Raw genomic sequence first — 45417 nt, forward strand, 5'->3', positions numbered from 1 at the left:
AAAAGTGTACCTGAGTCGGTCATTAGAGAAATGGATAAACAAAAACGCTATGAAAGCTTAGTTCGAGCTTATCATCGAGATCTATATCGCTATGCCTATTGGTTATGCAAAGACAAACATATTGCCGAAGATTTAGTGCAAGATACTTGCCTGCGTGCATGGAAATCATTAGATAGCCTATTAGATGAGAAAGCCGCTAAATCTTGGCTAATTACTATTTTAAGGCGTGAGAATGCACGTCGTTTTGAGCGTAAAAAATTCGATCTTGTTGATATTGATGAGCCAGGGAACGGTGGTTCAACCAATGATGATCCCTACCACCAACAACAGTGGTTACAAAAGCAAATTATGAATTTAGAGCTGGAATATCGTGAGCCGTTATTTTTACAAGTCATTGCAGGTTTTAGTGGCGAGGAGATTGCGCAGATCCTCGATTTAAATAAAAATACAGTAATGACCAGACTGTTTCGTGCACGAAACCAATTAAAAGAAAGCTTAGACGCATCAGAACCTACTTTGGGGGCAAATAATGGATGATTTAGAGTTTCGACGCCGTTTATTGTCGGCTCCAAAAGACCGTAGTGATGAAGTGCTACACAAAATTCTTGCTGATAAAAATAATCGTCAATATGCCGATAATCTCACATCACTCGATAATAAGCTTGAACAGGCTTTTAATGTTGATGTTCCTGATGATCTTGCCGACAAAATTATTTTTGCACATTCCCCTGCAAAAAAACAAGTGAGTATGAGCAGCCGTATGTTTGCTCTGGCGGCTTCAATTATTTTTACCATTGGGCTCAGCGTAGGACAAATTAATTGGGGTCAAGTCTTTATCTCTCCGGCTTACGCCAACCTTGAAGGTATGGCAATGGAGCATATTATTCACGGTGAGCAATTTGCGTATGACATTGATGAAAATAATTCAGAGCAAGAAGTCAATGCGAAACTCAGCACTTACGCTTATAAACTGAATGGATCCTTTCCATTTCATTTGTATTATCTCAACCATTGTAGTTTCGGTCGCGAACATAGTGCACTACACATGGTTTTTGCTGGTAAAGAAGGGAAAGTAACGGCGTTTATTTCTAAAATTAAAGTACCGAAAGCCAATGTGTTTTTTCAAAAAGGATTAAAAGGTGAAATAGTTCCGTTAGAAAAAGGCAGTTTGGTTCTTATTGGTGAAGAAAATGAAAATATCCAAGCACTTTCACAGAAAATAACCTTATTACTCTCCCTCAATACGTAGAGTTCGGTATTAATGACTAAAAAATAGTTGCTCAAGAAATCAATAACACATGTGAAATACTATACATTTTTCACATGTGTTCCTCTCTATTTTCCCTCAAGCCTAATTTTATAAAAACTTCTTTTAAAACATGTCGATAATAAAAAATCTTATCACAAATACATTATGCTCAGATACTAATGAAGACTATGACCCAATATCAAGCATCAGCTCGACCACACATACAGATACAATAATAACTGGGATTCAATACAATAAATCCTTCTAAGTAACCTGAACTCTGGATAAAAAAACAGCCTGATCAATTTTTGATCAGGCTGTTTTTATTTTTAAGAGCCATGTTTTTAAAATCATAGCTTTGAGGGCTTTAAAACATCGTTAGTAATCGTACCCTAAATACTGATCCAGTAAATCTTCATCCACCACAGGTTCGGGATCTTTTTCAATTTCCGCTTTAAAATCTTGATGCTGTAAATAAATACTGCGACTTAGCGCATATGGATCTGGAGAGTTACGGAGCATTCCCTCTTGTGGAATTAACTCATAACGGGTTTCTAGCCCTTGTATTACCCACTTACCTGCGCTTTGCCAAAAAGTCAGCCAATAGAGAGGCATATATAAACTATCGGCTTGATCGGCGAGATCTCTCGGAGTTAAAGGTCCGTATGCTGGCATCATGACATAAGGACCATTTCCGACGCCATAATAACCCAGCACATCGCCAAACTCTCGGCTCGAACGAGTAATACCCGCTTCACTGGCAACATCAATAAACCCCAGTAAACCTATCGTGGTATTAATCCAAAAACGGTTGAAGCTATCTAAGGCTTTACCACCATTTCCCATAAATAAATTATTCAGTGCACTGGCGGGCTCTTCTAGGTTATCTAAAAAATTAGAAACTCCAGCGGTCAATGGTGTGGGTAACCATTCCATATAGGCAATTGAAACAGGGCGTACGAGGTAAGGATCTAAAATGTCATAGTTTAGGTCCCACATGGTGCGATTAAAGCCCTCCAAAGGATCATTAACCGTGGTGTTTGGTAGTGTGTCAGAAGATTCAGGCGCACTGCTGCAACCAATTAGTAAAAATAAGCTAAATAGATAGAAAAGAGAAAACGAGGCATTTACCTTGCTCAAATCACCACACCCTGTGAAAGAAGTATCGAATAAAAAAGGCAAGTCATAAGGATAACTTGCCTTTCATTTGTTACACCCAATGTTTTACTAACGATTGGAATGTCACACATTGCTTAATTGTATTGTATCTCGCTGGGTAATATCAATATCTCTTATCAATAAATATCACAACATTATCGCCTAAATGGACAGGCAAGCTTTCACCATGCCAATCATGATCACGAGTCGACACATCGCCATCACTATCAATACGAGCACGAACCATAATATCCGATAGGCTTGATAACTTACGTTGTTTCATCATGCTATTACTATCATCAAGTACCACAGTCACTGGAAACTTAGATAGTGGATAACGCGCAGCAGCAATTGGCATTGGAGAACCATCGGCGCTATGGATAGACACGATCAATACACCCGACTTTGGAACGGGAACGTCCGGTGCGAGTGAAATAGTAACGCTTACTGGCGTACCTTCATGTTCTACTTTTTGTGGATGTTCTTGCCCATTTAGCTCACGTTGGGCCGTTTGGATACTACGTTCTAACATCGCGTACCGCGAATCATCCTCGCCAATTAAAACTTGTAGCTTACGCCAATATTGAATTGCTTGTGCATATTGAGCATTTTCATAAGCATTAAAAGCCATCAATGAATATACACGAGGATCAACCTCAGGTTGTTGTAATAACTGATGTAAAATCGTACCTGATTTTTCAGTGTTTGCAGGATCTGATGAAAACATTAACGCCTGAGCTAAACTAAGTTGCACATCTGGGTTATTAGGCAACAAGCGATCCGCTTTACTTAGCGCCCCAATTGACGTTTCAACATCACGATTTGCCATCGCAATACGCCCTAATAACACCCAACCTGTACCATCATTTGGATGGCTTTGCAGACGAGTTCGCATCGCTAATGTCAAATCATCCATTTGCTGTTCAGTTAATTCAGCACCTTGAGGATTCATTAACTTTTGAGTTAACTCAGGTAAACTATTTTCTACCTTTTTCCAGTGAGCAACTTGATCGCTAGCACCAAAAACAGCATACATTCCATAAGCGGTAACGGCCATAAACAACATGAAAGGAATAGCCATCCATTTCATTTTTTTATCCGAAGCCGTTAGTTCAATATGAGAATGAGGAATATCATCTAGCAACGATTGTTTCAAATCTGTCACTAAGTCGTCTTTATCTTCAATAATACCGGCAGAGTCTTCCGCTTCTAATTCATCCAAACGGTCTTTAAAAAAAGCTTTATTCAGCTCATCTCGTTGAGCCGCTTCATCAATTTTTCTTGATTTCAATAAAGGGTAAACAATAAATATCGCAGCAATCGCTAGTAAGAAAACCGTACCAATCCAAAAAACCATCATACGTTGTTACCTTTTTTATCATCCTTGCCAATTGTCTCAGTGACACTTTCAGATGTTGTATTTTGCTCAGATAAAAGCTGTTGCAATCGTTGCTCATGTTGCTCATCCCACTGCTCAGGATTTTCTTTTTCCATTTTAGCTCTGCGTCGAGTCCGAAGGAAAATAAAAGCAAAACCAAACAAAACGATACTTAGTGGAGCTAGCCACAAAATAGCGGTTGAAGGCGTAAGAGGTGGGTTATAAGTAACAAAATTACCGTAACGAGCAACCATATAATCAATAATTTCTTGTTTCGATTTTCCCTGCTTTGTCATTAAATATGTTTGTTCACGTAAGTCTTTTGCTAACTCAGCATTGGAGTCAGAAATAGAATTATTCTGACATTTAGGACAACGTAACGTATGACTCAATTCCTGAAATTGTGCTTCTTGTGCTGGCGTATCAAAATCAAACACTTCAATAGCCGCGAGCGTTGGAAAACTTAACGACACTAACAAGAAAATTATAAATGAAGTGAATTTTTTCATCAGCTCTGCCCCATCGAGGTTGGTGTCGGCGGTAATGGGCTTTTCTGTCCTGCTAATTGATTATAAAGCGGCAATAAAGTCTCATTCCAATTGTCGATATTAACATCACCAACATGGCGATATTGGATCTTACCATCGGCATCAATTAAGAATGTTTCTGGCGCGCCATAAACACCGAGATCCAAACCAAACATACCATTGCCGTCAAACAGAACGATTTGGTATGGGTCACCCAAGTTTTTCAACCATTTTTCGGCTTTAGTACGATCGTCCTTATAATTCAAACCAATAATGTTCACTCCTTGTGCTGACAACTTATTTAAAAATTGATGCTCCGCATAACAAGTCGGACACCATGTTGCCCACACATTCAAAATAAGAGGCTTACCTTTAAATAGAGATTGGTTATAAGTTTGATCCGGCTGATACAAATCTTCAAGCGTAAAATCAGGCACTGATTTACCCACTAAGACGGATTCTAATTTAGTCGGATCATCGCCTTTCGCATTACGAGTAAGCTGAGTTGCAAATACCGCCACCAACGCAATAAATAAAATCAAGGGCGCAAATAAAATCTTACGATTCATGCTTTTTTTATCGCCCATACTCACGCCTCCTGCTCAGGTGTATTCGAATCATTACCCAGCTTTAATTTTTTTCTAAAGCGATAACGTTTATCACTGATCGCTAATATGCCACCAATCGCCATGAAAATTGCACCTAGCCAAATCCAACGAATAAAAGGTTTATAGTAAATACGTACCGCCCAAGCATTAGAACCTTCAAGCTGCTCACCCATTGCAACATATAAGTCACGAGTAAAGCCACGATCAATCGCCGCTTCCGTCATCATAGATCGAGCCGTGTGATAGAAACGTTTTTCAGCATGCAAATCATTCACATATTGACCATCTTCCGTGATCCGGAAATCCGCAATAAAGCCATCGTAATTCGGGCCATTATGATCACGTAAACCCGTGAAATGGAATTGATAGCCTTGAATATCAAAGGTCTGCCCCGGCTCTAAGCGTACATCACGTTCAATGCTGTAGTTTTGTACCATAGCAATACCGATAATCGTAATGGCTAATCCAACATGGCCCATCATCATTGACCAGTGGCTACGTTGCAGTTTAGTGATACCAACAAAGAAAGAGTGGCGGTGCGTGGCTCGTTGATATAATTCAAATGCGTGCATTGTCACGATCCAAATTGCCAAGAACCAACCTAACGAAGCAAGAGGCATAAATTGCTTTGAAGATAGCAGGCCAATCAAAGCGGCTAACCCAATCGATACGACTGCAGATACTAAAATAGGAACTTTCACGCTAGAAAGATTATCGCGTTTCCAGCGAATCAACGGGCCAATACCTAAAATGATGCTAAACGGCACGATAAGCCATGTAAATAAGCTATTAAAGAAAGGTGCGCCAATCGAGACTGAACCCATACCAATTTGTTTGTGTATTAAAGGTAAAAGCGTACCAATCATCACAACAACTAATGCCGCAATCAGCAAGATGTTATTAGACAACAAGGCATTCTCACGCGAGATTAATGAATAATTACCTCGAACTCGAACTTTTGATCCTTTCAATGCAAACAACAATAATGAGCCACCAATGACGATGGCTAAGAACGCCAGAATAAACATTCCGCGTGCCGGATCAGAAGCAAATGAATGCACTGACACCAAAATGCCAGACCGAACGAGGAATGTACCCAGTAAACTTAATGAGAAGGCGGCAATTGCCAGTAAAACTGTCCACGCTTTAAATGTGCCACGCTTTTCCGTTACTGCTAATGAGTGCATTAATGCCGTGCCCGCGAGCCAAGGCATGAACGATGCGTTTTCGACTGGATCCCAGAACCACCAGCCACCCCAGCCAAGTTCATAATAAGCCCACCAAGAACCCAGTGCGATACCAACCGTTAGAAATACCCAAGCAGCAGTGGTCCAAGGCCTTGACCAACGAGCCCATGCCGTATCTAAACGACCCGTCATTAATGATGCAATAGCAAAGGAGAATGCTACCGAAAAACCCACATATCCCATGTACAACATTGGTGGATGGATAATCAAACCAGGGTCTTGTAGCAATGGGTTAAGATCTCGCCCATCAACGGGAAAGTACGGCAGAACACTTAAAAATGGATTTGAGGTTAAAATGATAAACAACAAGAATCCGACGGAAATCATGCCCATTACGGCAAGTACACGTGAGATTGACTCAAGTGGCATGCCCCGGCTGAACGTCGCCACCGCAATGGTCCAAATAGCTTGGATCAATACCCAAAGTAACAAGGAGCCTTCGTGTGCACCCCAAACTGCCGTTAAGCGGTAATACCAAGGAAGCTGGCTATTTGAATTACTTGCCACATACTTCAAGGTAAAATCATTCGAATAAAATGCCCACAGCAATGTTCCAAATGAAAATGCGAGCATGAGGAACATCCCCCACGACAACGGCCTTGCCATTCCCATTAAGGTTCTATTATTCGTGCTTGCGCCATACAGTGGAAAAATACTGAGTAATATTGAAAAGCCCAACGCTAAGATTAAGGCAAAGTGTCCAAGTTCAGCAATCATTGCCCGCTTCCTTGATTAGTTTCAGATTGATTCATTTTAGATTCAGAGATGTCAGATTTAGGATCTGGTGTTTCAGTGTTATAGCCTGGTTGATGTTTTTTCTTCATTGCCTCTTCAATTTCTGAAGGCATGTAGTTTTCATCATGTTTGGCTAATACTTCAAAGGCATTAATGGTGGTGGCATCAACTAATGTGCCTTGAGCGACAATGCCCTGCCCTTCACGAAATAAATCTGGCAAGATACCCGTATAATTAACCGTGACTTTAGGGCCTATATCTTCTAGTTCAAAGCTTACATTCAGCGTTTCAGGATCGCGTTTTACCGACCCCACAACAACCATCCCTCCAATCCGTAACTTCTCACCAACATGAGGTTTAATACCGTTAGGTTTCCCATTAACGATTTCTGTTGGTGTATAAAATAAGTTTATATTTTGATTTAACGCATACATGATTAAACCAACGGTGCCCGCGACACCAATTAAGATGGCAAGTACAATAGCAAGTCTTTTCTTACGTCTTGGAGTCATAGTGTATTTTCCATTTTTTTTGCCGCTTGAATGCGCTCTTCACGATCCATTTTTTGTTGGATCTCTTTAAATAAAGCCCGATGTTGAGACAGGCTACTCCAGCATAAAACGAATAAACTTAAGAAAGTGATCCCAAAAGCGCCCCATACATAGGCAGCATATCCACCCATCGCAAAGAAATCAGATAAAGAATCAAAATACATTAATTCACCTCTCGTTTTATCGATATAGATTGAGTAGGAAAGCGTGCATATACGAGCGTAATAACCCAAGGTCGGTTACTTTCAGATCTTAATATTTCAGTACGAAAACGCACTAAAGCGACCGCTACGGAGAAACAAGCAAAGCCAGCAATACTAAACAATAATGGCCATAACATATCAGCTGCCATAGCAGGTTTACCCATCTTGCTAATAGTGGCTCCTTGATGAAGCGTATTCCACCACTCTACCGAATAATGGATAATAGGAATATTGATCACTCCCACAATTGCTAAAATACCGGCAGCTTTCGCGGCTGTTTTTTGGTCATCAAAAGCATGATAAAGCGCAATCACACCAAGATATAAAAATAACAGGATTAATTCAGAGGTTAAGCGTGCATCCCACACCCACCATGCGCCCCACATTGGCTTACCCCAAACAGAGCCAGTAATAAGCGCAACAAAGGTAAAAACCGCACCAATGGGAGCCATCGCAGCAACGGCCATGTTAGACAATTTAAGCTGCCATACCAAGCCAACAAAAGCGGCGATTGCCATAGATACATAAATTCCCATCGACCACATCGCAGCAGGTACATGAATATAAATAATTCGGAAACTATCACCTTGTTGGTAATCGGCAGGAGCAAAAGCCAATCCCCAGATCATTCCTATTACCAGAAAAATCGTGGCGAAAATAGAAAACCAAGGTAGTAATGAACCACAAAGCTGATAGGTTCTTTCAGGCTTCGCGTAAGGGTGTAGCCATTTCCACATGTTGCTTCTCACTGTATAAAGTTAGTTCTGAACGTGCTATCCAAACTAATCTGCTAATTTAAATTTGTTTTATGCCCGTCGACTTAATATTGTGACTTTAGGCATTGATCTTGTATTTGATTCTATATTTTCTAATTCACACTGATCCGTAAAGAAGCACTAATCGCAAACGGTGTTAACGTCATAGAGCCCAATAGCATCGCACCTAAAATGGCAAGTTGCCCAGAATACGGAAAACCTCCACTGGCAGCATCAATTGCAGACGTCGCGAAAATCAAAATAGGGATATATAAAGGTAAAACTAATAAACTGAGTAATACCCCGCCTTTTTGCAATCCTACGGTAAGCCCTACTCCAATCGCTCCGATAAAACTTAACGTTGGCGTACCAATCAATAACGTAATAACAACTGCCAACCAAGTATTGAAATCAAGAGACAACAGTACGGCGAGCAGTGGGCTAATCAAAATAAGCGGCAATCCAGTTAGAATCCAATGAGAAAGTACTTTTGCCATCACAACCAAAGGAAGTGGAATGGGTAGAAGCATCATCTGCTCTAACGCACCATCGTGAAAATCATCGCGAAATAAACGCTCTAACGATAACAGAGCTGAAAGCAATGCCGCTACCCAAACAATACCAGCAGCAATACGTGCTAACAAATTAGGCTCAGAACCAACGCTTAATGGAAAAAGGGTAATGACAATAATGAAAAACCATAATGGGTTAAACACATCGGCTTGACGACGATAAGCAATCAATAGCTCACGACGAATGATATGTCCCATATTTGCTATCATTATGAACCTAACTTTATTTTTTTAAGTGAATGTAAATCCGAAAACATATCTTGGTGAGTCGTAAACAAAATCATTCCACCTTGCTGTGTATGCTCCAAAAATAGTTCTTCAATCACTTTGATGCCTTGCTTATCAATTGCCGTTAATGGCTCATCTAAAATCCATAATGGATGCTTACTTAACCAGAGTCTAGCCAAAGCAACACGACGTTGTTGACCAGCTGAAAGTTTAACCGATGGGATGTCCTCTTTACCCGCCAAACCAACTTTGGCTAATGCTAGCCAAATATCTTGTTCAGTCACACCTTTGGAACCATTTACTTTTTGATAAAACGATAAGTTTTCAAACGCAGTCAGCTCTTTTTTTACACCCGTTTGATGCCCTAAAAACAATAAGTCTTGATGAAAAGCATCCCGATCTTTTTGGGTATTATTTTGTTTCCATAAAATATGTCCGTCATCACAGTCAGCAAGCCCCGTCACTATACGCAATAAGGTGGTTTTACCTGAACCATTTCGCCCTTCAATTTGTACCAAATCATTTGGTTTTACAGAAAACGAGAGTTCCCGAAACAGTTCTTTATCATCACGAATGGCGGTTAAACCACTAACTTCTAGCATTTGACATCATCTATCTTTAAGGAGAGAACAGTATATTACCACAGGACCTCAAACTCGAAAGCTTCACAATGCAAACCTTCTGGGTAATGTTTGAATTGTCACAAAAATACAATTTAAACATCGACATTTAAGCTCAACAGCATAAAAGGGCTAATCAATATAGAAAGATACCCTTAATCTCTAACCATCATTCGGTAAATAAAAAGAAATGAATATAATCATAAATAGGTATAGTTTTGACTATTTGATACTTTACTGATTTTAGTCAAAAGAACGAGTGGTATTACTTGGGTTTAGCTTGCACCTTAAACATACTGATATTACGCACAACCTGTAAATCCTCAGGAAGCGTTAAAGCACTTTCACTACGTTTTAACGACATTTCCGCATGATGCTTCGCCGCTTTTTTCATTGGTTCGTCGCCCAATAAATGCAATGCAGAAAACGCTTTTTGTAAATGCGTTACAACTTCTAAACAACCCGCGCCATCACGCGCAATCGGCGTAAAAGCATCATCAAACATATCAGCAACTTTTACCTCAGGGACTTGCACGCGATCATAACAAGATTCTTGTTCATCTTTTTCTTGTACAGGTTCTGACCACGTCGCCAATAAACGCACCAAACTACCAATAACTTTAATTGCCGACCCCGGATCATTCACCGCAGGAGATAAAGCTTTACTGGCAATTTCAGATAATACAATTAAGCCAAATCTTGGATCGTCATCAAAAAATCGATCTACCCCAATTTGAAATGCTGCAATAATATCTTTGTAATCAAAATCTTCTTCTTTCTCATCATAAAGTACTCTCGCCAGTACGGTGCCAGGTGCAACAAAATCCCCTGGAAGCGCATCCAGTACAATATGCATATCCCTCTTTTCGGCCCAATGATGCAGACGGCTAATATCAACATGTTGCACATAACCAACCTGAGTGGCAACCACCGTTTCACCTTCATCAGTATCAACACAAGGTGACCCCGACAAGTTCGGTGAATTTCGCTGACGTATAAGTGAGTCCATCACCACGTGCTCGACTCTATCCACAGTATTACCAACTCGCCCAAGTCTGGCTAGGCGATCAACCCAACGGATAAACGTCAGTACAACTAAAGCAAACACCAATACGGTTACCACAAATAAAACCAATAGCCCCGGTGACCCGAAGAAATCATTTTTTACCGCAGTCAACGCTACAATGCTAAAAATAAATGATCCAATGAAGCGAGACAGTGCATTTTTAGAGACATCATCAGCCACCACTAAAGTAAACGCTCGGGGAGTAGCAGAATTACTAGCAGAAGAATATGCCGCTAGCATCGAACCAACAGAAAAAGTCGCGATCACTAACATACTCGATGACATGATCTCTAACAATGCGACTAATGAATCAAGACTAAGCGGTAAAACGAAAAAATCGATATCCATGTGATCGGCAAATTTCGCGACAAAAACTGCCAAAATAGAACAAATACACATCCATAACGGCTTAACCCAAAGCTTTTCTTTAAGGCGGTTCACCATAAAACGAAGATGGTCACGAGAAAAACTAGCTGCCATACATTTTTCCAACTTAAATAGGTAATGACTGGGAAGAGGAGTTAATCAATAAACTGTTTTATTTATTAAAAGGTTAAATTGAGAATTACGCAATACATGAACTGAAAATATACGACCTTGGTAGCCATCCTTTACTTGAAGCGGACAGAAAAAATCCGTATTATCCTCCGCCATAGAATGTTAGTTAACATAGAATCATTGGTTAATATAAAGTCTTAAGTAACACAGAAGCTTAACCTGCATCAAAACATTCACTGCAAAAATGTTTGCTACAAATGAAACAAAGTCCCCTTAGTTCAGCTGGATAGAACAAGGACCTCCTAAGTCTTAGACGTGAGTTCGAATCTCGCAGGGGACACCACAGTATTCCATTTAGCTCGAATAAAAAAGGCCAAGTGATCACTCACTTGGCCTTTACGATATTTAAAACACTAACGGTTCAAAAATCACACGTTATGCTTGTTTTTTCTCTTCAACAACGTCACCTTCCGCGCCGATGAAGCCGCCAGTTTGGTGAGCCCAAAGTTGCGCATAAACACCACCTTGTGCAATCAATTCTTGATGAGAGCCTTGCTCTAAGATTTGACCTTTATCTAATACGATAAGTCGATCCATCGCAGCAATAGTGGATAAACGATGCGCAATGGCAATAACCGTTTTTCCTTCCATCAGTTCATATAAACTTTCTTGGATCGCAGCTTCCACTTCAGAATCCAACGCAGAGGTTGCTTCATCCATAATTAAGATTGGAGCATCTTTTAGCAATACTCGAGAAATCGCGATACGCTGACGTTGACCACCAGACAATTTCACACCACGCTCACCCACTTGAGCATCGTAGCCGACATTACCGAAAGTATCCGTTAAGGTTTCAATAAACTCATGGGCATGTGCTTGCGCCGTTGCAGCTAACAAATCAGCTTCCGTTCCCTCTGGGCGGCCATACATAATATTTTCACGAATACTGCGGTGCAGCAGTGAAGTATCTTGCGTGATCATGCCAATATTACTTCGCAGCGAATCTTGTTTCACCTTGGAGATATCTTGTCCGTCGATGCGAATCGTGCCACTTTCTAAATCGTAAAAGCGTAATAGCAAGTTCACTAACGTCGATTTGCCTGCCCCTGAACGCCCTACCAGACCGACTTTTTCACCCGGCTTAATATTGAAGTGCAAGTCATTGATAATCGCTTTATCTTTTTCACCGTAGTGGAAGTTCACATGGTCGAATTCAATACCGCCTTTTTCAACGCTTAATTCAGGTGCTTGAGCCACATCTTGTGTGCTAACAGGTTTCGACAGCGTATTCATACCATCAACCACAGTACCAATGTTTTCGAAAATGGCGCTGATTTCCCACATAATCCACTTAGACATACCTTGAATACGCAATGCAAGGCTGATCGCAATTGCAATCGCTCCGACCGTGATCATGCTGTTCATCCATAATCCAATCGACAATGCTGCCACAGAAAATAGGAGTAAGTAGTTGAGCATATCAATACTGAATAAAAACACGGTCGCTAAACGCATTTGGGCGTAAACCGTTTGCAAGAAAGACTGCATGCCCTTCTCGGCGTATTCAGTTTCACGATTAGTGTGTGAGAACAACTTCACAGTGGCGATATTGGTGTAACTATCGACAATCCGACCCGTCATTGTAGAACGAGCATCGGCTTGAGCGGTAGCAATACGCTTCATTTTAGGCACAAAGTAAACTTGAGTTAGAACATAAGCGGCTAACCAAATAAACACCGGGATCATTAGCCACAAATCTGCTTGTCCCATTAAGACAATCATCGACACAAAGTACACCGACACGTACACCAACATATCCGCAAACTTCATTACTGTTTCACGCACAGCTAGCGAAGTTTGCATCACTTTAGTGGCAATACGCCCTGCAAAGTCATCTTGATAAAAAGTGACACTTTGATTCAATAAGTAGCGGTGCGCTAACCAACGAACCGACATTGGAAAATTACCCAATAATGTTTGGTGCATGATCATCGAATGGAAGAAGCCAATCACAGGAATGACTACAATAATAACCAGTCCCATCCCCATGATTTTGGTGCCTTCAGCCGCCCACAACGTTTCTGGGGTATGTTTTGAAAGCATGTCAACAATCGAGCCCATAAAACCCATTAAAGCCACTTCAATAACAGCAATACATGCGCTCAAAAGTGACATCAAAATGATTGGACCGAGAAAATCACGGCTGTAATGCATACAAAAGGCAAACAAAGTATTAGGCGGTGTTTCTACTTTATCTTTGGGAAAGGCTGAAGTTAGCCCTTCAAAAAACTTGAACATAAAGTGGTTTCCATTAAAGAAAGAGGTGTTTAGATAGGAAAAAGAAACGATTTTGTCACTTCTTTTAATGGTGTATATGATAAGCATAAACCCATCACATTCCTACCTTTGATTTTGATCATTGTATTTTCATTTTTATTGATATTTTTCTAATTAACGCTGTCAATTATGCGAATAAAGAAATAAAATCATAAATGCTAACGATTCTCAATTAGAATCGCACTCGTATTGGAATAATAGGCTCTAAACACAATGCATACTAAATCACACCCCTTATCAAAAGCCATCGCAGCCAGTTTTACGCCTGCCATTGGTTTAACTTTGGCTCTTTTCGCTTTACCCACTTTAGCCGAAGATGCAGCAACCGATTCAATGGATACCATTACTGTTTCAGCTTCTGCGCTTAAAATGGAAACACCTGATAGCCAGACACCTAAATCGGTCACTGTTATCCAGCAAGAAGATTTAAAAATACACGATGTCAATAAACTCGATGAAGCCTTTCGATATAGCCCAGGTGTAGTATCGCCATATGGTTCTGATGTGGATACAGATTGGTTATTAGTTCGAGGATTTGAACCAAGTGTTTATCTAGATGGAAACCGTTTATATAAAGAAGGTTTTTTTGGATAGTCAACTGAAACTTATGGGTTAGAAAGTGTTGAATTATTAAAAGGCCCAAGCGCTATTTTCTATGGTGACTCACAGCCAGGCGGTGTATTGAACTTAGTTCAAAAGAAACCTACCGATGTACCACAAGGAAATATTAATATTTCCGGTGGCAGTAAAGACTATATGCAGCTTGGTGTCGATGTATCTGGTTGGGCCAGTGACGATGGAAGTCAACGCTATCGTCTAGTTGCTATGGTTAACCATAAAGATGGCGCATTGGATGGTACGAAAAATGAACGTTTTTATATCGCACCTAGCTATACAATTGATTTCAATGAGTCAGCAAGTCTTACTTTATTAACTAGTTTCACTAAAGATACAGGGGTCCCTCAAAATGGATTTTTTCCTGTTGACGGTACTTATTCAGCATTACCAGATGGCGGTCATATTGATCCAAGTACCAATTATGGAGAACCAGACACGGATCGTTTAGACCAAACTCAAGTTTCAGCAGGTTATTTATTCAAATACGATATCGATGACGTATGGACTTATAAGCAAAACTTTAACTTTGCTTATAAAGAATTATACCTACGTAGTACAGCTGCTTATAATAATGATTGGCAAGATTCGGATCCTAATACTATAGCTCGATCAACTCTAATCAATGATGGCGATTCTCATAGTTATACTTTTGATAACAATGTTACTGCGGACTTTTCAACGAAGTTAACAGATAACAAATTTATGGTTGGAGTCGATTATCAACACCATAATAATGATTGGATGGGCAATAGATTAGGCACTCCGACAGGAATCATCGATAGCCGTCATCCAACATATGACAACGGTGTTCCTGCCGACCTTTCTGCTTCAATGTATCAAAATGATATAACGAAGGAACAAATTGGCACTTACGCACAATTTCAAACCATTTTAGCCCAGCGCTGGGTTGCTAACCTTGGTGCTCGTTACGATTGGCTCAAAGTAGAAAATACAGGTCAATACGAAGATAAAATTGATGATGGCCAATTCTCATTCAATACAGGTTTAATGTATTTAGCAGATAATGGTTTATCACCTTATGTCAGCTATTCTAGCTCTTATTATGCTTCTGCTAGCCTGGATTTTACAACCAACAAACTTTACTTACCAATTGAAAGTAAACAAACGGAAGTAGGTTTAAAATACGCACCTATATGGTTAGACGGCTATTTCAATATAGCTTGGTTTGATATTAAACAAGATAATGCAACCACTTCCGTTACCGATGCGAATGGTGTGCTAGGGACAAGCCAAACAGACCAAAAAAGCCAAGGAATTGAGCTTGAAGGATCTGTTTATGCTACAGAGAACTTAAAATTAACCGCAAGTTATACCTATACAAACTTAGAAGAAAGGGATCCGAATGGCGGATACCGTCAAGCTTCATTAGTCCCAGATAATTTAGCAACTGGTTGGGTTCAATATGATTTTACCTCAATCGGGCTACCTGATTTGAGAATGGGAACAGGCGTGCGTTACCTTGGTTCAAGTGTGAATTCAACTACAGGTGATAAAGTATCTGACACCACCTTATGGGATGCGATGGCGAGCTATCAATTTACTAAACAAGTTCAACTTCAAGTGAATGCGAACAATCTATTAGATAAAGAATATGTAGCAAGTTGTTCGAGTATTGTATGTTACTACGGTGAAGATCGCCGTATTACGGCTAACCTAAATTACAGTTGGTGATCCTGTAAGAGATAAACACTAGGTGAGTTTACCTTCACTTAGTGTTTTCTTTTGTGTTAATACCTAAACGAATTATAATTACACCTTTAATTTATATGGATTTACCCCATGTTCAAACTAAACCAAGTCCGTGTTCATCGAGACAATCGTGATATTTTATCGATTGATGATCTCACCATCCCGACAGATGGATTTACGGTAGTGCTTGGTCATAATGGCAGTGGTAAATCGACACTGGTAAACTTACTTTCAGGACAAACTCAGCCAGATTCTGGCAGTGTGCGTCTTAATCAAACTGAAATCTCTCAACTATCTCAAAAACAGCTCGCGCGTGAAATTGCTTTTCTACCACAAAAATTGCCCGATGTTGCCGGTTTAACAGTACAAGAGTTAGTTAAACTTGGTCGCTTCCCTTGGCGGGGTGTGTTTGGCCGCTGGCAAGACAATGACAAGCAAATAATCCAACAAGCAATGGAAAAAACCGGCGTTGCTCAATACGCAGACAACTTAGCCGATAAACTTTCTGGTGGAGAAAGGCAACGTGCTTGGGTGGCGATGCTACTCGCCCAACAATCCCCGGTTTTAATTTTAGATGAACCCACGTCTGCGCTCGATATCCATCACCAATATCACTTAATGGATTTACTGCAAGAACTCAATCAGGAAACTGGTTGTGGTGTATTAGTCATTTTGCATGATCTCAACTTAGCACTTCGTTACGCGACACATATAGTGGCCTTAAAACAAGGCAAGATTGAATTTAGCGGTGAAAAGTCATTACTACTAAATGAACAACGATTATCCGATCTTTACCAAACCGATATCCAGTTATTAAATCATCCTAAGCAAGCTGAACAGAAAATCGCCGTCGTGCTATAACCGAAAAGATGGTTATCACTAAAAAGATTGTTATAACTCAAAAATCGCTATCACCCAAAAGATCAAAGTCTCAAAGGATCCATTACCATGAAAGCATTCATCCAAGCCCTGATGTTAGTGGCAACAAGTCTTATCTCTCTATCTTCTTATGCATCCATCACAGTGACCGATAGCCTTGGTAAACATCAATTATCAGAAACGCCAAAACGTATTGTGGCACTCAACTGGGACTTGGCAGAACAACTGATCGAGTTAGACGTAACCCCTGTCGGCGTGCCAAACATTAAAGATTACACCACTTGGGTAGTTAAACCGGCAATACCAGAATCAGTACAAGATGTAGGTACTCGCGCTGAGCCGAATATGGAAAAATTAGCAGCCTTAAAACCGGATGTTATTTTAGTCGCAGAGCCACAAAAAGATTTAATCCCCCGATTAAAAACTATCGCTCCAGTGCTGTATTACCAGACTTACAATGCCGATCAAGACAGTGCCAAAGCCGCCATTGAAAACTTCAACAACATTGCCCATTTAGTTGGCAAAACCGATCTTGCCGAACAAAAACTCCAAGCAATGCATCATCGATTTTCTGAATTAAAACAGAAAATCAATGTCGCTTTTTCAGGACAGATGCCAAGTATTGCGGCTATGCGATTTGCCAATCAAACCTCTATCTATTTATACGCTGAAAACTCAACCACTGATTATGTAATTAAACAATTAGGTTTAACCACCGCCCTACCTCAGCCAGCAAAAGAATGGGGAATTGTGCAAAAAAGGCTAACCGACCTTCAACATGTGAAAGATGGCTATGTGATTTATTTCGGCCCAGTAACTGAGGCCCAAGAAGCGCAACTGAATAAGTCTATGCTGTGGAAAGCCATGCCATTTGTCCGTAATGGTCATGTCAATAAAGCCGATCCGGTATGGAATTATGGTGGCGCTATGTCGATGCAGTATATTGCTGAATCACTGACGAAAAGTTTGCTTGAGCTGCAATCCCCTAAATAATAAAGCTCCAGTTAAAAACACTGCATCGTAATAAAATGCCAGTAATAAAACCACTTAATACATCCGACCTTCATTTATCGTTCCAGAATACGATTCGATAAATGAAGGTCGAAACATGAGAAACTGCATTACATGATCCAACGTCGACCATCAATGATCACCGCTATTTTACTCTGCTTTATTGTGGTCGCTTTTGCTAACTTACAAATTGCCAATCCCCTTTCCTTAAGCCAACAATGGCACCTTATTTTAGGCGCCGAAGCACAAGAATTTGCTGATTTCAATTTTGCCTATGCGCAACTGCCACGTCTAGTGATGGCGATTGTCGTTGGGGCAATGCTTGGCCTCGTCGGCAGTTTAATGCAACAACTGACCCAAAACTCTCTCACTTCACCATTAACACTTGGCACCTCATCCGGCGCTTGGCTGGCATTAATTATCGTCAATGTGTTCTTTCCATCTCTTGCGGCCGATCATACTGCGCTAGCAGCAATGGTCGGAGCCTTGTTTGCGATGGGTTTAGTGATAACGATTGCTGGACCTAAAAACATCACAGGTTTGCCCCTGATTTTATCCGGTATGGTCGTCAATATCCTCTTTGGCGCAATTGCGACCGCGATCATTTTACTCAACGATCAATACGCTAAAAATGTATTTATTTGGGGAGCGGGTGATTTAGCTCAAAATGGTTGGGATATGGTGCATTGGTTATTACCGCGTATTTCTGTGGCAGTGTTGCTACTTATTTTTGCACCAAGAATTTTAACCTTAATGCGCTTAGGTCACCAAGGTGCAGCGGCTCGCGGCTTAAATGTGATCCCATTTTTTATTGTGTTGATAGGCTTAGGTTTGTGGGTAGTGTCGGCATCGATCACGGCGGTTGGTGTGATCAGTTTTATTGGCTTGTTATCACCGAACATCGCCCGAGCTTTAGGTGCTAGAACCGCCAAATCCGAACTATATACTAGTATGATTATTGGCAGTATGGCATTAATGCTGACCGATATTTTGGCGCTATTACTCAGTCAATTAACCTTAGAAATGATCCCAAGCGGCACGACCGCAGCCGCGATTGGTGCGCCAGCATTAGTGTGGTTTAGCCGCCGAGCATTAAAAGCACAAGATCAGATATCCATCAAATTACCGCCAAGTAAAGCGCAGCTATCCTGTTGGGCAATTCCATTATTAATCACGTTTACCGCAGTGATGTTGTTAGTTTCCGCTACCATTGCTATGAGTGATAACGGCTTACACTTTGCTATTCCAGACAGCTTCAGTTGGGCGCTTCGCTGGCCTCGTTTTGTAACTGCCCTCGCCGCAGGTGTTGCTCTGGCAGCAGCCGGAACAGTATTACAGCGTCTTATTTATAATCCGCTTGCTAGCCCAGATATTCTAGGTATTTCAGCTGGTGCGACGTTTGCTTTAATGGCAGGCACTGTATTTTTTGGCGCCAACATTTTTGCATCAGGATCGTTGATTGCATTTGGCGGCAGTACCGCGGTACTGATTTTGTTGCTGTTACTCGGTCGCAAAAATCAATTCGCGCCATCCAGCATGGTGTTAATTGGCATTGCCATCACCGCGCTAATTGATTCTTTAGTGCAGTTTGCTTTAGCCAAAGGCACGCAAGACAGCTACACCATTATTGGTTGGTTAGCAGGTTCAACTTATCGAGTCACTAGCACTGGCGCGGTAACTTTATCGATTAGCGTATTAGCCATTTTTATTGGGCTTGTGTGCGTTTCTCGTTGGTTAACGCTCATCTCCGCTGGACGACAATTTGCCGCCGCCCGAGGCTTAAATGTACAAGCCACCAGCGTTATTTTATTGTGCAGTGTGGCTTTGTTGTGTGCCTTAGTGACCACAACAATGGGGCCTGTTGCTTTTGTAGGATTACTGGCTCCACATATGGCAGTGATGCTAGGCGCCAAACAAGCACGCTCGCAATTGATCGTAGCAGGACTTTCCGGCGGGTTATTAATGCTAATGTCGGATTGGATTGGGCAGACTATTTTATTCCCAATGCAAATTGCCGCCGGAACCGTGGTATCAATTGTCGGCGGCAGTTACTTCTTAGTGTTATTGATTCGAGGACAAAAAAGAGGCTAATTCATCTAATTTAAAACAGCAGCCTATTTTTTGAAGATAGATCTATTGGCTAATACTCCAATGCGTCACTAAGGTTTCTTTATCTGAGCCTTCTAACCAAGTATTCACTTTTTCAAGTAAGCGGTTATTTTCTTTTTTCATCATATAGACTTTGACACTTTTAGTGCCTTCTAATATCGATGGAGAGGAAACACAAAACACACCTTTTTCATGTAACTGATAATAGTTACCTTCAATTAAATCGGTGATCATAACATCTGCCGTGTTATCACGAATTCCCTGTAGGTTAGCTACGTTATCTTTTGTTCTAATGATTTTGGCATTCGTAATATGTTGGTCAACGTAGGTTTGATTGGTGCCACCAGGGTTTACAATCACGCTTACACTAGGTTGATTAATATCTTGCAAGCTTGTTAATGATTTATCATTGGTGCAATTACTTAGAATGATTTTTCCATTTTGTGCAACCGAATCAGATAAAGAAAACTGCTCTGCCCGCTTTGCTGTTTTCGTCACGCCACCCGCGGCTATATCAAATTTATCTGCGGCAAGATCTTGCGAAAGTGTTGTCCACGTCGTTTCCACAAAGCGTACTTTCAGGTTCAATGAATGCGCAAGACGCGTCGTCATGTCCACATCAAACCCTTCCAAGTCACCTGATTTATTGTGGTATGAAAGGGGTGAATAATCGCCCGTTAAACCAACTTTAAGTTCTCCACTTTGTGTTATTTCATCCCAAGAGCGAGCTTGTGCGCCTTGTGACATCAATACAGCACAAGCCATAAGAGCTAAAGGTTGCATCACTTTTCTTTTTTTATTTAATCTCATCCGTATTTACATCCATTGTTTAATCGGTTTCATTATGATCATCACGAAGTCATTCGCTATGATTGTTTATTTTCACTCCACTAAACTATACCAATATTACTAAAAAATCACCTGTGCCCAACGCGCTAATCCTGCCGTTACTGAACCAAAATAGTTACCACTGACAATGGGAATATTGGGCAATTGTGCTTCTAATGCTTGGCGCAAGAATGGAGAACGAGCACTTCCGCCTGTCATAAAGATCGCATCCGGTTGCTTATTCGTTGGAGACAAGCTCGCTTGTGCCATGACTTCGGTTACTAACTCCATCATTTTTAAGGTTGGACTTTGCACCGCTTCAACCATGTCATGGTGATTAATATCCAACTCTAATACTTCTTTAGCGACTGGAATCAGCAATCCATGTTTATCACTATCAGATAAACCGATTTTAGCTTCTTCCGCTTTACGCACGATTTGATAGCCCAAAGTATGTTGATACACCGCCAATAGACGCGCCAGCTTATCAGGATATTGAGCTTCTTTTTTCAATAGGGTCAACGCTTTGAAATTACTGGATTGGTAGAAATCTTTTTGTGCGACAACGTTGTTAATGGCAATCGGATTCCAAAATTGGGTGATCGGCATTTCAATACCACTATTTTTTGAAGAACTTAGCGTCTGTGAGCCCTTTATTTTAGAAGCCTTTATTTTAGAACCTAAGCCAAACAGTGGCATGATTTGTTTAAAAGCTAAGTGAATATCCAGATCGTTACCGCCGACACGTTGGCCACTGTGCCCTAACAAACTTGAGGTTCGATCCGCCATTGATACAAAACTTGGCCCCATCTCAATCAATGAGCAATCGGTCGTACCGCCGCCAATATCGACCACTAATACCGTTTTATTTTCGCTAAGGGTGCTTTCATATTCCAAGCCTGCCGCCACTGGCTCAAATTGAAATTCAACATCTTTAAAGCCCGCACGACTCGCCGCATTGCGTAAAATACCTTCGGCTTGGCGATTCGCCTCTTCCCCACCACGGCCATGAAAGTTGATCGGGCGACCAATCACTGCTTGTTCAATATCTTTTTGAGTGGTGTTTTCAGCTTTAGATTTGATATTTTTCATCATGGCGCAAACCAAATCTTCAAAAAAACTCAGTTGCATTGGTTGTAAGCCATTCGCGCCTAAAAATGATTTAGGCGATTTGACGTAATACACTTCTTGGGGATCATCAAGGTAAGTATCAAGCGCTTGTTGGCCAAATTGCATATCGCCAAGTTGCAGTTGAATATCTTCTTCGCGGTTGAGGTTTATCGCTCGGCGTAATGCTTGTTCGCCTTGCGTACCTTTTGGCTGAACTTGCATGAAACGATATAAATATTCGGTGACAGACTCACGAGTTGGAGCGCACAGCGTTGAGGGGATATAACAATTATCTGCTTCTAAAGGCAATAATATTGGAGAGTTGCCATCCATCATAGCAACGGAACAATTTGCTGTTCCATAATCAAAACCAATAAACATCTAAAGCCTCGCTCACCAAATCTAAAAAAGGCTGGCGATAGTACCTTATTTTTCTTTACGAGGGCAATTATCACATAAGTCACGGCCGTCACATCGATACACCATGCAGCAGGTGGTGCGAACAAAACGCCATTGATTGGTGGTAAGTTCAAAGGTCAATGATTGCAATGCTTTTAAAGGAAGATCAAAGGCTTGCAGCCATAACTGAGCTTGTTCGGGGATATATTGTTGCGGTAAATCTTTATGCAGATCTTGCAAGCGTAATAAAGCCACTACCAGTGCATCCGCCAATAAGTGATTGGTAAAGCCTGGGCGGATTCGAATATGTTGGTCTAACTGTTCACGGTAATGCTCAAATAAAGGTTTGAGTTCTGCCGCAGCAACCTCAATCAATTGCTCTGGCGTACCATCATGCATAGCCACATCTTGAAGCGTAAACCCTGCGACAAAATTAGCCTCACCTTTCCAATGCTGAGTCATTCCCGATAATGAGGGAAGAGCATTAAGGCTGTAAATACTAATAAAACTAATATAAACCGGCTGCCAAACGAGCAAGGTCCATGTGCGATTTAACCAATACGCATGCCCAGCTTCTGGATGTGCGACTTGTAATTTGGCATAAATTTCTTGCAATAAATCCTGATTATTTTTATTCGCAAACAGCTTATCTTCAAAGCCCATATTAGCATTAAAATGCGCATCCGGATCCAGCAGCTCACCTCTTAGATAAGGTGTCACATGGTCAGCAAAATGAAATAATTGTTGGTAACGAGGATCGCTCACAAGATATCTCTACAAAAATCAAGAAAGGTAATGATACTGATTTGCATTTACATGTAAAGCATTTTGAATTCGATATTTGCTCTATATAAAGCTTCATTGACACAGAGCAAATATCTTATCCATACCCGTCTTACTTGAAGTTAGAAATTATAGTCAAACTTCAATTCAACGGTGCGCTCTTGACCGTACCAACAGTTGGTGGAGTCATAACAAGTAAAATTATCAGTATCGAAGATATTATTGGCACTTACGCTGACTTGTGCGCCTTGTAAATTATCGCTTAGGTTAGATAAATCATAACCGGCAGACAAATCAACTAAGGTGTAATCAGGTACTTTATCGGTATTGGCCGCATCCATTTCACGTTCACCAATGTAGCGAACACCGCCACTTAAACGAGTACCCGCCAGTAAACCGTTATATAAGTAATAATCGGTCCATAAACTAGCAGCATGTTTCGGTACATAAATCGGTGCGTTACCTTCTAAACCTGTCGTATCTTTGGTGACTTCCATATCGGTATACGCATAACCAACATTAACATTCCAGTTTGCGGTTAACGCAAAGCGCCCTTCTAGTTCTACACCTTGAGAGCGAACTTCGCCTATCTGCATTTTATCTTGATAGGTTGGATCGTTTGGATCTGCAACCACCACATCACTTTTCACAATATGAAACACTGAAGCGGTTAATGAAGTTGCGTAATCTGCAGAAAGATACTTAACACCACCTTCCACTTGCTGACCAATCGATGGGTCAAACACTTTCCCGCTTGCATCCGCGCCAGCAACAGGTTCAAAGCTGGTTGCGTAATTGATATATGGCGACCAACCACTATCAAATTCATACAAAGCGCCTACCCGATAAGAGAAATTATTTTGATCAATATCGGTCTTGGTCCCCGCATAATCACTGGTTGATTGATAATTATCAAACCGACCACTCGCGATCAAGACCACCTTATTAATCCGCATTTGATCTTGTAAATACAAACCTAATTGTTCTACTTTAATATCATCGATATAAACATCAGCTTCCGTCACTTTAGAGCGATCAATCTGATTATTATTCGGGGAAAAGGCATTGAAACTTGGTGCGGTATAGCCACCGTCATAACCATAACTGGTGTAATTCGAGCTACCTTTTAGATATTGATAATCCACACCTAGTAATACATTGTGATCCACTACGCCAGTAGCAAATTTACCCGACAATTGGTTATCAATAGTAAAACCTTTTGACTCTTCATCAGTGCTATAAATGTAACGGTCTAAGTTTCCAGTGGTTGGATCCCAACCAGATGCCGAGTGGTAAGTATTTTCTTGATAAAGATCGGCTTTCATAAAGCGTGCATTTTGTAAGAATGACCAATTATCACTAAAGGAATGATCAATCTTATAACCCGCCATCCAGAACTCACGCTCAAAATCACTCCAATTTTTATCCCCCATATAAGTGTCTTTATCAATGCTGCCATTCGGGTTATCAAATACCGAACCCGATGCTGGCATGGCAGAGTTCATCCCCATTGAAGGATCATTTTGATAATAAAAATTGAAGTTAATTAGCGTATTGTCTGTAACATACCAATCAATCGATGGTGCAATCACATAACGTTCTTCCTCGGTATAATTAACCTGACCATCTTTTTTGCGCGCTTTTGCCACTAAACGATAATACACATCACTCGCACCAAACTGCCCAGTGGTATCAATAGTCGCTTGTGTCAAATTACCAGTGCCGGTCGACACAGAAACATCCGTATTACTTTGCTTTTGGGGAGCTTTCGCCATTAAGTTAACCATGCCACCTGGCGGCATAGATCCATATAACACTGAGCTTGGTCCTTTAAACACCTCAACTCGTTCTAAAGCAATAGGATCGATTTGTGGCTGTAAGTTCCAACCGACCAAATACTGCAACACCAAACCATCGTAGTACATTTGGTTGTTATCAAAACCACGGATGTTGTAGTTGTCATACATGCTAACGCTGCCGCCTTTAAGCTCAGCATTCACACCTGGCGCATAACGCAACGCTTGTTGAACGGTCTCAGCGCCACGAATATCCATTTGATTAGAATCGATCACCGTAATGGCTTGCGGAGTTTCTTCTGGTTGTAGTGAGGTTTTCGTCGCAGTATTACGATACATTTGACCTAACACGGTAAGATTTTCTTGGTTTGTTTCCACAGTTGTATTGTTATTTTCTTCTGCCATTAAAGAAGAGGTAAATAAAATACTGGCTATGGCAAAAGCAATGGGACTAACGCGGTAGAATGGTTGGGAGGTAGAGCTTGGCATATTCCTTTCCTGCACAATAAATACAAATGATAATGGTTATCATTATATATTTTAATAAACAGAAAAGTTAACAATTTGGGGCATGTTTACAATTTTGGGGAACTTTTATTTATTAAGCCTATCCTGGTTAATAATCACATCGCAACATAGGTCTTTGGTGGATTCAATATTGCCTATTTCATTGGAATACCGAACGAACGTGATCATTCATTACATAAACGACCACATTCTTATCAAAAATTATAAGTGAGTGACAAATGTCCCCTCAGGAACGACAGGTAAATATTTTTTATAAAAATCACGATAAGCAGCTTTAGGGTCAAGATCACTGAAAAGATCTGGGTACAACGCTTTCGCATAAAATTGCAGCATAGCACCATCTAAAATAGTTCGACATGCACCATGATAAGCAGCGTACATACGGTTATTTTTTACCGCTGATATTGTTGACCATCCTGTACGATTTTTAAATTTAGCTAAACGTTGCTTCGCTAAGTTTTCATCAATGCCTTGTCCCATCAACATAGAATCATTACCTGAACCTGATTCATAACCGGTAATAACGATAACATCTGGATTAGATACGATGATTTGCTCTGGGTTTAATTTGCCCCACCACTCAACAAAAGGAGTTGAGATATTATCGCCTCCCGCCATCGTTGCCATTGCACCCCACATATTTTTACCAAAGGTATAACCAATTTCATTAACCCCAGACACACCATATTCTGTATAGATTTTTGGTTTAGGTAAATTGGCCTTTTTTAAACGCTCAGTGATCATTTCTACATTCTGCTTATATTCATCCGCAATTTTTTTTGCTCGCGCTTGTTGCCCGGTGATCACACCAATTAACTCAGTACTCTTTATATGGTTTTCTAACGTTTGTGCATTGTAATCCACAACTAAAACAGGAATACCCGCTTCTTCAATACGAGTAATATCAGAGCCTAAACCTTTATACTGCCACTCAGCGAGCATCAATAAATCTGGACGGAGGCTGATTACTTTCTCGACTGAAAAAGTATTGGTATCAACACGACCTATGGCCGGTATTTTGTCTAAAGATGGTCGGTGTTTTACATAGAGTTCCCAACTAGCTGAACGAGCTTGCCAAATATATTTCGACATACCCACCACATTGTCGTATGCCTTTTCAGTTCCTATCGCCATATAATCTTCAGGATAGAATCCAACAACCACTCTTTGCGCGGGAGCATTGAATGTAACTTCTCGCCCAAGGATATCGGTTACTGTGGTGACCTGTGAAAAGACAAAAGAGCTAAAAAAAAGAGCCATAATGCTCAAGAGTTTTATGTGCATGTAACCAAGCCTTTTATAAATGAGAAGGAATAAAAAAGTAGCCCACGATTCTAGCTGTATAACAAATAAACATGCAAATAGTATTTATTATCAATTGCATTTATAGGGTTTTGACATAAAATACATTGCCGTTGATTAACCCATCAATATATCCATTCACAGTATTAAAAATCAAGTAATTAGGTCATTGTAATGCAAAGTGCCATGCTGCTAGAAGCGATTGAAAAACAAAGAAAAAGTGAACGTCGACGTATTATGATTATTAGCCTTTTCTGCTTTATTCTTCTGGCTTCATTTATTCTCGATGTCATGACTGGCCCTTCAATGCTTGATGCATCTCGAGTAATCAATGCGTTATTAGGATCCATTGGATTACCTTTTCAAGTTGATCCGTCTACCCATGTCATCGTGACAAATTTACGTTTACCGATTGCATTAATGGCGATTATTGTCGGCGGTGGTCTAGGAATGGGCGGCGCTGAAATGCAAACCCTGTTAAATAACCCAATGGCGAGTCCATATACATTGGGCATGGCGGCGGCGGCTGGATTTGGCGCTGCACTGATGCTCTACATAGGATCATTGGGAATGAACAGCGATTATGCCGTCCCTATTGGTGCGTTTGTATTCTGTATGCTCTCCGCGTGCTTTTTATTCGCACTTGCTTCAATGAGGCATATTACTTCAGGGCAGTTAATCCTTGCTGGTATCGCGCTACTATTTTTATTTCAATCCTTACTATCTTTAGTCCAATTCATCTCATCCCCTGAATTAAGCCAACAAATCTTATTTTGGTTATTTGGAAGTTTATCCAAAGCAACGTGGACTAACGTAGCGATTACATCCGTTGTCATCATTGGTGGTTTCATTCTATTAATGAAAGACTCTTGGAAACTAACCGCGTTGCGACTAGGTGAAGAACGAGCGAAAAGTGTTGGCGTAAACGTGGCGGCTCTACGATTAAGAACCCTCTTTATTGTCGCGGTGATGACGGCAACAGTAACCAGTTTTGTCGGGATTATTGGTTTTATTGGGATCGTGGCGCCTAATATTTCAAAAATACTGGTTGGTGAAGATCAACGATTCTTCCTACCTCTCTCTTTTTTGATTGGCGCATTTCTTCTTTCTACTGCATCGGTGCTATCAAAAGTTATCGTCCCCGGAGCCTTATTTCCTATCGGGATCGTCACTGCCATCATCGGAGTACCTTTCTTTTTTTGGCTTATTATTATGAAGCGAGGTTAGTCGTGCTCATTGCAGATCATATACATATTCAGATAGGCGCATTAACCCTCGCTGAAGATATGAGCTTTCGTTTACCCGAAGGACAAGTCACTGCTATTTTAGGCCCAAATGGCACAGGGAAAAGCACGCTACTAAAAGCATTATTTGGCGATATAAAACTCGATAAAGGCAGCATCAGTCACTCACAAGAATATCTCTCCTATCAGTCTCTTTCTCAATGGCGAAACCGCTTTGGTTACATGCCTCAAGACATTAATCTTGATGTTAATTTAACAGTTATTGAAGTCATATTGTTGGGCCGCTTAGATGCCCTTAGCTTACGCGTTGATGAAAGCATGCTAACGGAAGCATTGAACATCTTAGATAATATGGGACTGTCACATTTAGCGAACCGAAATGTCAGTACGTTAAGTGGTGGTCAAAGCCAAATGGTGCTGTTTGCTCAAGCATTAATGAGAAATCCTAAAATCATGATGTTAGATGAACCTGTCAGCGCCCTCGATTTACATCATCAGCATGTCTTGCTTAACCATCTTTGTCACAAAACTCGCACTCAGCAATATGTCTCCATAATGGTACTACATGATTTAAACCTTGCCGCTCAATATGCGGACAATTTGCTCGTAATGAAGCAGGGAAAACTTGTCGCCTTTGGCGCACCATCCGATATCTTAACCTCAGAATTAATACAAGATGTCTATAACGTAGAAGCGCAGGTATTCATCGATGACAGTGGCATTCCATTTGTAAGAACTCTACGGACAAAAACGGCATAAAAGCATCACAGATAATGTCTTTGAATAAGGTTACAACTCTAAAATGAAATGGAATCATTTACAGCGCGATTGGAATTTATTATCTGCCGCCGGGCGAGTTTTAGTCTTCAATAGTTTCAGCTTTAATCTTGGCTTTTATATGTTATTGCCTTATTTGGCTGAACATTTACAAAACTTAGGCTTTAGTGGTTGGTATATTGGATTCATCATTGGTCTGCGCGTACTGAGCCAACAAGGGTTGTTTTTAATCGGAGGAACTCTCGGAGACAAGTTTGGTTATAAAACCATGATCCTTTGGGGTTGTGTTATTCGCATCATCGGCTTTATCTTACTGGCCGTCAGCACAAACTTTACCACGATTGTATTAGGTGCTTTTTTTACTGGATTTGCTGGTGCCTTATTTACACCAAGTAGCCAAGCTTACCTTGCTTCAGAGTACCCAGACAACCAAGAAAGAAATCGCGTTTTTGTTCTACAGCGACTCGCCAGTGAAGCGGGTATGTTAATTGGTCCATTGATCGGGTTAAGTTTATTCACAATGGATTTTTTATGGGTTGGCATAAGTTCAGCGGCTATTTTTTCCATTTTACTGGTATTACAATGGCACTACTTACCGATCAATACAAAAGTACAACACTCAGATCCAAAGCAGCTATTTTTGCTTGATTGGTGGGTAATGTTACAAAACAAACCTTTTATCTACTTTGCACTCGCGACATCCGCTTATCCAATACTTTTCCATCAACTCTACTTAAGTATTCCACATCAAATTAGAACTCAAACCGGCGATCCATCGATCATCACCATGGTATTTATGGTGTCATCATTAATGGGTGTATTACTGCAACTTCCCACTAGCCATTGGGTAGAGAAAAAGTTAGGAGTAGCAAAAGGGATGGGCTTAGGTATATCGATTATGGGTGGTGCATTTCTGATGTTAGATCTGGACACTCCATTTTGGCCTTCATTACCATTTGTTTTATGTGCCGCTTTGCTCAGTATAGGTTCGATGATGATTTATCCACTAATCGGCGCTTACATACCTCGATTTTCCACCCCATCACGTTTAGCCAGTTATTACGGTTTACATTCCTGCATTGGTGGTTTTTTCGCTTTTCTCGGTAATTGGATTGCAGGATGGTTACTCGATATACCTGACTTTAATCCCATGTGGCTGTGGGTCGGATTCTCGTCTATCAGCATCGCTTCAGGAATTTGGTTGTACCATCAAATACTCAGCAGTAATACCTTGCAAGCTTAGCTACAACAGTAATTGCAACTTGTGCTCTATCACTGGGTCATCCGGTGCAATCTGTTGCGCTACTTCCAAAAGTTGTACGGCATCTTGAGGGTTTGATTGTTGATGCTTAAGGGCAATATTCACTAAGGTCTGAACATCAATTTTTGCCTGATGTTCTTGCACGTGCTCTTTCTTTTCATCAATCAATACATTGTGTGCCTTGCTCAGTAGTTGCAAACGATGAACAGAGTTAGCATTGGCCTTATTGAGTTTATGATAATAGTCCTCTTTCAAGCGAAGTGTTTTGGTTTGATGACGAAACTGAGCAATATCTATTTGTTGATGGCGAATAAAATCCACAGCGACTTGCTTATAAAAACCAAATTTATTGAGATAGGTTGCATGAGTGCCATGCCCCATACCAAAGACTCTTAAATGCGTCAATTCGGGGTAACGCTTTGCATGCAATCGATCGATTTTATTGGTCGGATCATAAATAATATAACCTTTGGCATTCCCAAGATCCAAATCGTGATAATCACCTTCCCAATCAAACTGTTGAGCAATTTCAGTGCTGGTTCTGTTATCCCATGGGGCGAGATTTTTGTTCTTAGTACTGACAGGATGAAATAGCAGTACCTGATTTAATTTAAGTAATTTCGAAAAAGCACCAATAGCAAAACCACCTCGACTCAGTCCATAACCTAAACGAGACTCGAAGGGCGTAAGTAATGTTGATAATTGCTCGAGAAAGAAAATGACGTTGCGGTTACGAAACCAGTTACTTTTACCCAGATGCTGAAAGGCAATAATGTTAACGTTTTGTTTCTGGGCAAGTGTATAACCCCAAGGCGAAAAGTCCGAATGTAAGTCCTGTTCTTGTAGATTGGTGCCCGCAGGCGAGAAGGTGAACAGTAAGGGTTTGTTAAGATCAACAAATTGATATTTCACAAAAACACCGTCAAGTATATCCTCTCCAGACATTGGTAGCCTCGCTTGCTTCTCTTGTCGATCAAGCGCTGACCATTCATCCAACCAATACAGTAACTTCATTTACCCTCCATCTAAATTGCCCTTAAGCAATTGTCTTAAAATTTATTATTTTCACCATAAATGGTGTCATCAATTCTCTATTAAAAACTGGGTTTTGGCTTGTTCGCTAAATTGAGAAATATCTATTTTCTGGTGCTGGATAAATTGCTCGACCATCTGGTTGTAAAAATCTTTCCTATCCAAATCATTAGGATGTACGCCATGGCCCATACCGACGACTTTAAAATGAGTCAATTCAGGGTAACGTTGTGCATGACGCCGATCTATATCGTTGGTGGGATCATAAATAATATAGCCATGGGCTTCTCCCAGATCTCGATCATGATAATTATCTTCCCAATTAAACTGCTGTGCTAATTCAGTGCTAGAACGGTCATCCCATGGCACTAGAGATTTATTTTTACTGCTCACCGGATAAAACAATAAAATATGGTCAAGCTTGAGCAGATTAGCGAACGCGCCAATGGCAAACCCTCCTCGGCTTAAGCCATAACCTAAACGGCACGGAAACGGCGTCAACATCATGGATAGTTGTTCAAGAAAGTCGATTAAGTTAGAGCTGCGGAACCAATTGCTAACACCGAGGTGTTGGAAAGAAATAATATTCACTTTTTGCTGTTGAGCTAATTGATAACCCCAAGGAGAAAAATGTGGGTGTAAGTCCTGCTCTTTTATATCGGTGCCGGAAGGAGAAAAAGTAAACAGTAATGGTTTGTTTAAATCCACTAAGTCATATTTAACAAACACGTTATCTAGCAGGCTGGATCCGGAGAATGGTAATTTGGATTGCTGATCGTCTTGAGAAAGAGATAACCATTCACTCAACCAGTACAATAACTTCATTTATCCTCTCTGTTGAGCTGTATGGACGGCGCACTTTATCAAAAAAGTAAGAAAAATGATAGATGACAGGCTTTCTACGCAATCGGCAGCCAATACTCCATATACGCTTGCGGGCTATCTGCTTGATAATCCGGGCTATATATTTCCAACTCAATTCCATCGATGCCACGGTAACCACTATTTGGCAACCAATGTGAGATCAACCATTCCAATCGGTGTTTTAATCCGCTAATTGGACCAACATGAGGTAGCACAACATATTCTTGTGTTGGAACCTCGAAATAATGAAGCGAGCGTTGGTCTACGTTGGTGCTGGTGCTAATAGATAGACTACCAGTAGGTAAACTTTCAACAGGCATGCCAGCCCAATAGTCGAGAGTTTGCGGTTCAAGAGACGGATATTCAATCACATCACGGGAGGCATCAACGACGCCAATAAAGGGTTGAGATGATGGGGATGTAAAACATGATGAGTGTTGATGGAATCGCTGCCAAATTTTTGGCACTTCACTCTCAAAATTAGGGTTGAGAGAAAAGAGTCCTGTTATTGCGCCGCGGCAACCTTCAATTAAAAATTGCGGTTTATGCTCGATGCGGATCTGAATAAACCTGGGATCGATTGGGTTATCAAACAATGCATATCCAGCACTATGATTGGCTTTTGAGGCTAACATTAAAGCGGTGATCGGTTGGCGTAATCCTGTGCGCAAACCTCTTTGTTTATACGCCCGAGGGGAGCAAGAAAAGAACTGTTTAAAAGCGCGGCTAAAACTAATTTCCGAACTAAAACCAAATTGAAAAGCAATGTCTACAATGCGTTCTGAGCGTGAACACAATAATAACTCTGCCGCCTTACTTAGTTTAATCTCACGAACATATTGCGCGACACTCAAGCCAGTTTTGGCACTAAATACACGCTGTAATTGCCAGCGAGACCAACAACTTTTTTGGGACAAATCATCAAGCGTTAACGGCAAATCCAAATGATGGTGGATATAATCCAGCACCTTTTCAATACGATTAAAGTGCGCTCCAAAATTAGCGCCGATCTCATCATTTACCGTCACCTCAACAGCAATCATTACGCGGCAAACACCTCCGAATTTTGCTCTACTTTTGAGGGTTCATCTTGTTGTTCTTTATTTTCTAAAAAGACAATCCAAGTCTGCGCTGAGGCCGATGGTTGTTTTTCATTTAAACGTTTTGCTTCTGCTAATGCATCGTTGTATTTCTCTAACCGATACAATAATTGAATTTTTGCCAATCCAAATTCCTTCACTTTCGCATAAGGCTTAGCTTTATCTATCACTTTATTGGCTTCTACATAATGCTTTTGCTGAATTAATAATTGCGATAATGGCCAATAATATTGAGCATCACGATGCGCTAGTGATTGCCAAGTTTCAATCGCTTTTGGCCATTCACGCGCTACCTGCCAATATTGCGCTTGAAGTTTATGATTCGCGATAGTTTTGGTTTCTGGAAATTGGTTAAACATTTCACCTAAAATACGCGCAGCACGTTCTGGTATTTTATTTTGTGCATACAATTGTGATAAAGCTTTATAGTCGTTCGCGGTAAAATCTAACGCTTGTTTTTTGGCTAAGGCATAAGTACTTAAAGCTGCCTCGTTACGCCCTTGTTGTAATTGAGCAGAAATCTGTTGTTGCCACCAGCTCTTATTATCCGGTTCAAGTCGGATCAAGTTACTCAATGTGCTTTCGGCATTTTTCCATTGTTTTAATCGTAACTCTGCCACCACTTGGATCCGTAGCGCTTGAAGTTTTTGTTTAGCATCTTGCGCTCGGTACAAAACAATATAACGCTTAACTTGTTGCCAATTCTGTTGCTGGTAATAACTGGCTGCAATACGAAAATACAGTTGATTAACATCTTTGGCATGCGATGATTTTTCTTTACCTGTCGCGTCATATTTCACCGCTAAGGTTTTTTGATAGGCTGAAACCGCACCAGAAAAATCTTGCTGAGAATATAAAATATCGCCCAGCATTCTTTGTGTTTGCCACTGAGCTTTCGGCTCTAACGCCTTTAAGTTAACCGACGTGGTTAAAGCTTTGATCGATTGTTTAGGCTGCTCAGCCTGCCAATAATAAATACCTAAAACTCGATTAACGAACGCAGTGTCATAATCATTTTTGGGCGTAAAACTGCTGAGCACTTCAATCGCTTTCGGCAAATGCCCTTCTTGTTCTAATTGACTCGCTTGAACCAATTTTTTTCCGGTATATGGAGTGACGTTTTGACTAAATACTAAGCTAGAAAAACTGAGTAATAGGCACAGCGTCACAACCTGAAAGCAGCATTTAGCTACATGAGAAGATAGGCTATTAAGTTTGCATATTATCGATTGAGCTATCGGTTGAGTTAACGTCATCATTGGCTGATCTTAAATTCAATTTTCACTTGTTGATTAGGCTGCTTCACGGCTTTACCACCTTCGATCTGTGGTTGGTATTTCCAATTTCTTAATGCTTGCACGGCGGAGCGAACGAAAGCTTTACTTGGCTGCGCTTGAACCACTTGAATATCTTCCGGTCTACCCGATTCATTAATGGTAAAAGACATCACGACAAACCCTTCCACTCGACGTTGTAACATGCGCGATGGATAATTGGGTTCAGCTCGATACAAAGGCATCGCTTGTTGCTGCTGCCCGATATCACCCACTGAAGGCCCATTTGCCATCGAGGTATCAATGGTTGGCATATTAACGGCAACACCAAAATCGGATAACGCCAAGCTAGTATCGAGTGTCGCTTGTGGTGCATCCAGCTGAGGACTTGCCATTGCAGGACTTGATGGCGAAGATAATTCCTGTGGTTGCTCGGGCACTTTTGGCGGCTCTGGTAATTGGCGCTGCCGGCGTTGCGATTGAGAATCTTGCTCTTGCATCACCATATCAAACATCAAAGCAGGTCCATTATCAGTTGCACCTTTTTTAACGCTACCCACCATCCACGACATAAAGCAAAACAATGCTATCGCGGTTACTAAGGCTAAAGGTATCGCTATCAACATTCGCTTGAGAGAATGATGTGCATCTAATTGAGGATTAAATATCTCACTCATCCGTCAATTACCCTTACTGTTTCGCTTGAGTGGCAATGGCGATTTTATTGATGCCAGCACCTTTCGCTGCATCCATCACTTCAACCACAGTGCCGTTATAAGCATGTTTATCCGCTTGAATCACTAAACTGGCATCAGGATCATCCAGCGCCAATTTTTCGAGCGTAGCTTGAACACGTTCCACATCCACACGGCGTTTATCAATATACACATCATTGCCTGCCGTGATGGCGACAAAAATGCCGCTATTCTTTTGACTAGTTGAATGTGACGCCGCCGGACGGTTAACTTCGACACCCGACTCATGTACAAACGAGCTGGTCACGATGAAGAAAATCAACATGATGAATACGATATCAAGCATCGAGGTTAAATCGACTTGTGCTTCTTCTTTTGCTTTTGTGGGACGAACTAATCTCATTCGCCGCTCCTTAATTGTTGTTCTAAGTGCAAGGCTTTACGCGTTGCCACTTTAACTAATCGGGAATGTGCAAACATGCCAGCCAATGCTGCGACCATGCCTGCCATTGTAGGAAGGGTTGCCATTGAAATACCAGATGCCATCAGTTTTGGATCGCTACTGCCAGAAACGGACATTAAATCAAATACCGCGATCATGCCGGTGACGGTTCCTAGCAAACCCAACATAGGACACAAGCTCACGAGAACTTTTATCAAGTCCAAATGTTGATTTAGCATCAAATTCGCTTGCTGTAACATGCCTTCTTTTTGGGCTAACGCGAACCATGAATCATGCTCATTGCGCCGCTTCCAACGCTCTACCCAGCCTGCTTTAACATGCTGATAAGAGAAACTCAAAAATAGAATTCTCTCAATGATCAATAACCAACAAATAAAGACGACAACAGCCAACCACCATAAAACTTGCCCACCACGGGACATAAACTCCCACAGTGTGGATGATAAAAGGTCAGGAAAATAACTTGCTAGCCAGGCCATTACGCACGAACCTGATCTGAGCTGTTATTGTCACGGTTAGGGTTAGGGTTATTAAGATTACGTGCATCGGACTCTTTCTCTGCACGCTGAGCGACCAAGCTTACGCCTTGTTTTTCTAACGTATTACGGATGCTTTCCGCGCGGTTAGACAAAATATTGTGAGCCAGTAATAGAGGCATCGCGGCAACTAAGCCTAAAACCGTGGTGATCAATGCCATTGAAATCCCACCCGCCATCACTTTGGGATCGCTATTGCCAAATTCAGTGATCACTTGGAAGGTTTCAATCATGCCCGTTACGGTCCCCAATAAACCAAGCATTGGCGCTAATGCTGCAAACAATTTCAGCATCGACAAACCACGCTCAAGCCCTTGTTGTTCATCTAGAACACTTTCAAGTAAGCGTAACTCTAATGATTCGACCGATTGTTTTTTCTCTTTTTGGTACACATTTAAAATGCGGCCTAATGGGTTATCCGTTGGATTTTCAGGCTGTTTAAGCTGAGCTGAAATTTGTTGTTGGGTTTGCATCAACTTCACGCCACGGATCACGGCAATAACCAATCCGATAAGAAGCAATGCCAAGATAATCTTTCCAACAATACCGGCTTGATCAATACGTTGCATCAAGGTTGGTTGGTTGGAAAATTGTGCTAATAGAACGCCACGAGTCGGATCGAGTAATACCGATTCAGCGCCCTCTTTTAAACTTTCAGTTAAGCTTTCTAAGCTAGGCGCATCAGAAGGAAGAGCCAGATAATTAGAGGCTTGCTGACGAGTGAAATCCCAGTGTAAATATCCCTGTGGTGACACTAAACCGATGTCACCAAGGCGAAGCGCAGGCATTGTCGCCGTTTTACCATCGCCTTGTACGTAAGCGATTGAAACCGATTCTAATTGGCTACTGCTGGTAATTTTGTAGGTCATCGCTTGCCAAAGATCCGTTAGTAACGGCAATGATGGTAATGCATCGGTACTGATCACTTTATTAAGCTGAGTATCAAACGCTTTGCCTTTCTCTCCTAACAAAGAATCTTGATAGTTACTCTGAACTTCTTTTGCCGCCTGGCGCACCACACCAAATAATTCACCTAAGCTGCCCGTTGCAAGCTGTAGGTCCTTACTTTTTTGCGCAAGGATTTCTTCATTTTCTGCAAAAGTTTTGCTCAGTTTTGCATTTTCGGTTTCAATTTGAGCAAGCTGTTTGGCAAGTTTATTTCGCTTAGTTTGCAATGCCGCTCGTTGCTCTGCACTTAATGCAACACGCTGACGATTATGCGCATTCTCGGTAGTTTGTTCCGTTTTGGCTTTTGAGCTTAATGCTGCTAAATCATCGGCATTGACGCTAAAACTGATGCTCGATACCGTCATCAACAATGTCCCGATCAACATCGGTTTTTTAATTAATTTACTCATGAAAGCGATCATTATTTCGCCTCCTGTGTTTTATTTTTAGATAGCGATTTCACTTGGGTAATAGAAAGTGGCAAGTTTAATAATGTTGGCGCTTGTTGTTTCTTGGCTAACGCATAAGCTTTATTAATTTCAACTTGCTGACTACTGTCAACGGCCTGCCACTGATTCGATGATTGCGACCAAACCCATGTGTGCTGAGCATCTTTACTGCGCGCTAATAAACTGACACGGCCTAAATACAGAAGATCAACTTGGCGATTATCGTTATCTGCTAACGTAATTTCGCCTTCATACGATCCTAATTTAGTTCCATAATCAATCTCAACTTGATACGCCTCTAAAATTCGACGATATTTTTCTGCTTCTGAAATATCAGCACGACCCATCAGTTGCTGTAAATCATCCAAGCGTCTTTCTCGGCTTGCCATGCCTACAGGTGTACCTTCATGGATGAGTTTTTTATAACCATCTAACATGTGGTACATCAAAGGCACCACACCTTGGCGGGTTTGAGCTATTTCTTCGATTTGAGATTGGGTAGCAATTTTCTCTTGTTCTTGTGAAGCTACTAATTTTTTCAAATGCGTTTGATAGATGGATAGATTATCAATCTGAGCTTCCAGCTGTTCCACTTCTGCTTGAAGTTGAAAACTCTCATCTGAATTTTTATTGATACTCACTTGAGATGACTTAGCCACTTTATTGGTTTGAACTTCAGTGCTACGCGCGTTATCCAAGCTATCGGCTTGAGCGGAAAATGCTGTCGTTAAACCCAAAAGAATAAATGACGCTGTGGCATATAAAGGAAGACTCGATCGTCTCACTACCGATGATGATGCGGAAGAGTGTGAAGAATAAAAACAACGAGAAAACAGCATGATAAGGTCCGTATAAGTAAAAATTCAACCAATAAACATTGGCTTTTCTTAGCGAGTTTGTATTCTACATGACCGCACCGCAAAAGTTAATGATAATAATTACCATTAAGAAACAAATTTACATTCTATTGATATAAGTCATTTTTATTTTCTGTTGCCCTACCTCATCTAAAGCCCAAATGTAAAAAAGCCGCTAAATAAATATCAGCGGCTTTCATAAATCAATAATATAAATAACCCGATTACTGAGCGTTAGCTTCACGCTCGGCAATAAAAGCTAATGCCATTTTAATACGAGCAACAACACGTTCTTGACCAATTAATTGCATTGTCGCATCAACCGATGGCGATTGACCGCCGCCCGTTACTGCAACACGCAGTGGCATACCGATTTTACCCATGCCAATTTCAAGCTCAGAACAAACGGCTTCAATTACGCCATGTAGGTTCTCTGTGCTCCAATCGTTTAGCGCTTCAAGTTTGCTAAGTGCTAATTCTAATGGTTCACGAGCAACACCACGCAAGTGCTTCTTAGCCGCACCCGCTTCAAACTCAGCAAAGTCTTCATAGAAATAGCGAGATTGCTGCGCTAATTCAATCAAGGTATGGCAACGCTCACCGACTAATTGAATCACTTCAGTGATGGCTGGACCTTTTGCAAGGCTGATCTCTTGTGCATCTAAATGCCATTGTAGGTATTTGGCGACATATTCTGGCTCAGAGGTTTTGATGTAATGATTATTGAGCCAAAGTAGTTTATCGGTATTAAAGGCCGATGCTGATTTGCTCACATTATCCAAGCTAAAGAATTCAATCATTTCCGCGGTTGAAAAGATTTCTTGGTCGCCATGAGACCAACCTAAACGCACTAAGTAGTTATTCAATGCATTCGGCAAATAACCTTCATCACGATATTGCATTACGCTAACTGCACCGTGGCGTTTTGACAATTTCGCGCCATCATCACCTAAGATCATCGCACAATGAGCAAAAACAGGAACGGGCGCACCTAATGCGTGATAAATATTAATTTGACGTGGCGTATTGTTGATATGGTCTTCACCACGAACCACATGTGTGATCGCCATATCCCAGTCATCCACGACAACACAGAAATTATAAGTTGGTGCACCGTCAGTACGACGAATGATTAAATCATCCATTTGGCTATTGGAAATTTCAATGCGGCCACGGATTTGGTCATCAAAAGCCACACTGCCTTCCGTTGGATTGCGGAAACGGATCACGCATGGGTCACCCTCTTTTGCTGCTTGGTTTACCGCAACAATCTTCGGATGATTCGCATCATAACGCGCCATTTCTTTGTTTGCTTCTTGCTCTGCACGAATTTCATCAAGCAAATCTTTCGGTGCGTAGCATTTATAAGCTTTATCTTCGGCAAGCAATTGATCAACGACTTCATTGTAACGATCAAAACGTTTAGTTTGATAGTAAGGACCTTCATCCCAATCCAAGCCCATCCATTGCATGCCTTCTAAAATGGCATCAACTGCTGCTTGAGTCGAACGCTCAATATCAGTATCTTCAATCCGTAAAACAAATTCTCCACCTTGGCTTTTCGCGTACAACCAAGAATAAAGCGCAGTACGAGCACCGCCAACATGAAGATAGCCAGTTGGGCTAGGAGCAAAACGTGTTTTAACCGTCATTAGAATTACCTTTTGAAACGTATACAAAGAAGAGTAGCCAAACCAATATAATGACTCAGAAAAAGTGAGCATTAATGTGATGGCGGTAAGTTGCGCATATTCTAACACTCAAAACCAAACACTCAAATAGCAATACTTCGTTAACGTCATTCTGTCTTTATTCTTTCATAGAAAAAGGAAGATAACCTATGCAGGTGATCTTCCTTTGATTGATATACTCAAAATATAATGAGCATTTGCTATGTCCGTTCTTTAGTCTTGAAATTCGGTTTTTCATCTAAAATTGATAGTGAGCTTGACCATGACGCAATGGGAAGGTTTATAGTGAGGTTAGTTTGTTATTTAAGGACGTTATCTATGTTTCAATATCAACTTATTCTGACTGGTTTGAATTGTATGGGCTGCGCACGTAAAGCCGAAACCGCTCTAAACGCCGTACCTGATACTCAAGTAAAAAATATCACACCCACTGAAGCCACGGTTGCGAGTTCGGCCAGCTTATCAACGCTGAATCAAGCATTAGCTCCGCTAGGTTATTACGCATCGCAACAATTGCACTTCTCTTTATCAGGGCTCAGTTGTGGCCGATGTGTGGCTAAACTAAAAACGGCGTTTGAAGAATGGGAGAATATAGATGACTTTCAAGTGGACAAAACAACACTTACTTTGCGAGGAAAGATAGAAAGTGCAAATGTCATTGCGCAAGTAGAAACGATAGGTTACCAAGCGGAATTAGTTGAAAATGTCACTATCGAGTCGCCTATTATCGAGCAATCTATCCCTGAAAAAAGCACAATCATCGAATCAGATTCGAGTTCTAAGCAAAATAAATTAACAGCAGAGTCACCAATTCAGCACAGCCAAGATCACAACGATGCTGATACCAGCTTACATTTTATTATTTCAGGTATGACTTGCGCCAGTTGTGTTTCGTCGGTTGAAAAGTCTATCCAGCAAGTCAATGGGGTGACTAAAGTTCAAGTTAACCTCGCGGAACAAACCGCTTGGGTAACCGCGCCTTCAATTAACATTGATGAAACTCAAATTATCATTGACGCGGTTCAGGCAGCTGGTTATCAAGCCGAACTAATCATCGATGAAGCCAGTATGCGCGATCAGCAACAGGCCACCTTCCAGAAAACCTTAAAAACCAATAAAACCAATGCTATTGCAGGACTCGTTATTGGCATACCGTTAATGGCATGGGGTGTGTTAGGCGGAAATATGATGATCCGTAATACCATGGATCAAATGACTTGGGGCGCGATAGGTTTACTTTGCTTATGTTTACTGGCCACCGCCGGGCGACCATTTTTCGCCAATGCGTGGCAAGCCCTGCAACATAAACGCGCAACCATGGATACGCTAGTCGCATTAGGTACTGGGGCGGCGTGGTTTTATTCCATGCTCGTTGTCATTATTCCGATGTGGTTTCCAGCGCAGGCAAGACATGTATATTTTGAAGCCAGCGCCATGATCATTGGTTTAATTTCGCTTGGTCATTATATTGAAGCAAAAGCCAAAGCGCGCACCACTCAATCCCTGCAAGCCTTAATCGACTTACAACCAAAAACGGCAATCGTTATTATTGAGGGATCAGAAACTACACTAGCTGTCGAAAAAATTACCGCAGGCATGCACATTCGAGTCCGCCCCGGTCAACAAATTCCCGTCGATGGTAAAGTTGTGCAAGGTGAGTCTTATATTAATGAATCCATGCTCACTGGCGAGCCAATGGCAACTCATAAAAAAATTGATGATGTCGTTTTTACTGGCACGATTAACCAAGATGGTAGCTTAATAATAGAAGCAACGATGGTTGGCTCACACACCACGCTTGCTCGTATTATCAAGATGGTTCGCCAAGCCCAAAGCAGTAAACCTCAACTGGCCAAACTCGCTGATAAAATCTCTGCCGTGTTTGTGCCGGTGGTGGTATGCATTGCTATTTTTGCCGCTGTCGTTTGGTATTTTTTCGGCCCGACGCCACAGGCCAGTTATATGCTAGTGGTCGCCACGACCGTACTTATCATTGCTTGTCCGTGCGCATTAGGTTTAGCCACACCGCTTTCAGTGACGGTCGGCATTGGTAAAGCGGCTGAATTTGGCGTATTAATTAAAGATGCCGAAGTACTGCAAACGGCCAGCCAAATTAATACAGTAGTATTTGATAAAACAGGCACACTGACGCAAGGAAAACCAAGTGTTCAACAATTAAACATGTTTGGTGAGTACGATCAATCCAATATCTTAGCGGCGATTTATCAGATTGAATCTCAATCTGAACATCCTTTAGCACAAGCCATTTGTGAGTACATTAAACAACAACCTAGCTTCGAAACTCATCAAACAATCGACATTAACGGATTTAAAGCTGAACGCGGATTAGGGGTTCAAGCAAAGATTCAAAATAGTGGTGATAACAAAACCGTTTACATTGGTAGCCCACGCTATTTACGTGAAAACAATATTGATATCAGTGCAGGTGATGCTCAGTTAGCTATGTTTGAACAACAAGCATTTACCCCTATTTCAGTGGCATTCGATGGTCAACTGGTCGCCGTTATCGGCGTTTCCGATCCTATCCGTGATGATGCGAAACAAGCGGTTCAGGCCCTAAAGAATCAAAATATCAAAGTCGTTCTCTTATCCGGTGATAACCAGAAAGTAGCTCAAGCCATTGGTAAACAGCTTGGGATTGAACATGTAATTGCCGAAGTTCTACCGGAGCAAAAAGCAGAAAAAATCATAGCGCTACAAAATGAAACGATCAAAGGGAAAAAGTGCAAAGTCGCGATGGTCGGCGATGGTGTGAATGATGCACCGGCATTAGCACAAGCCGATGTCGGGATTGCGATGGGAAGTGGCTCCGATGTCGCGATTGAAAGTGCACAAATGACATTACTACACTCTTCGCCATTAGCCTTAGTTGATGCCATTGAATTATCTAAAGCCACAGTTGGTAATATTAAACAGAATCTATTTGGGGCGTTTGTTTATAACTCTTTAGGTATTCCGATTGCCGCTGGCGTGTTGTATCCGATATTTGGCTTTATGTTAAGCCCAGTATTTGCGGGTGCCGCCATGGCATTATCTTCAATTACTGTCGTCAGTAATGCCAATCGCTTGAGATTATTTAAACCCAATCACATTCAGACGAACAATAAAAAGAAAACCTAATACAACAAAATCACACTCTCAACTAAAGCATTAACGATCAATAATATGAAACTAAATGTATTAGTTTATAGCTGAAATGCTATGGTGAATGAAGTTGCCTTAGTTGAAAAAACCATTGAATCTTATGGCGCCATTCATGTGCTTGTAAATAATGTAGGCGGCGGTGGCGCAGGAAGAGAAGCTCCCGATCAAATAGAAGTTGAACAATTTAAGCGCGTGTTTGATATGAATGTATTTAGCATGTGGCGACTTTGCCAACTAGTCGCACCACATATGAAAGCAAGCGGTTATGGCAGTATTATTAATATGTCTTCAATGGCCTGTATCAATAAAAGCCCAGCAATTAGTGCTTATGCCTCATCAAAAGCAGCGGTAAACCACATGACTCGAAACCTTGCTTTTGACTATGGCCCTGAGATTAGAATTAATGCTATTGGACCCGGCGCAATACGAACCGATGCCCTCAAAAAAGTACTCACCCCAGAAATTGAAAAAAGAATGCTCGTTCACACGCCATTAGAGCGACTTGGTGAGACTGATGATATTGCCGGTGCCGTATTGTATTTTGCATCGCCTATTTCAAAATGGGTAAGCGGACAAATATTATTTGTAAATGGCGGAGGCGTACAAACGCTTGATTGATATTATTAATATTAATGTGGCTAACCAATACAAAGGCGTGTTTGTTAGCCATTCTATCTCGTTAACAGTGAACGTTATTTGACGATTAAATGATTACGGTTATCGCGACTCTGCTTAATGAGCTCGTCACCCATCTCAACTTGAGATGATTTCGCCAATCGGTCATACAATAAAACATTCACACTGGCGGCTAAATTCATGCATCCCACCGTTGGCACATAAACCACCGCATCCGCTTTCGACACCACACTTTGATCAATGCTGCCATCTTCTGGGCCAAACACGTAAATCGCGTTTTCAGGATGAACAAAAGCTGGCAATGGTGTCGCACCTTCTGCCAATTCCACACACACAATTTTGGTATCAGAGTCTAAACCCGATAGCATTTCATCCACACAATCTAGCGGTATATGACGGGCAGCACTTTTGGTGTCGGTATGAAATTTTACCGCTTTTTCATAACGCACTCCCGTATACCGAACCGCATCCACACGATAACACCCAGCCGCGCGCATAACTGCCCCTACATTTGAAGGACTTTTAGGGTTAGTTAAACCAATAGCGACATAAGAATGAGTAAGGTGAGAGTTTGAAGTAAGCATAAAGGTGTCATCGAAGAAAAAAGTGGGCGTATAGTAGCAAAGAAAAGCAAAAGGGTCTTGCATCAAAACACAAGACCCTCGATAAGATTGCCCTATTTGTACCCGCCTGACTTGAGGCTACAGTTTTATCGGCTATGTTTATTTACCGCCTCACTAAAACTCCAATTACTTTAGGTATGACTGCCTTTACTGAGAACGATGCTCCGAAAGTGTGGCTTTATAACGAAGCAAGTAATCAATCTTGCCATCGTGTTTGAATAATGTATTAAACGCTTTGGTATTATAAGCTTTAATCTGCCCCACCTGCTCAGTCGATAATCCGGATCTCCGGGTCCAACGCCAAAATAATTCACCGCCGACTTTACTGAAATTCGTGATAAAGATCACGATTAGTGCGTATGTCCTATCGATCTGATCGATTATCAGAAATAAACATACCTACCGATATATTAATGAGTAAACGTCTCACCACTTAAAAACAAACTAAATTACGTTGTGATACTAATCACAATTAAAAAAATTGACTCTTATTACACTCCCATCAGTTTTTTAATATAAGGACAGTAATATGTTGTTAAATAAAAAGTTTGTGTCTGCTAGCATCGCTGCTGCAATATCGATAGGGGTAATGAATCCTGTTGCCTTTGCGAGTGGTACGAATGATTTAAAAGCAACAAAAACAAATGTTGCATTCTCTGATATTGATATTACTCAATATACAACGGCCGATAAGCCTAACGTGATCATTCTAACCGTTGATGATTTAGGTTACGGTCAGATGGATTTTGATGAACGCTCTTTTGATCAAAAATACTTGAATGAACGAAAAGTGGTGGATACATATAAAGTGTCTATCGAAAAAGCGATTGAGGCGGCTAAAAAGTCAACTCCAACGCTTAAGAACTTGATTGGTGAAGGCGTTAAAATTACCAATGGTTACGTTGCACATGGTGTTTCTGGTCCTTCACGTGCCGCAATGATGACAGGTCGATCACCCGCTCGTTTTGGTGTTTATTCGTAAGCGTTCACCGAGGTA

At 41.1% G+C, this 45417-nt stretch carries 40 protein-coding genes, 1 tRNA gene and 1 pseudogene; 14 read left to right on the forward strand and 28 right to left on the reverse strand.

Annotated elements, in window-relative coordinates:
* Positions 1-30 precede the first annotated feature (30 nt).
* Both FH976_RS09355 and FH976_RS09360 read left to right on the forward strand, forming a co-directional pair.
* The gene (locus FH976_RS09355) at positions 31-537 is read left to right on the forward strand and encodes a sigma-70 family RNA polymerase sigma factor (RefSeq protein WP_194950364.1); all 507 of its coding nucleotides are present in this window, start codon (positions 31-33) and stop codon (positions 535-537) included.
* A complete protein-coding gene (locus FH976_RS09360) occupies positions 530-1249 on the forward strand; it encodes a DUF3379 family protein (RefSeq protein ID WP_194090596.1) in 720 nt (239 codons plus the stop codon). The genes FH976_RS09355 and FH976_RS09360 overlap by 8 nt, the downstream gene beginning before the upstream one ends.
* A gap of 378 nt (positions 1250-1627) precedes the next feature.
* Here the strand turns inward: FH976_RS09360 and FH976_RS09365 are convergent, their stop codons facing one another.
* From FH976_RS09365 to FH976_RS09415, 11 genes are all read right to left on the reverse strand, one after another.
* A complete protein-coding gene (locus tag FH976_RS09365) occupies positions 1628-2389 on the reverse strand; it encodes an MlaA family lipoprotein (RefSeq protein WP_194090597.1) in 762 nt (253 codons plus the stop codon).
* A gap of 142 nt (positions 2390-2531) precedes the next feature.
* Positions 2532-3767 (reverse strand): c-type cytochrome biogenesis protein CcmI, encoded by a 1236-nt coding sequence (gene ccmI / locus FH976_RS09370; RefSeq protein ID WP_194090598.1) that lies wholly within the window; start codon positions 3765-3767, stop codon positions 2532-2534.
* On the reverse strand, positions 3764-4294 hold the full coding sequence (locus FH976_RS09375; RefSeq protein ID WP_194090599.1) for a cytochrome c-type biogenesis protein: 531 nt from the start codon (positions 4292-4294) through the stop codon (positions 3764-3766). Before FH976_RS09375 ends, ccmI begins: the two co-directional genes overlap by 4 nt.
* Positions 4294-4881 carry a DsbE family thiol:disulfide interchange protein gene (locus tag FH976_RS09380; RefSeq protein WP_194090630.1) on the reverse strand — a complete coding sequence of 196 codons (588 nt, stop codon included), beginning with the start codon at positions 4879-4881 and terminating at the stop codon, positions 4294-4296. Before FH976_RS09380 ends, FH976_RS09375 begins: the two co-directional genes overlap by 1 nt.
* Positions 4882-4901: 20 nt before the next feature.
* Positions 4902-6884, reverse strand: coding sequence for a heme lyase CcmF/NrfE family subunit (locus FH976_RS09385; RefSeq protein WP_194090600.1), 1983 nt, complete (start codon positions 6882-6884; stop codon positions 4902-4904).
* Entirely contained in the window at positions 6881-7414 is a 534-nt protein-coding gene (ccmE, locus tag FH976_RS09390) for a cytochrome c maturation protein CcmE (protein ID WP_194090601.1), read from the reverse strand. Before ccmE ends, FH976_RS09385 begins: the two co-directional genes overlap by 4 nt.
* Positions 7411-7617 carry a heme exporter protein CcmD gene (ccmD, locus tag FH976_RS09395; RefSeq protein ID WP_194090602.1) on the reverse strand — a complete coding sequence of 69 codons (207 nt, stop codon included), beginning with the start codon at positions 7615-7617 and terminating at the stop codon, positions 7411-7413. Before ccmD ends, ccmE begins: the two co-directional genes overlap by 4 nt.
* Complete coding sequence (locus tag FH976_RS09400; protein ID WP_194090603.1) at positions 7617-8393, reverse strand: heme ABC transporter permease; 777 nt, start codon at positions 8391-8393, stop codon at positions 7617-7619. Before FH976_RS09400 ends, ccmD begins: the two co-directional genes overlap by 1 nt.
* Positions 8394-8524: 131 nt before the next feature.
* A complete protein-coding gene (ccmB, locus tag FH976_RS09405; RefSeq protein ID WP_194090604.1) occupies positions 8525-9193 on the reverse strand; it encodes a heme exporter protein CcmB in 669 nt (222 codons plus the stop codon).
* Positions 9193-9813, reverse strand: a complete 621-nt coding sequence (gene ccmA / locus FH976_RS09410) for a cytochrome c biogenesis heme-transporting ATPase CcmA (RefSeq protein ID WP_194090605.1) — start codon at positions 9811-9813, stop codon at positions 9193-9195. Before ccmA ends, ccmB begins: the two co-directional genes overlap by 1 nt.
* 283 nt (positions 9814-10096) lie before the next feature.
* The gene (locus FH976_RS09415) at positions 10097-11377 is read right to left on the reverse strand and encodes a DUF2254 domain-containing protein (RefSeq protein ID WP_194090606.1); all 1281 of its coding nucleotides are present in this window, start codon (positions 11375-11377) and stop codon (positions 10097-10099) included.
* A gap of 285 nt (positions 11378-11662) precedes the next feature.
* Here FH976_RS09415 and FH976_RS09420 point away from each other — a divergent pair.
* Positions 11663-11738 (forward strand) — tRNA-Arg (locus FH976_RS09420).
* A gap of 92 nt (positions 11739-11830) precedes the next feature.
* On the opposite strand, the gene FH976_RS09425 is transcribed toward FH976_RS09420, so the two are convergent.
* Positions 11831-13693 carry an ABC transporter ATP-binding protein gene (locus FH976_RS09425; RefSeq protein ID WP_194090607.1) on the reverse strand — a complete coding sequence of 621 codons (1863 nt, stop codon included), beginning with the start codon at positions 13691-13693 and terminating at the stop codon, positions 11831-11833.
* A 252-nt stretch (positions 13694-13945) separates the two neighbouring features.
* Between FH976_RS09425 and FH976_RS09430 the strand changes: the two genes are divergently transcribed.
* The 5 genes and pseudogenes from FH976_RS09430 to fhuB all read left to right on the forward strand — a co-directional run bounded on the left by FH976_RS09430 (position 13946) and on the right by fhuB (position 20041).
* Entirely contained in the window at positions 13946-14326 is a 381-nt protein-coding gene (locus tag FH976_RS09430; RefSeq protein ID WP_194090608.1) for a TonB-dependent receptor plug domain-containing protein, read from the forward strand.
* A 30-nt stretch (positions 14327-14356) separates the two neighbouring features.
* Positions 14357-16042: pseudogene (locus tag FH976_RS09435) on the forward strand (TonB-dependent siderophore receptor); the annotation flags it as partial.
* Between the two features lie 108 nt (positions 16043-16150).
* Complete coding sequence (locus FH976_RS09440) at positions 16151-16921, forward strand: ABC transporter ATP-binding protein (protein ID WP_194090609.1); 771 nt, start codon at positions 16151-16153, stop codon at positions 16919-16921.
* 87 nt (positions 16922-17008) lie between these two features.
* Positions 17009-17932 carry an iron-siderophore ABC transporter substrate-binding protein gene (locus FH976_RS09445; protein WP_194090610.1) on the forward strand — a complete coding sequence of 308 codons (924 nt, stop codon included), beginning with the start codon at positions 17009-17011 and terminating at the stop codon, positions 17930-17932.
* 132 nt (positions 17933-18064) lie between these two features.
* A complete protein-coding gene (gene fhuB, locus FH976_RS09450; RefSeq protein ID WP_194090611.1) occupies positions 18065-20041 on the forward strand; it encodes a Fe(3+)-hydroxamate ABC transporter permease FhuB in 1977 nt (658 codons plus the stop codon).
* Between the two features lie 42 nt (positions 20042-20083).
* On the opposite strand, the gene FH976_RS09455 is transcribed toward fhuB, so the two are convergent.
* The 5 genes from FH976_RS09455 to FH976_RS09475 all read right to left on the reverse strand — a co-directional run bounded on the left by FH976_RS09455 (position 20084) and on the right by FH976_RS09475 (position 26787).
* The gene (locus tag FH976_RS09455; RefSeq protein ID WP_228767390.1) at positions 20084-20869 is read right to left on the reverse strand and encodes a transporter substrate-binding domain-containing protein; all 786 of its coding nucleotides are present in this window, start codon (positions 20867-20869) and stop codon (positions 20084-20086) included.
* A 99-nt stretch (positions 20870-20968) separates the two neighbouring features.
* Positions 20969-22378: a molecular chaperone gene (gene yegD / locus FH976_RS09460; protein ID WP_194090612.1), complete on the reverse strand. Its 1410-nt coding sequence runs from the start codon at positions 22376-22378 to the stop codon at positions 20969-20971.
* 45 nt (positions 22379-22423) lie between these two features.
* A complete protein-coding gene (locus FH976_RS09465) occupies positions 22424-23161 on the reverse strand; it encodes a siderophore ferric iron reductase (protein WP_194090613.1) in 738 nt (245 codons plus the stop codon).
* A 140-nt stretch (positions 23162-23301) separates the two neighbouring features.
* Positions 23302-25464, reverse strand: coding sequence for a TonB-dependent siderophore receptor (locus FH976_RS09470; RefSeq protein WP_194090614.1), 2163 nt, complete (start codon positions 25462-25464; stop codon positions 23302-23304).
* A 240-nt stretch (positions 25465-25704) separates the two neighbouring features.
* Positions 25705-26787: an ABC transporter substrate-binding protein gene (locus tag FH976_RS09475; protein ID WP_194090615.1), complete on the reverse strand. Its 1083-nt coding sequence runs from the start codon at positions 26785-26787 to the stop codon at positions 25705-25707.
* Between the two features lie 192 nt (positions 26788-26979).
* Here FH976_RS09475 and FH976_RS09480 point away from each other — a divergent pair, with 192 nt between their 5' ends.
* The 3 genes from FH976_RS09480 to FH976_RS09490 are packed head-to-tail and all read left to right on the forward strand — an operon-like array spanning position 26980 to position 30069.
* The gene (locus FH976_RS09480; RefSeq protein ID WP_194090616.1) at positions 26980-28032 is read left to right on the forward strand and encodes a FecCD family ABC transporter permease; all 1053 of its coding nucleotides are present in this window, start codon (positions 26980-26982) and stop codon (positions 28030-28032) included.
* Between the two features lie 2 nt (positions 28033-28034).
* On the forward strand, positions 28035-28808 hold the full coding sequence (locus FH976_RS09485) for an ABC transporter ATP-binding protein (RefSeq protein ID WP_194090617.1): 774 nt from the start codon (positions 28035-28037) through the stop codon (positions 28806-28808).
* A 43-nt stretch (positions 28809-28851) separates the two neighbouring features.
* Complete coding sequence (locus FH976_RS09490; RefSeq protein ID WP_194090618.1) at positions 28852-30069, forward strand: MDR family MFS transporter; 1218 nt, start codon at positions 28852-28854, stop codon at positions 30067-30069.
* Here the strand turns inward: FH976_RS09490 and FH976_RS09495 are convergent, their stop codons facing one another.
* From FH976_RS09495 to gltX, 10 genes are all read right to left on the reverse strand, one after another.
* Entirely contained in the window at positions 30070-31101 is a 1032-nt protein-coding gene (locus FH976_RS09495) for a cytosolic protein (RefSeq protein WP_194090619.1), read from the reverse strand.
* Positions 31102-31170: 69 nt separating this feature from the next.
* On the reverse strand, positions 31171-31944 hold the full coding sequence (locus tag FH976_RS09500) for a cytosolic protein (RefSeq protein ID WP_194090620.1): 774 nt from the start codon (positions 31942-31944) through the stop codon (positions 31171-31173).
* A gap of 74 nt (positions 31945-32018) precedes the next feature.
* Positions 32019-33026: an AraC family transcriptional regulator gene (locus FH976_RS09505; RefSeq protein WP_194090621.1), complete on the reverse strand. Its 1008-nt coding sequence runs from the start codon at positions 33024-33026 to the stop codon at positions 32019-32021.
* Positions 33026-34342, reverse strand: coding sequence for a tetratricopeptide repeat protein (locus tag FH976_RS09510; protein ID WP_228767391.1), 1317 nt, complete (start codon positions 34340-34342; stop codon positions 33026-33028). Before FH976_RS09510 ends, FH976_RS09505 begins: the two co-directional genes overlap by 1 nt.
* Positions 34339-35034 (reverse strand): energy transducer TonB, encoded by a 696-nt coding sequence (locus tag FH976_RS09515; protein WP_194090622.1) that lies wholly within the window; start codon positions 35032-35034, stop codon positions 34339-34341. Before FH976_RS09515 ends, FH976_RS09510 begins: the two co-directional genes overlap by 4 nt.
* Positions 35035-35047: 13 nt before the next feature.
* A complete protein-coding gene (locus FH976_RS09520) occupies positions 35048-35455 on the reverse strand; it encodes an ExbD/TolR family protein (protein ID WP_190332356.1) in 408 nt (135 codons plus the stop codon).
* The gene (locus tag FH976_RS09525) at positions 35452-35994 is read right to left on the reverse strand and encodes a MotA/TolQ/ExbB proton channel family protein (RefSeq protein ID WP_194090623.1); all 543 of its coding nucleotides are present in this window, start codon (positions 35992-35994) and stop codon (positions 35452-35454) included. The genes FH976_RS09520 and FH976_RS09525 overlap by 4 nt, the downstream gene beginning before the upstream one ends.
* Positions 35994-37409 carry a MotA/TolQ/ExbB proton channel family protein gene (locus tag FH976_RS09530; RefSeq protein WP_228767392.1) on the reverse strand — a complete coding sequence of 472 codons (1416 nt, stop codon included), beginning with the start codon at positions 37407-37409 and terminating at the stop codon, positions 35994-35996. Before FH976_RS09530 ends, FH976_RS09525 begins: the two co-directional genes overlap by 1 nt.
* 11 nt (positions 37410-37420) lie before the next feature.
* Positions 37421-38287, reverse strand: coding sequence for a DUF3450 domain-containing protein (locus FH976_RS09535; protein ID WP_194090624.1), 867 nt, complete (start codon positions 38285-38287; stop codon positions 37421-37423).
* A gap of 242 nt (positions 38288-38529) precedes the next feature.
* Positions 38530-39957: a glutamate--tRNA ligase gene (gene gltX, locus FH976_RS09540; RefSeq protein WP_194090625.1), complete on the reverse strand. Its 1428-nt coding sequence runs from the start codon at positions 39955-39957 to the stop codon at positions 38530-38532.
* 357 nt (positions 39958-40314) lie between these two features.
* On the opposite strand from gltX, the gene FH976_RS09545 reads away from it, so the two are divergent.
* Together FH976_RS09545 and FH976_RS09550 are read left to right on the forward strand one after the other, a co-directional pair.
* Positions 40315-43137, forward strand: a complete 2823-nt coding sequence (locus FH976_RS09545; RefSeq protein WP_194090626.1) for a heavy metal translocating P-type ATPase — start codon at positions 40315-40317, stop codon at positions 43135-43137.
* An 81-nt stretch (positions 43138-43218) separates the two neighbouring features.
* Positions 43219-43779, forward strand: coding sequence for an SDR family oxidoreductase (locus FH976_RS09550; RefSeq protein ID WP_194090627.1), 561 nt, complete (start codon positions 43219-43221; stop codon positions 43777-43779).
* Between the two features lie 74 nt (positions 43780-43853).
* Here FH976_RS09550 and FH976_RS09555 read toward each other — a convergent pair whose 3' ends face one another.
* Complete coding sequence (locus tag FH976_RS09555) at positions 43854-44381, reverse strand: RNA methyltransferase (protein WP_194090635.1); 528 nt, start codon at positions 44379-44381, stop codon at positions 43854-43856.
* A gap of 568 nt (positions 44382-44949) precedes the next feature.
* Here FH976_RS09555 and FH976_RS09560 point away from each other — a divergent pair.
* On the forward strand, positions 44950-45402 hold the full coding sequence (locus FH976_RS09560) for a sulfatase-like hydrolase/transferase (RefSeq protein ID WP_194090628.1): 453 nt from the start codon (positions 44950-44952) through the stop codon (positions 45400-45402).
* The last annotated feature ends 15 nt before the right edge of the window (positions 45403-45417 follow it).

It is taken from the genome of Vibrio hibernica, assembly GCF_015223435.1.
Taxonomy (GTDB): domain Bacteria; phylum Pseudomonadota; class Gammaproteobacteria; order Enterobacterales; family Vibrionaceae; genus Vibrio; species Vibrio hibernica.

Bases quoted from the DNA above. Each gene is read 5' to 3' on its own strand.
- FH976_RS09490 (WP_194090618.1), top strand. From the start codon at position 28,852: ATGAAATGGAATCATTTACAGCGCGATTGGAATTTATTATCTGCCGCC.
- ccmI (WP_194090598.1), bottom strand. From the start codon at position 3,767: ATGATGGTTTTTTGGATTGGTACGGTTTTCTTACTAGCGATTGCTGCG.
- FH976_RS09455 (WP_228767390.1), bottom strand. From the start codon at position 20,869: ATGAGATTAAATAAAAAAAGAAAAGTGATGCAACCTTTAGCTCTTATG.
- FH976_RS09550 (WP_194090627.1), top strand. From the start codon at position 43,219: ATGGTGAATGAAGTTGCCTTAGTTGAAAAAACCATTGAATCTTATGGC.
- FH976_RS09510 (WP_228767391.1), bottom strand. From the start codon at position 34,342: ATGATGACGTTAACTCAACCGATAGCTCAATCGATAATATGCAAACTT.
- FH976_RS09515 (WP_194090622.1), bottom strand. From the start codon at position 35,034: ATGAGTGAGATATTTAATCCTCAATTAGATGCACATCATTCTCTCAAG.
- FH976_RS09470 (WP_194090614.1), bottom strand. From the start codon at position 25,464: ATGCCAAGCTCTACCTCCCAACCATTCTACCGCGTTAGTCCCATTGCT.
- FH976_RS09440 (WP_194090609.1), top strand. From the start codon at position 16,151: ATGTTCAAACTAAACCAAGTCCGTGTTCATCGAGACAATCGTGATATT.
- ccmD (WP_194090602.1), bottom strand. From the start codon at position 7,617: ATGTATTTTGATTCTTTATCTGATTTCTTTGCGATGGGTGGATATGCT.
- FH976_RS09500 (WP_194090620.1), bottom strand. From the start codon at position 31,944: ATGAAGTTATTGTACTGGTTGAGTGAATGGTTATCTCTTTCTCAAGAC.
- FH976_RS09475 (WP_194090615.1), bottom strand. From the start codon at position 26,787: ATGCACATAAAACTCTTGAGCATTATGGCTCTTTTTTTTAGCTCTTTT.
- FH976_RS09355 (WP_194950364.1), top strand. From the start codon at position 31: ATGGATAAACAAAAACGCTATGAAAGCTTAGTTCGAGCTTATCATCGA.
- FH976_RS09400 (WP_194090603.1), bottom strand. From the start codon at position 8,393: ATGTGGAAATGGCTACACCCTTACGCGAAGCCTGAAAGAACCTATCAG.
- FH976_RS09505 (WP_194090621.1), bottom strand. From the start codon at position 33,026: ATGATTGCTGTTGAGGTGACGGTAAATGATGAGATCGGCGCTAATTTT.
- fhuB (WP_194090611.1), top strand. From the start codon at position 18,065: ATGATCCAACGTCGACCATCAATGATCACCGCTATTTTACTCTGCTTT.
- FH976_RS09495 (WP_194090619.1), bottom strand. From the start codon at position 31,101: ATGAAGTTACTGTATTGGTTGGATGAATGGTCAGCGCTTGATCGACAA.
- FH976_RS09530 (WP_228767392.1), bottom strand. From the start codon at position 37,409: ATGAGTAAATTAATTAAAAAACCGATGTTGATCGGGACATTGTTGATG.
- FH976_RS09525 (WP_194090623.1), bottom strand. From the start codon at position 35,994: ATGGCCTGGCTAGCAAGTTATTTTCCTGACCTTTTATCATCCACACTG.
- FH976_RS09560 (WP_194090628.1), top strand. From the start codon at position 44,950: ATGTTGTTAAATAAAAAGTTTGTGTCTGCTAGCATCGCTGCTGCAATA.
- ccmE (WP_194090601.1), bottom strand. From the start codon at position 7,414: ATGACTCCAAGACGTAAGAAAAGACTTGCTATTGTACTTGCCATCTTA.
- gltX (WP_194090625.1), bottom strand. From the start codon at position 39,957: ATGACGGTTAAAACACGTTTTGCTCCTAGCCCAACTGGCTATCTTCAT.
- FH976_RS09520 (WP_190332356.1), bottom strand. From the start codon at position 35,455: ATGAGATTAGTTCGTCCCACAAAAGCAAAAGAAGAAGCACAAGTCGAT.
- FH976_RS09425 (WP_194090607.1), bottom strand. From the start codon at position 13,693: ATGTTCAAGTTTTTTGAAGGGCTAACTTCAGCCTTTCCCAAAGATAAA.
- ccmA (WP_194090605.1), bottom strand. From the start codon at position 9,813: ATGCTAGAAGTTAGTGGTTTAACCGCCATTCGTGATGATAAAGAACTG.
- FH976_RS09385 (WP_194090600.1), bottom strand. From the start codon at position 6,884: ATGATTGCTGAACTTGGACACTTTGCCTTAATCTTAGCGTTGGGCTTT.
- yegD (WP_194090612.1), bottom strand. From the start codon at position 22,378: ATGTTTATTGGTTTTGATTATGGAACAGCAAATTGTTCCGTTGCTATG.
- FH976_RS09545 (WP_194090626.1), top strand. From the start codon at position 40,315: ATGTTTCAATATCAACTTATTCTGACTGGTTTGAATTGTATGGGCTGC.
- ccmB (WP_194090604.1), bottom strand. From the start codon at position 9,193: ATGATAGCAAATATGGGACATATCATTCGTCGTGAGCTATTGATTGCT.
- FH976_RS09375 (WP_194090599.1), bottom strand. From the start codon at position 4,294: ATGAAAAAATTCACTTCATTTATAATTTTCTTGTTAGTGTCGTTAAGT.
- FH976_RS09430 (WP_194090608.1), top strand. From the start codon at position 13,946: ATGCATACTAAATCACACCCCTTATCAAAAGCCATCGCAGCCAGTTTT.
- FH976_RS09535 (WP_194090624.1), bottom strand. From the start codon at position 38,287: ATGCTGTTTTCTCGTTGTTTTTATTCTTCACACTCTTCCGCATCATCA.
- FH976_RS09445 (WP_194090610.1), top strand. From the start codon at position 17,009: ATGAAAGCATTCATCCAAGCCCTGATGTTAGTGGCAACAAGTCTTATC.
- FH976_RS09415 (WP_194090606.1), bottom strand. From the start codon at position 11,377: ATGGCAGCTAGTTTTTCTCGTGACCATCTTCGTTTTATGGTGAACCGC.
- FH976_RS09555 (WP_194090635.1), bottom strand. From the start codon at position 44,381: ATGCTTACTTCAAACTCTCACCTTACTCATTCTTATGTCGCTATTGGT.
- FH976_RS09480 (WP_194090616.1), top strand. From the start codon at position 26,980: ATGCAAAGTGCCATGCTGCTAGAAGCGATTGAAAAACAAAGAAAAAGT.
- FH976_RS09360 (WP_194090596.1), top strand. From the start codon at position 530: ATGGATGATTTAGAGTTTCGACGCCGTTTATTGTCGGCTCCAAAAGAC.
- FH976_RS09380 (WP_194090630.1), bottom strand. From the start codon at position 4,881: ATGAATCGTAAGATTTTATTTGCGCCCTTGATTTTATTTATTGCGTTG.